The organism is Vibrio sp. TMPB1044, from assembly GCF_030442075.1.
Taxonomy (GTDB): domain Bacteria; phylum Pseudomonadota; class Gammaproteobacteria; order Enterobacterales; family Vibrionaceae; genus Vibrio; species Vibrio satsumensis.
The window spans coordinates 1-57,671 of the sequence record NZ_JAUJED010000015.1; the positions used below are offsets into that span (position 1 = coordinate 1).

Annotated in this window: 41 protein-coding genes and 1 pseudogene (1 of these 42 running past the window's edge); 14 read left to right on the plus strand and 28 right to left on the minus strand. The window is 43.9% G+C overall.

Going from position 1 to position 57,671, the window contains the following annotated elements:
• Positions 1-232: 232 nt before the first annotated feature.
• Together QQ041_RS09475 and QQ041_RS09480 are read right to left on the minus strand one after the other, a co-directional pair.
• Positions 233-1,426 (minus strand): acetate/propionate family kinase, encoded by a 1,194-nt coding sequence (locus QQ041_RS09475; RefSeq protein WP_048661156.1) that lies wholly within the window; start codon positions 1,424-1,426, stop codon positions 233-235.
• A 715-nt stretch (positions 1,427-2,141) separates the two neighbouring features.
• Positions 2,142-4,208: a DEAD/DEAH box helicase gene (locus tag QQ041_RS09480; protein WP_285953733.1), complete on the minus strand. Its 2,067-nt coding sequence runs from the start codon at positions 4,206-4,208 to the stop codon at positions 2,142-2,144.
• Between the two features lie 308 nt (positions 4,209-4,516).
• Here QQ041_RS09480 and rnb point away from each other — a divergent pair, with 308 nt between their 5' ends.
• Together rnb and QQ041_RS09490 are read left to right on the plus strand one after the other, a co-directional pair.
• On the plus strand, positions 4,517-6,523 hold the full coding sequence (rnb, locus tag QQ041_RS09485; protein WP_285953734.1) for an exoribonuclease II: 2,007 nt from the start codon (positions 4,517-4,519) through the stop codon (positions 6,521-6,523).
• A gap of 135 nt (positions 6,524-6,658) precedes the next feature.
• Complete coding sequence (locus tag QQ041_RS09490) at positions 6,659-7,489, plus strand: AraC family transcriptional regulator (RefSeq protein ID WP_285953735.1); 831 nt, start codon at positions 6,659-6,661, stop codon at positions 7,487-7,489.
• A gap of 86 nt (positions 7,490-7,575) precedes the next feature.
• Here QQ041_RS09490 and QQ041_RS09495 read toward each other — a convergent pair whose 3' ends face one another.
• The gene (locus QQ041_RS09495) at positions 7,576-7,938 is read right to left on the minus strand and encodes a DUF3024 domain-containing protein (RefSeq protein WP_285953736.1); all 363 of its coding nucleotides are present in this window, start codon (positions 7,936-7,938) and stop codon (positions 7,576-7,578) included.
• A gap of 253 nt (positions 7,939-8,191) precedes the next feature.
• Here QQ041_RS09495 and QQ041_RS09500 point away from each other — a divergent pair, with 253 nt between their 5' ends.
• Positions 8,192-9,007: a phosphate ABC transporter substrate-binding protein gene (locus tag QQ041_RS09500; RefSeq protein WP_285953737.1), complete on the plus strand. Its 816-nt coding sequence runs from the start codon at positions 8,192-8,194 to the stop codon at positions 9,005-9,007.
• Between the two features lie 77 nt (positions 9,008-9,084).
• Here QQ041_RS09500 and QQ041_RS09505 read toward each other — a convergent pair whose 3' ends face one another.
• From QQ041_RS09505 to QQ041_RS09515, 3 genes are all read right to left on the minus strand, one after another.
• Positions 9,085-9,771 carry a MaoC family dehydratase gene (locus QQ041_RS09505; protein WP_285953738.1) on the minus strand — a complete coding sequence of 229 codons (687 nt, stop codon included), beginning with the start codon at positions 9,769-9,771 and terminating at the stop codon, positions 9,085-9,087.
• A 334-nt stretch (positions 9,772-10,105) separates the two neighbouring features.
• Positions 10,106-13,258, minus strand: a complete 3,153-nt coding sequence (locus QQ041_RS09510) for an efflux RND transporter permease subunit (RefSeq protein ID WP_285953739.1) — start codon at positions 13,256-13,258, stop codon at positions 10,106-10,108.
• Positions 13,259-13,269: 11 nt separating this feature from the next.
• Positions 13,270-14,406 (minus strand): efflux RND transporter periplasmic adaptor subunit, encoded by a 1,137-nt coding sequence (locus tag QQ041_RS09515; protein ID WP_146490866.1) that lies wholly within the window; start codon positions 14,404-14,406, stop codon positions 13,270-13,272.
• Between the two features lie 259 nt (positions 14,407-14,665).
• Here QQ041_RS09515 and QQ041_RS09520 point away from each other — a divergent pair, with 259 nt between their 5' ends.
• Positions 14,666-15,109 (plus strand): dCMP deaminase family protein, encoded by a 444-nt coding sequence (locus QQ041_RS09520; RefSeq protein ID WP_004737813.1) that lies wholly within the window; start codon positions 14,666-14,668, stop codon positions 15,107-15,109.
• Between the two features lie 115 nt (positions 15,110-15,224).
• On the opposite strand, the gene QQ041_RS09525 is transcribed toward QQ041_RS09520, so the two are convergent.
• From QQ041_RS09525 to pepT, 3 genes are all read right to left on the minus strand, one after another.
• Complete coding sequence (locus tag QQ041_RS09525) at positions 15,225-16,067, minus strand: mechanosensitive ion channel family protein (RefSeq protein ID WP_061016542.1); 843 nt, start codon at positions 16,065-16,067, stop codon at positions 15,225-15,227.
• Positions 16,068-16,203: 136 nt separating this feature from the next.
• A complete protein-coding gene (locus QQ041_RS09530) occupies positions 16,204-16,671 on the minus strand; it encodes a DM13 domain-containing protein (protein WP_123300657.1) in 468 nt (155 codons plus the stop codon).
• 76 nt (positions 16,672-16,747) lie between these two features.
• The gene (gene pepT / locus QQ041_RS09535; protein ID WP_285953740.1) at positions 16,748-17,980 is read right to left on the minus strand and encodes a peptidase T; all 1,233 of its coding nucleotides are present in this window, start codon (positions 17,978-17,980) and stop codon (positions 16,748-16,750) included.
• A gap of 350 nt (positions 17,981-18,330) precedes the next feature.
• On the opposite strand from pepT, the gene QQ041_RS09540 reads away from it, so the two are divergent.
• The 3 genes from QQ041_RS09540 to QQ041_RS09550 all read left to right on the plus strand — a co-directional run bounded on the left by QQ041_RS09540 (position 18,331) and on the right by QQ041_RS09550 (position 20,796).
• Positions 18,331-18,477: a hypothetical protein gene (locus QQ041_RS09540; protein ID WP_179946887.1), complete on the plus strand. Its 147-nt coding sequence runs from the start codon at positions 18,331-18,333 to the stop codon at positions 18,475-18,477.
• Positions 18,478-18,832: 355 nt separating this feature from the next.
• Positions 18,833-19,885 (plus strand): aldo/keto reductase, encoded by a 1,053-nt coding sequence (locus QQ041_RS09545; RefSeq protein WP_146490869.1) that lies wholly within the window; start codon positions 18,833-18,835, stop codon positions 19,883-19,885.
• Positions 19,886-20,061: 176 nt separating this feature from the next.
• Positions 20,062-20,796: an RNA methyltransferase gene (locus tag QQ041_RS09550; RefSeq protein WP_285953741.1), complete on the plus strand. Its 735-nt coding sequence runs from the start codon at positions 20,062-20,064 to the stop codon at positions 20,794-20,796.
• Positions 20,797-20,893: 97 nt separating this feature from the next.
• Here the strand turns inward: QQ041_RS09550 and fdxA are convergent, their stop codons facing one another.
• A complete protein-coding gene (fdxA, locus tag QQ041_RS09555; protein ID WP_010431058.1) occupies positions 20,894-21,217 on the minus strand; it encodes a ferredoxin FdxA in 324 nt (107 codons plus the stop codon).
• 253 nt (positions 21,218-21,470) lie between these two features.
• Here fdxA and QQ041_RS09560 point away from each other — a divergent pair, with 253 nt between their 5' ends.
• Positions 21,471-23,102, plus strand: a complete 1,632-nt coding sequence (locus QQ041_RS09560) for an NAD(P)/FAD-dependent oxidoreductase (RefSeq protein WP_146490870.1) — start codon at positions 21,471-21,473, stop codon at positions 23,100-23,102.
• A 121-nt stretch (positions 23,103-23,223) separates the two neighbouring features.
• On the opposite strand, the gene QQ041_RS09565 is transcribed toward QQ041_RS09560, so the two are convergent.
• From QQ041_RS09565 to bluB, 3 genes are all read right to left on the minus strand, one after another.
• Positions 23,224-24,687 (minus strand): hypothetical protein, encoded by a 1,464-nt coding sequence (locus QQ041_RS09565; protein WP_285953742.1) that lies wholly within the window; start codon positions 24,685-24,687, stop codon positions 23,224-23,226.
• 198 nt (positions 24,688-24,885) lie between these two features.
• Positions 24,886-26,541, minus strand: coding sequence for an ABC transporter substrate-binding protein (locus tag QQ041_RS09570; protein ID WP_285953743.1), 1,656 nt, complete (start codon positions 26,539-26,541; stop codon positions 24,886-24,888).
• A 202-nt stretch (positions 26,542-26,743) separates the two neighbouring features.
• The gene (gene bluB / locus QQ041_RS09575; protein WP_285953744.1) at positions 26,744-27,415 is read right to left on the minus strand and encodes a 5,6-dimethylbenzimidazole synthase; all 672 of its coding nucleotides are present in this window, start codon (positions 27,413-27,415) and stop codon (positions 26,744-26,746) included.
• A gap of 433 nt (positions 27,416-27,848) precedes the next feature.
• On the opposite strand from bluB, the gene QQ041_RS09580 reads away from it, so the two are divergent.
• The 3 genes from QQ041_RS09580 to QQ041_RS09590 all read left to right on the plus strand — a co-directional run bounded on the left by QQ041_RS09580 (position 27,849) and on the right by QQ041_RS09590 (position 30,261).
• Positions 27,849-29,054 carry a DEAD/DEAH box helicase gene (locus tag QQ041_RS09580; RefSeq protein ID WP_017630130.1) on the plus strand — a complete coding sequence of 402 codons (1,206 nt, stop codon included), beginning with the start codon at positions 27,849-27,851 and terminating at the stop codon, positions 29,052-29,054.
• A gap of 112 nt (positions 29,055-29,166) precedes the next feature.
• A complete protein-coding gene (locus tag QQ041_RS09585; RefSeq protein ID WP_285953745.1) occupies positions 29,167-29,571 on the plus strand; it encodes a PPC domain-containing DNA-binding protein in 405 nt (134 codons plus the stop codon).
• A 66-nt stretch (positions 29,572-29,637) separates the two neighbouring features.
• On the plus strand, positions 29,638-30,261 hold the full coding sequence (locus QQ041_RS09590) for a PolC-type DNA polymerase III (protein ID WP_285953746.1): 624 nt from the start codon (positions 29,638-29,640) through the stop codon (positions 30,259-30,261).
• 85 nt (positions 30,262-30,346) lie between these two features.
• On the opposite strand, the gene QQ041_RS09595 is transcribed toward QQ041_RS09590, so the two are convergent.
• Positions 30,347-31,183, minus strand: coding sequence for a DUF6279 family lipoprotein (locus QQ041_RS09595; RefSeq protein ID WP_285953747.1), 837 nt, complete (start codon positions 31,181-31,183; stop codon positions 30,347-30,349).
• Positions 31,184-31,467: 284 nt separating this feature from the next.
• On the opposite strand from QQ041_RS09595, the gene QQ041_RS09600 reads away from it, so the two are divergent.
• Positions 31,468-31,641 (plus strand): hypothetical protein, encoded by a 174-nt coding sequence (locus tag QQ041_RS09600; RefSeq protein ID WP_017630126.1) that lies wholly within the window; start codon positions 31,468-31,470, stop codon positions 31,639-31,641.
• Between the two features lie 124 nt (positions 31,642-31,765).
• On the opposite strand, the gene dbpA is transcribed toward QQ041_RS09600, so the two are convergent.
• The 9 genes from dbpA to QQ041_RS09645 form a co-directional block, all read right to left on the minus strand.
• Positions 31,766-33,145 (minus strand): ATP-dependent RNA helicase DbpA, encoded by a 1,380-nt coding sequence (dbpA, locus tag QQ041_RS09605; protein ID WP_017064348.1) that lies wholly within the window; start codon positions 33,143-33,145, stop codon positions 31,766-31,768.
• 148 nt (positions 33,146-33,293) lie between these two features.
• On the minus strand, positions 33,294-34,202 hold the full coding sequence (locus tag QQ041_RS09610) for an aldo/keto reductase family oxidoreductase (RefSeq protein ID WP_285953748.1): 909 nt from the start codon (positions 34,200-34,202) through the stop codon (positions 33,294-33,296).
• A gap of 217 nt (positions 34,203-34,419) precedes the next feature.
• Positions 34,420-35,007, minus strand: a complete 588-nt coding sequence (locus QQ041_RS09615) for a hypothetical protein (protein ID WP_285953749.1) — start codon at positions 35,005-35,007, stop codon at positions 34,420-34,422.
• A 209-nt stretch (positions 35,008-35,216) separates the two neighbouring features.
• The gene (locus QQ041_RS09620) at positions 35,217-36,161 is read right to left on the minus strand and encodes a PstS family phosphate ABC transporter substrate-binding protein (RefSeq protein ID WP_146490892.1); all 945 of its coding nucleotides are present in this window, start codon (positions 36,159-36,161) and stop codon (positions 35,217-35,219) included.
• A complete protein-coding gene (locus QQ041_RS09625; RefSeq protein WP_061016517.1) occupies positions 36,161-36,799 on the minus strand; it encodes an OmpA family protein in 639 nt (212 codons plus the stop codon). The genes QQ041_RS09620 and QQ041_RS09625 overlap by 1 nt, the downstream gene beginning before the upstream one ends.
• On the minus strand, positions 36,799-38,112 hold the full coding sequence (locus QQ041_RS09630) for a TolC family outer membrane protein (RefSeq protein ID WP_285953750.1): 1,314 nt from the start codon (positions 38,110-38,112) through the stop codon (positions 36,799-36,801). Before QQ041_RS09630 ends, QQ041_RS09625 begins: the two co-directional genes overlap by 1 nt.
• 33 nt (positions 38,113-38,145) lie before the next feature.
• Positions 38,146-39,471: an HlyD family type I secretion periplasmic adaptor subunit gene (locus tag QQ041_RS09635; RefSeq protein ID WP_146490895.1), complete on the minus strand. Its 1,326-nt coding sequence runs from the start codon at positions 39,469-39,471 to the stop codon at positions 38,146-38,148.
• Positions 39,464-41,623, minus strand: a complete 2,160-nt coding sequence (locus QQ041_RS09640; RefSeq protein ID WP_285953751.1) for a type I secretion system permease/ATPase — start codon at positions 41,621-41,623, stop codon at positions 39,464-39,466. Before QQ041_RS09640 ends, QQ041_RS09635 begins: the two co-directional genes overlap by 8 nt.
• 34 nt (positions 41,624-41,657) lie before the next feature.
• The gene (locus QQ041_RS09645) at positions 41,658-50,837 is read right to left on the minus strand and encodes an RTX toxin (protein WP_285953752.1); all 9,180 of its coding nucleotides are present in this window, start codon (positions 50,835-50,837) and stop codon (positions 41,658-41,660) included.
• A gap of 254 nt (positions 50,838-51,091) precedes the next feature.
• Between QQ041_RS09645 and QQ041_RS09650 the strand changes: the two genes are divergently transcribed.
• Positions 51,092-52,939, plus strand: coding sequence for a M3 family metallopeptidase (locus QQ041_RS09650; RefSeq protein WP_285953753.1), 1,848 nt, complete (start codon positions 51,092-51,094; stop codon positions 52,937-52,939).
• A 93-nt stretch (positions 52,940-53,032) separates the two neighbouring features.
• Here QQ041_RS09650 and QQ041_RS09655 read toward each other — a convergent pair whose 3' ends face one another.
• The 3 genes and pseudogenes from QQ041_RS09655 to QQ041_RS09665 all read right to left on the minus strand — a co-directional run.
• Complete coding sequence (locus QQ041_RS09655; protein WP_146490899.1) at positions 53,033-53,344, minus strand: hypothetical protein; 312 nt, start codon at positions 53,342-53,344, stop codon at positions 53,033-53,035.
• Positions 53,345-53,508: 164 nt separating this feature from the next.
• The gene (locus QQ041_RS09660; protein ID WP_146490900.1) at positions 53,509-54,540 is read right to left on the minus strand and encodes a porin; all 1,032 of its coding nucleotides are present in this window, start codon (positions 54,538-54,540) and stop codon (positions 53,509-53,511) included.
• Between the two features lie 156 nt (positions 54,541-54,696).
• Positions 54,697-54,774 (minus strand): annotated as a pseudogene (locus QQ041_RS09665) (DUF3187 family protein); the annotation flags it as partial.
• A gap of 219 nt (positions 54,775-54,993) precedes the next feature.
• Here QQ041_RS09665 and QQ041_RS09670 point away from each other — a divergent pair.
• On the plus strand, positions 54,994-55,788 hold the full coding sequence (locus tag QQ041_RS09670; RefSeq protein ID WP_146490901.1) for a response regulator transcription factor: 795 nt from the start codon (positions 54,994-54,996) through the stop codon (positions 55,786-55,788).
• Positions 55,789-55,859: 71 nt separating this feature from the next.
• Here the strand turns inward: QQ041_RS09670 and QQ041_RS09675 are convergent, their stop codons facing one another.
• Positions 55,860-56,693 carry a regulatory protein RecX gene (locus QQ041_RS09675; protein ID WP_285953754.1) on the minus strand — a complete coding sequence of 278 codons (834 nt, stop codon included), beginning with the start codon at positions 56,691-56,693 and terminating at the stop codon, positions 55,860-55,862.
• A 218-nt stretch (positions 56,694-56,911) separates the two neighbouring features.
• A protein-coding gene (locus QQ041_RS09680) for a mechanosensitive ion channel family protein (protein ID WP_061016501.1) crosses the window boundary here: on the minus strand, positions 56,912-57,671 show its 3' end. The gene runs 845 nt beyond the window's last position; only the last 760 of its 1,605 coding nucleotides appear in the window; its start codon lies off the right edge, out of view; the stop codon is at positions 56,912-56,914.

Below are 57,671 nucleotides of genomic sequence, written 5' to 3' on the forward strand. Positions count from 1 at the left end.
ATCGAATAGGAGTAGACCTGTCATAGTTGACTACTATTAATAAGACTATGACAGAGTCCTTCGGTAATTAGACCGTCAACGTCCCTCGGTAATCACATCTAGCCTCGTTGACTCGAAGATCTACTAGACGAAGAAAGTATCGTTCGAGATGATTTAACCAACATATAAAACAAAAAAGCGAGCCACTTAGGCTCGCTTTTCAATATTTTTCTTGCTTAGGCTTTAGCTTCGATTACAGAAGTTCTACCGACTGTTGAGCAATCACGAATTCTTCGTTGGTTGGGATAACCATTGCTACTGCGTCTAACATTTCAGACTTACCGATGATGCCTTCTGCACCAAAGCGAGCCGATTCGTTACCCGCTACATCTTCAACGAAACCAAGAATCTTAAGGTTGTTTAGGATTTCACGACGAATTGGTAGAGAGTTCTCGCCGATACCACCAGTGAAGATGATGCCGTCTAAAGAATCTAACGTCGCAAGGTAAGAAGCAATGTACTTTGATACGCGGTAAGTAAACACCTCAAATGCAAGCTTAGCGCCTTCATGGCCCTCTTCCATTGCCTCTAAAATGCCACGAGCATCGCTCGTAAGGCCAGACACGCCAAGGAAACCAGACTCCTTGTTTAGAGAGTTGAAGACTTGCTCTTGTGACCAACCTTTCTTAAGTAGATACTCGATGATGCCTGGATCCAAGTCACCACAACGTGTGCCCATCATAAGGCCAGAAAGTGGAGTGAAACCCATAGAAGTATCAACACTGTTACCGTCTTTGATTGCACATACAGACGCGCCGTTACCTAGGTGAACAGAGATGAAGCTCGCCTCTTCGACTGGCTTGTTTACCATCTTCGCAGCTTCACGGCTAACGAAGTAGTGGCTCGTACCGTGGAAACCGTAGCGACGTACGCCGAAGTCTGTATATAGCTCTTTTGCGATTGCACCAGTGAATGCACGTTGTGGCATCGTTTGGTGGAAAGCCGTATCAAATACAGCAAATTGAGGTAGAGAAGGGAAAGCTTCAATCGCAGCACGGATGCCAATAGCACCGGCAGGGTTATGAAGTGGAGCTAGGTCAGATAGGCTTTCAATTTCGTTCGTTACTTCTTCAGTAATACGAACGGTTTGAGTGAACTTCTCACCGCCGTGAACGATACGGTGACCGATAGCAACGATATCAGCAGTGAAGCCTAGATCTTCCATCAGACCAACTAGTTTGCCAATGGCAATTTTGTGGTGGTTATCCTCACCTTGAATGGCAATTTCAGTTTTCTCGCCTTGATATTTCCAGCTCATGCGAGCATCTTCAAGACCAAAACACTCCCCTAGGCCACTCAATACTGCTTCACCAGAAACAGAATCAATGACAGCAAATTTTAGGGATGAACTACCCGAGTTAATAACCAGAACAAACGAATTAGACATTGGATATGGATCCTGTTTCAGTACGAATTGGATGAAGTATTTACTTCAATTTTAGTTAAGTCCATTATTCAATAATTTTTGAATCTTTCAACTTTTGTTTTGGAAAAATCACTAAATGAACACAATTAAGTTGATCTTAGTCATCAAACCATTTATTTCGAGAGCGAAATTAAAAAATAGTTGAATAAGAAAGTTAGCAAACAAGTAACGCAAACGAGTGCTCACGTTATTTTTAACTTGATTGAGTTAATTAGAGCGACTCGAATAAATGTAGGTAATACGCCTAGAAAACAACCACCCCTTCCCTTTCGCCTTCTTAGCATTACCGACAACTTCTTACTCGAAATCTCAATTTCTCAGTGTTTACATCAAAAAGATCACAGGTGTGTTGAGAATAATGAACGACAGAGCCGATCTTCTTTTGATTGCCTTCGAGCACAACGGTTCGAATATGCGCATGTAACGTCGCTTAGATAGCCTTCACTCTTTGTTTCGGCATCTTGTAGCACATTCTTTTGGTAAAGGCTTAGAACGCGATACAGCTAATTTATTGGCACTCAGATAAGTTATAGGCGTAAAGCTTAGTTGAAGTAAGCTGACTACGTATATCGAGCCAACAAAGGCTTAAGTTCAAATAGCAGGCACAAAAAAGCCGAGCATTACGCTCGGCTTTGAAATTCAGTGTCTAGACTAAAGAGTCTAAGCGACAGGTTGATTAACCTTCGTTGCGCTCTGGACGACGACCACGGTTACCACCGCCATTGCCGTTACCATGACCACGTTCGCCACGGAAGTTACCACGGTGATCGCCACCACGGTTACGGTCGAAACGACGTTCGCCATCACGTCCGCCAGCAGAGTTACCATCGCGAGCACCATCACGGTTGCCACGGTATCCACCACGACCGCCTTCACGGTTACCACCTTCGCGGTTACCATCACGGTTACCACGGTAGCCGCCACCATCACGACCGCCACGACCGCCGCCACGGTTACCATCACGACCGCCGCCACCACGACGAGGCTCACGGAAGTCGTTGAAATCAACAACTACAGCGCCAGCTTCTTTTTGACGAATGCGAAGTTTGCTTAGCTTACCAGCAGTTTCAGAGTTCATTGCTTTTGGCAGTTGAACGTAAGTAGAACCTTGGTCTAGCTTGATAGCACCGATAGAACCTTTAGTTAGGCCAAGTTCGTTTGCTAGTGCGCCAACGATGTCTTTAACCTGAACGCCTTGCTCACGGCCAACTTGTAGTTGGTAAGTATCCCAATCTTGAGTATTGAAGTTGCGACCACCACCGTCACGGCCGTTATCACGATCTTCACGACGCTCTTTACGACGGTTTTTATCACGCTCAATAGCAGCGATCATTGGGTCTTCGCCAACGTAGAATAGTGGGCTCTTACCTTGCTGACGCTTAAGAAGCATTGCAGCTAGAGTAGCAGCATCAACGTCTAGAGACTCTTGAAGCGTAGAGATAAGACCTGCAAAGTTTTCTAGAGCTTTGCTTTCTTTCTCTGTTTCAAGTTCAGCGCCAAGCTTAGCAACACGTGCAGCAGCAACTTGGTCACGTAGAGGAAGTTGGATTTCTTCCATAGATGACTTAGTTACGCGCTCGATTGTACGAAGCATACGAATTTGGTTAGTGCGAACTAGTAGGATCGCTTTACCTTTACGTCCAGCACGACCAGTACGGCCAATACGGTGGATGTAAGATTCAACATCGAATGGGATGTCGTAGTTGAATACGTGAGTGATACGTGGAACATCAAGACCACGAGCTACAACGTCAGTTGCAACTAGGATGTCGATAACACCTTGTTTGATGTGATCAACAGTGCGCTCACGTAGAGACTGAGGAATATCACCGTGCAGTGCAGCAGCTTTGAAGCCACGTGCAGATAGCCAATCAGCTAGACGCTCAGTGTCTTGACGAGTACGTACGAATACAATTGACGCGTCAGTTTCTTCAGTTTCTAGAAGACGAGACATTGCTTCGTCTTTTTCTACGCCTTTAACAACCCAGAAATTCTGCGCTACTTTATCAACTGTGTGATTAGTACCAGCAACGTCAACTCTAGCCGGGTTACGTAGGTAACGGTCAACAATAGTCTTAACCATTGGAGGCATAGTTGCAGAGAAAAGTACACGTTGTGCAGATTCTGGAGCTTGCTCTAGGATCCAAGTAACGTCATCTACGAAGCCCATTTTTAGCATTTCATCTGCTTCATCAAGAACAAATGTGTGTGCTTCATCTAGGTGTAGACGGTCACGAGTTAGTAAGTCTTTAACACGACCTGGAGTACCAACAACAATGTGAGCACCGCGGCTTAGAGCACGCATTTGGTCAACAATTGAAGCACCACCGTAGATTTCAATAACCTTAAGACCTTTGATGTCACGGCCAAGGTTTTTGATTTCCGCAGCAACTTGAATCGCTAGCTCACGAGTAGGAGCCATGATGATTGCTTGTGGTTTGTGTTGGTTTAGGTTGATTTTGTTAAGTAAAGGCAGAGAGAATGCTGCTGTTTTACCAGTACCAGTCTGTGCTTTACCTAGTGCGTCACGGCCTTCAAGAAGAAGAGGAATAGCTGCTGCTTGGATTGGAGTTGGAGAAACGAAACCCATGCTATCAAGAGCTGAAAGAATGTTATCGTTTAGGGCTAATTCATTAAATTGAATTACAGATTCGGACATTGGGATCCCACTATATATAAGTAAACAAAAGGTCCCGGGAGCTCTATCAATTCCAATACTGATCCAATCAGATACTGATTCCATTCAGAGTTACGAAGCAGTAATAAAACACTTCAAGCCATTAGGGACGTCTAAGGGAGGCGGATTATTCCCTAAATGCATAAAAAAAGCCAGAAAAAATTGAAATACATCACATATTTTTCGGTTTTCCATCAATACTGGCTATCATATCGTCAAAACTTGATGAATATCTCGTCAGGGCGATAGAGTTCGACCAAATTGATAGAATTAAATAAGAGGGTAATTAATTTACGCTCACTTCGGCTTTAAGTAGTAATCGTGCCTCGCAATGATTATAGTGTGCTCAATTGTTCTCGTTAGATAAAAGTCAAATGTTTCAAGATAATCCTCTACTCGCTCAACTCAAGCAGCAAATCCAAGAAACCCTCCCTAAAAAGGAAGGCACTATCAAAGCCACTGAAAAAGGTTTTGGTTTTCTCGAAGTTGATAGCAAAACAAGCTTCTTTATCCCGCCTCCGTACATGAAGAAATGTGTGCACGGTGACAAGGTGATTGCCATCATTCGCACAGAGAAAGAGCGCGAAGTAGCAGAGCCTGAGGAATTGATTGAACAAGGCCTTACTCGCTTTATTGCTCGAGTTAAGCTTTTCAAAGGCCGCTTGAACGTTGTTCCTGATCACCCGCAGCTAAAAAAACTGCAACTTAAAGCGAAAGCAAAGAAGGGTCTAAACCCTGAAACGCTTAAAGAAGGTGATTGGGTTGTTGCTCATATCGTTCAACACCCATTAAAAGGTGACAATGGCTTCTTGGCTCAGATCTCTGAGAAAATCACAGACGCTGACGACAAGATTGCACCTTGGTGGGTAACGCTGGCACAAAACGACCTACCAAACAGCGAACCTGAAGGCATCGACAACTGGCTAATCAACGACGATGCCGATCTTGAACGTGTAGACATGACACACATCCCGTTTGTGACTATCGATGGCGAAAGCACAAAAGATATGGATGATGCGCTTTACGCGAAGAAGAAAGAGAACGGTGATTTTGAACTGACAATCGCAATTGCTGATCCAACGGCTTACATCTCTCCAGATGACGCGATGGATAAAGTGGCTCGCGAGCGCGGTTTCACAATCTACCTTCCTGGCCGTAACATCCCAATGTTACCTCGTGATCTCGCTGACAACCTATGTTCACTGATCGAAAATGAAGTTCGCCCTGCTCTTTGCTGCACAGTAACGGTATCTAAAGATGGCGTTATCGGCGACGACATCAACTTCTTCGCTGCAAACATCAAATCTCATGCTCGTCTTGCTTACGACAACGTATCAGACTGGTTAGAAACTGGTGCATCAGAGAAGTGGCAACCATCTGAAGAGATTGCTGCAATTGTTTCTGACCTTCACCAATTCGCTCAAGCACGTTCAGCATGGCGCTCAGCACACGCTGTTGTGTTCCCAGATCGCCCTGACTACCGCTTTGAACTTAGCGAAGATAACGATGTTGTTGCTATTCACGCAGATATGCGTCGTAGCGCAAACAAGCTAGTAGAAGAGTCTATGATCAGCGCGAACATCTGTGCGGGCCGAGTACTAAAAGAAAACTTCAACCAAGGTGTGTTTAACTGCCACTCTGGTTTCAAGGCTGAGAAAGTCTCTGACGTTCTTGAACTGGTAAACCCGCAAGCAGAAACACCGTTCACTGAAGAGCAGATCGTTTCTCTAGAAGGTTTTGCTACTCTACGTCGTTGGTTAGGTTCTTTAGACAACAGCTACTACGACAACCGTATTCGTAAGTTCCAAGCGTACAGCGAAATCAGCAATGAGCCTGCGCCACACTACGCGATGGGTTTAGATATTTACGCAACGTGGACTTCTCCAATTCGTAAATACGGCGACATGATTAACCACCGTATGCTGAAAGCGCATATCTTAGGTAAAGCACCAATTCAAACACCAGATGAAACCATTGGTGATGAACTTGCCCTTCACCGTCGCCACCACGGCATGGCTGAGCGTAATGTTGGCGATTGGTTGTATGCTCGCACTCTAGCAAATGCTCCAGCAGAAGAAACTCGCTTCCAAGCAGAGATTTTCGATATTAACCGTGCAGGTATGCGTGTGCGTCTACTTGAAAATGGAGCTGCTGCATTTATCCCTGGATCTCTCATTCTTGATAATAAAGAAAGAATAGAGTGCAACGGTGATATGGGTACTGTATCTATCGATAAAGAAATGGTATACAAACTAGGAGACGTTTTAGAAGTAGTTCTCTCCGAAGTTAATCAGGAAAACCGTAACTTAGTAGCTAAACCTACTCAAGTATTTGCGGACTTGCCTAGCGAGCCTGAAACAACAAACGAAACCGAAGCTTAGACCTTACAAGGCTAAAAGCTTCAAAGGTTCACTTCTAAAGGCGCTATTAATTAGCGCCTTTTTTGTAAATGTCTCATGCTTAAACAATACTTAAAAAAAATAAGCAATCAATTTACAACGTCAAAGAAGCGAACTATGTCATCAATCACTGTTACCCAATTTAGAAACTTCATACCTAGGAAGCGAGAACGTTACCCCGCCTCTAAAAACGGTATTTTCATAGTATCAAAGGGCAGCATTTCTTTCGTGTTACCCAATGGCACTGAAGCCTCGTTACAAGCGGGGGATTTTACGCTCTACAATTCAGGACAGATTAAAGACATCACGGTTAACACCGAAAATGGTGAATTTAGCGCAACCTGTGTAGATTTCGATCTGACCATTTTCCAGAAATTCATCAATAATTTCAGCGATTTAGAATCCACTCGAATCCCAGACAAGTACATTAAGTTCAATCAAACTGACACCGAAATCTGTCAACTAAAAGGACTCATCATATCGCTTGCAAATTCATCAACTAAGAATGACTACGCACTCACTCAATTAGGCTTAGGCTTGCTTTCTCTGATGGTGGAACAGCACCCTGCTCTATTGGTTATCATTGCCCGAGCTTCAAGGTTGACCGTGACACAAAAAGTTATCCATTACATTGAACAGAACATAGAAAATAATATCTCACTCGATACTCTAGCCAGCTATATGGGGATGTCACCAGCCACACTTAAACGCCGTTTATCGGCCGAAGATCTTTCCTTTTCAAATCTATTAAAGATCAAGCGAATCGCCCACGCGGCCACTCAGCTCAGAACATCGAATAAATCTATCACTCAAATTGCTTATGAATCTGGCTTTAAAAGCGCGGCTCACTTCAGCACTGCTTTTAAGACGTATCACGGCAAGGCACCCAAAGACTTCCGTTCGTTAGTCGCACAAGCTCAAACACAAGGCTTAAAGACTCAAATTTAAACATATTGAAGAAAGTATTGAGTGGAAGGTGGTGTAAACAAGTTAACTCTGGGGTTACGCCACCCGCAATTGTCGGAACCCATTGGTTATGACCAGAAGTATGATTTAGGATCTTTTTCTATCTCAGCCAGAATTGCATCAAGATCCTTCGATTTAGGAAGGTAGGGATAAGGTCCCCAATTCACGGAATCAGTTTCAGCATCGCCTTCAAGCGGCACCATCACCAACCAACAAGATAACGATTCATCAAAGATCACGCAGGCAATCTCGTTTGTATAATCACTGTGAGATGAGTCGAGTAGATAATGCGCCTGAGAAAACATCACTCCCCCCTCGCACTCTTCATATAGGGATTTGCCTAACTCGACAGGTAAACTGCTATTCCGAGATGTACAGAGCCTCTCAGCCCCAATTAAAAGACGATTCAGTTCGATATGAATGACGGACATAACACCCCTTGTAACTTCATAGAAACTTCTAAGTAGTGAATTCCTCTACTTAGCTTAGGACTCAACCAACATTTTAGCGAACAAGCGTAAACAAAATACCCGCATTGCTCCCAGAAACGAATCTTGCTTTCGTAAACCCCACTAGCTTTCACCCATCAAGCTAACAACGACATATCGAGCATATAGAATTTCACAAAAATGTCATATAACCGACCTATCATAGCCGGCAAATGTTATTAACTAGGAGTTGTTTATGTTACGAGTCACGCTTGCCTCTCTTTTATCCTTAGCCCTGTCTTCTCACACTGCTTTTGCACAAGAAACCAATATTTCGGGCTCCACTTCTGTATCACGTGTGATGGATGTATTAGCTGAGGAGTACAACAAGACTCACCCTGATAACTATATTGCGGTTCAAGGCATTGGTTCTACAGCGGGTATTACCATGGTTAATAAAGGTGTGGCTGACATCGGTATGAGCTCGCGTTATTTAACCGACCGCGAGCAGGATGAGAAATTGAAGGTATTCCCAATTGCCTTTGACGGCCTAGCAGTCGTAACCAATCGTTCAAACAGTGTAAGCAACGTTACACGTGAACAGTTGTTCGATATCTACAAAGGCAAAATCACAAACTGGAAAGCAGTAGGCGGTGCGGATCAACCTATTGCAGTGGTGACTCGTGAAGCTTCTTCTGGTTCACGTTACAGCTTTGAGAGCTTGCTTGGTTTAACCCAAATCATTAACGACCGTCTAGTGTCGGACATCAACCCAAATAACTTGGTTGTAAACAGCAACAGCATGGTAAAGACGATTGTTAACCATAACCCGCATGCTATTGGTTTTATCTCGGTTGGTTCTATCGATCGTTCGATCAAGGCAATCACATTTGAAGGCGTAGAGCCGACATCTAAGAACATTGCAAACCACAGCTATGAACTGGCTCGCCCATTCTTGTTGCTGCATAAGACAGACTCTGTTTCTGACAAGAGCAAAGACTTCATCAAGTTCGTGAAGTCGAAGCAAGGGCAAGATCTTATCGAAGAGTACGGTTACACTCGCATTAAATAAGTGAGATAGTTTTATCTTATGAAAACAAAAAGAGAGAGCATTAAGCTCTCTCTTTTTTTGGAATCTATATGGTTCGTTTAAAAGTGAAGTTGAATCACCGAAACGATCACAGCGCCAGGACGACGAATACCTTCGATTTCTACGCGAATTTCGCGCTCAATCTCTAGCCCTTTCTTAATTGGCGTTACTTTTGTTAGCGTGCTTTTAGCTCGAACGTTACTGCCCGATTTAACAGGATATGGGAAACGCACTTGGTTAAGGCCAATGTTTACGACCATCTTCGCCGTTGGGAATTGAGACTTGTCAGGGTCGACACTGTCAGTCAATCTAGGAAGCAGAGATAAAGTTAAAAAACCATGTGCGATGGTTGTTTTGAACGGAGAGTCTGTTTCTGCTTTTTCAGGCTCGGTGTGAATCCACTGCATATCTTCAGTAACAAGACCAAACTGGTTGATACGGTCTTGGCTGACATTGATCCAGTCACCAGTATGGATAATTTCACCGATCTGCTGATTAAGCTCATCAAACACAAGCTGTGCTTCTGGCTTTAACACGATCGGTTGTTCTACTGGCATTTCTGGTGCATCTTCATTTACAGCAGGTTTGTGATGATCACGAACCCACGCAAAGAAATGGCTATTTTGCGTGCGATTTAGAAAGTCACCCCAGTAATCTCTAAGAGCTGGAGACATCCATTGCATAAACTCTGAGTGTTGCGAAGACATGCTATCGCCTCGGTGTTTAAATAAATCAATGACTTTCATAAGAACCTCAATGCACAAAAAATTTCAATATAACTAGGTAATTTTGAAACACTTCACACTATTGTGCAAATGTTTTCGAGCATACACTCGTTAGCTGAACCTTGTTAATTCCATATTAAACAAAGACTTAATAATAAAACATCATTTTATTACAAAACCAAAATTAGAGTGTTAACTCTATCACATAATAAACATTTGATTATATAAATAGCGATTTTATTCATTAGTGGAATAAAGAAAGGCTTAGCGCAATGCTAAGCCTCAGTTTATATAAGGAATTAATTTTCCAAGGGTTACTCTTGTAAGGGACTAATCATGCAAGACATTCAGTTCCCTATTCGTCATCCAGTGGAATCAACTTGGTATTGCCACCGTGTGCCTTCTCACGCTTACGCTGTACGAATGCATAGAAGCCAGGGATTAGGAACGTACCCGCTAACAACACACATAGCAGACCACCAATCAGAGAAATACCCAGAGAGTTCTGGCTCACGTGACCTGCGCCCGCAGCGAAGATAAGTGGGAAGATACCCAATATGAATGACCAAGACGTCATGTTCACAGCACGGAAACGCAGCGTACCGCCCTTCACTGCTGCATCTTCGATTGGTGCGTCTTTCTCTTCACGTTCCACCTTAGCAAATTCCACAATCAAGATTGCATTCTTCGCGGCCAAGGCTATCAAGAGGACCAAACCAATTTGCGCATAGAGATTCAGTGGTGTGCCTGTCAGGTTCAACGCCAAGAAGGAGCCTAATGTTGCGACAGGTACCACTAGGATAATCGCAATCGGTATAGTCCAACTCTCGTATTGAGCCACCATGAACAAGTAGATGAAGATCAGCGCCAATGCGAACGCAAAGATCGCTTGGTTGCCTGCGAGTACTTCTTGGTAAGCCATACCTGTCCATTCGTACTGGTAACCTTGTGGCAGAACTTCTGCAGCTACACGTTCCATCGCCGCAATCGCATCACCACTTGAGTAACCCGGCGCTGGTTGGCCTTGGATCACTGCACTGCGGTACATGTTGTAACGCCATGCTACATCAGGTTCGAAGATCTGGTCGTAAGTCACCAATGTGCTTAACGGGATCATCTCGCCATTAGACGAACGCACGTGGAATCGTTGTAGGTCATCCATGCTGCTACGGTGTTCACTGTCAGCTTGCATGGTGACACGGAAGTTCTTACCAAACATGGTGAAATCATTCACATACAGAGAACCTAGGTTACCTTGTAATGTTTGGAAGATTTCCGACAACGGAATACCAAGTTGCTGCGCTTTCTCACGGTCAATGTCGACATAGTAGTGAGGTACATTGGCACGGAAGGTACTGAAGGTATGTGATATTTCAGGCTGTTTAGTGGCCTCAGCAATCACGTCATTCATAACCATCGCTAGATCAGTACGGCTACGACCTAATGTATCTTCTAGAACAAACTCAAATCCAGACGCTGCACCCATACCTGGTACTGCTGGAGGTCCCATTGCAAACACGATAGCTTGAGGTAGCTCAGTGGCTGCTCGGCCATTAATACGTTGCGAAATTGCTTGCGCAGAATGTTGACCATCCAGTGCGTTACGCATCTCCCAATCGTGGAGCTTGATGAACATCGACGCACCATTCGAAGCAGAAGCGCCCGTCATGAATGCATAGCCGTTAACCAGTGTTACACCGTCAACGCCAGGCTCTTGTTCAACCATCTCTAGCAACTGCTTCGTCACATCCTCGGTACGAGACAGTGAAGCCGCATCCGGAAGTTGAACGTTAACCAGTAAAATACCCTTATCTTCTTGAGGTACGAACGCCGTAGACGTGGTTTTCGCGAAGTAAGTTACCGCTGCTAGCGCCACAACGAAGAAGGTAAACAGCAGAACACCCTTTTTCACAAGGAAGCCTGCAATTTGACCGTATTTGTTGGTTACTGATTCAAGACCACGGTTAAACGCTTGGTACCAACGAGCCGTATTACCACCGCCCTGCTTAAGAACTAATGAACACAATGCAGGTGACAGTGTTAGAGCATTAATAGAAGAGATAACAACAGCGATACAGATAGTTAGAGCAAACTGACGATACATGATACCGGTAATACCTGGCAGCATAGCTACTGGAATGAATACCGCTAACAGTACCAACGTCGAAGTAACAATCGGACCCGTTACTTCCTTCATTGCGATAAGCGTTGCTTTACGCGGTGAGATCGTTGGGTCTTTGGCCATCGTGGTATCAACGTTTTCAATAACCAAGATCGCATCATCTACTACGATACCAATCGCCAATATCAAACCAAATAGAGTCACCGTATTGATGGTAAAGCCTGTCATCTGCATGACCGCAAAAGTACCAATCAAAGATACAGGAATCGCAACTACCGGAATCAAAGTCGCACGCGCACTACCTAAGAACAGATACGTTACCGCGATAACCAGTAAGATCGCTTCAATTAGCGTTTTTACTACGCCTTTGATCGACTCTGCAACGAAGAGTGTCGTGTCATAACTCGCCTCATAAGCAACGCCTTCAGGGAAATTTTTGCCTAAATTATCCAGCATCGCCATCACCGCTTTACCACTTTCCAGCGCGTTAGCGTCTGATTGAAGTGACAACGTTACGATTGAAGCGTCTTGACCACGGTATTTACCATTGCCATCGTAGAACTTTTTACCAAGCTCAACGCGTGAAACGTCTTTTAAATAAACCGTTGAACCATCTTGGTTTGCACGAAGTACAACATTTTCAAACTCATCAGCCGTTTCTAGTCGGCCTTTGGTTACCAAGTTGAACTGCACTTCTTGTGCGTTGTTGTAAGGTGCAGCACCAATACGACCAGCCGCTACCTGAACGTTCTGTTCAGCCAAGGCGCGATTCACATCAGAGGTGGTTATATTGAGGTTAGCCATTTTCTCAGGGTCTAACCAAACACGCATCGCGTATTCGCCACCACCCAATACGTTAACTTCACTGATACCCTTTACACGGGCCAATTGGTCTTTAATGTTCAAGTTCACGTAGTTGATCAAGAATTGATCGTCATACTCTCCGTTCGGCGAGTAGAAGTTCAATACCATCAGCAAGTCAGGAGAACGCTTCTTGACCGTTACACCCACCATTCTTACTTCTTGTGGAAGTTTCGATTCGATCTGAGCAACACGGTTCTGCACGTTGACCTGAGCCATATCAGCATCAGTACCGACATCAAAGGTCACGTTAAGGTTGTATGAACCATCGTTAGCACTTTTAGAGGACATGTAGATCATATCTTCTACGCCGTTAACCGACGTTTCTATGGGGTCGGCTATCGCCTGCTCCACCACTTCAGCACTTGCGCCCGTATAGAATGCAGACACACTGACCGACGGTGGGCTAATTTTTGGATATTCAGCCACCGGCAAGATAGCGAGAGAAATCGCACCCGCCAGCGTTAATATGATGGATATAACAAGGGCAAACTTAGGCCTTTGAATAAAGAAACGACTCAACATAAATAGCCCCCTTACTCAGCTTGTTCTGCAGAAGGTTGAATGCGAACGGACATACCATTACGGACACGCTGTAAGCCTTGAGTGATGACTGCGTCGTTCTTCTCTAATCCAGAATGAACAATTACACCACCTTCAACCTGACGACCCATCTCGATGTTTCTGCGCTCAGCAACTGGTGCCGCTTCACCTTCAACCAGTACCATCACAAAGTCACCTTCTAGGTCGGTTTGTACTGCTCGGCGTGGGATAGTCACAACATCAATAGATTGCTTTTCACGTAGATCCACACGAACGTGTTGACCAGGAAGTAATCGTTGATTCGGATTATCAGCGATTGCGCGCATCGCTATCGTACCTGTATTGAGATTGATACGGTTACCCAAAAAATCGAGCTGACCTAGGTGTTCAAACGCTTCACCATTCTCAAGCATAATCTGAACTTCAACACCTGCAGAGTCGCTGCTGCCGTCACCTTCAATACGGTCCATACCCAGCTCAATACGCTCACGCTCACTAATGCTGAACGATGCATGAATTGGATCTAGGCTAACCAAAGTCGTCAATACACCTGAAGACGGTGAAACCAGATCACCTTTACTTACTTTAGTGTCACTGATTCTTCCAGAGAAAGGCGCGATAATTTTGGTATGAGAAAGTTGGACATTCGCGGCGTTTAACTGAGCTTGGCTGGCTTCAAGCTGTGCTTGAGAGCCTAATAAGTTTGCCGTTAATGCATCGAATTCTGATTGAGAAATACTGCCTTTCGGAAGTAGGTTTTTACCACGGTTAAAATCAAGCTCGGCTTTCTTAAGGTTCGCGTTTGCTTGAGCAACAGACGCTTTTGCGCTTGCAACTTCAGCTTCAAACGAAGATGGCTCAATGGAATATAGCAGCTGGCCCTTTTCGACCATTTGACCTTCATTGAAATGACGGCTTTGTAGATAGCCCGAAACTTGCGCTGTGATAGCCGTGTCTTCAACGGCTTCAATACGACCGATGTACGACTTACTTTGCTGGTGAGAAACAACGCTAACATCCTGTACAGCTACGAGAGGTAAAGGCGCTTGCTTAGCATTTTGAGCATCTTGCCCACATCCAGCAAGAATAAGAGAGCTTGCAAGAGCCGTAAGGATCAACTTTTTACGCATGGTTATACCGTCACTTATTAGTATTTGAACAGCATAAAATTTACTTAACACACTCGTTACCATTGTCCGAGGAATATCAATTATAACTAGTCAAAGTGTATCAATATGTTAATTGAAACCAAGTGCTTATAAAGTGATTACAAACACGCTACAATTCCTAAGTAAATCAACCTCTCAGCTTTTGTTCTCTATGGATATTGTCTAACATAATGTATTGTCAGACAGATAAGCATTCACATTTAATTGTTAAGGAATTCTCATGATTTCAAAATGGGCTAAACGTTTCTATCAAATGGCGGAATTGGTCGGTTCTTGGAGTAAAGATCCTTCAACTCAAGTCGGCGCCGTAATCACTAAGCACAACCGTATTGTTTCCGTTGGTTTTAATGGCTACCCACATGGCGTGTCTGATAGTGCGGATACTGATGACAGAGAGATGAAGTACCTAAAGACACTTCACGCTGAAGAAAATGCGATTCTATTCGCTAAGCGTGATTTGGACAGTTGTGAAATATGGGTAACACACTTCCCTTGTCCGAACTGTGCAGCAAAAATCATTCAAACAGGAATTTCAGCTGTACATTGCCCAGAGCAAAGTGAAGATTTCCTTTCTCGCTGGGGTGATAAAATCAAAGTTAGCCAAGATATGTTTGAGCAAGCTGGCGTGCAAGTCGATTGGCTGCCACTCGCTGACCTAGACTAAGCTATTAGATAGCAAGAACAAAAAAGCCGAGAGTCGATATTATCGCTCTCGGCTTTATTTTTTTGGACTTATAGTTTGGACGCTGTAGCTTAGTCGCAATAGACCGATGAGCAAATTAAGCGCTCGTTGGAAATTCCTCCGCGTACGCTTCCATAAAGTCCTTGCGAATGTCTTGCTCTAAATGAATCGCTTTTTCGGTCGGGCAGAAGATCATAAAATGTACTTCTTGCTCACCCGTCGAACTGCTCGTGATATGGATGTGAGGCTCAGAACCAGGAAGGTCAACACCAGCGTGCTTTTCGATCACTCCGTTGTAACGGCGGGCAACATCGATAAACTCTTCGCAATGCTCTTCAATTTTCACAATAAGACCCGGCACCATAGGGTATAGGTTTACAAAGTCTTTCACCGTCACAACAAAGTTATGGTAAACATAGCGCTTCATGAAGTTGAGGTTCTTTACCGGATAAGTGAAGAACATGCTATTGGGTAGCGTGGCAGTCTTGCCAGTGAAGTGATATTGCCCATGATACAAATCTATTTCTTGAATCACAGTCGCCATCAAATTGTGCTCAATCACCTCACCGCTGATTTTACCCACCTCAATCCAATCACCAATTCTAAATGAACGAGAACTCGCACGCTGAATAGAACCTGTGAAGCACAATATGATCTCTTTAGATGCGACGACTATAGCAACCGCTATGGCCGTAACTGACAGTGCAAACTCACTGATTTCGGATTTCCACAACACAAATAACGTCACAACAATAATCGCGAATGTGCCGTTTTTGGTTCGTGACATCCAGTTACGTTGGTCTTCGCTAAGGAAAGCAACATCACCTCTTATTTGAGACAAGGTGATTCGGCGAATGATCAAAATAATAGTGATAATCAACGCACTAAAAATAAACTTATGAGCGAGTAGGAAATCTATTACTTGCCACACTTTTTCCATTACTTAATCCTTAGCATTACAACAGTTAGCTTTACAACGATTAGCTTTACAAGAAAGCCGCTAATATCAGAGCTATGAAAAAGCGCTCAACTCCGGAGCGCTCGTGTTCATTCTGGTACCAGCCTAGCTAAGGCTATCATTTTATCTGGGCAGAAGTAATAAATTGGCCAAAAGTTTCACACCAAATCACAACGGTATTAAATCGATTAAGATCAATACCTTCAGGAAGCTCAACCATAAAACGGTCGAATGTTTTCACATCTCCAACTCTGAGTAACTCGTTCTTACTGTCATTAAAAGCTTGTTCGGTTTCAATAAACTTAGGCGAGAGGTAGACCTTGTAGTCTGGTCCCGGCGCCAGTTCGCCCTCAAAAGCAATCGCACTTTCAGATACAGAGACGATGCCTTCTCCCCAATGCAAGAAATCACTGTCTTCTCGGTCTTTGGTAAACTCACCTGTGTAGATAGCATGCTGACTGATCGCTTCGACAGAACTTGAGGAAGGAGAATCAGGCTCAATCAAAATAGGTAGCGCATAAACACCAAGCCCAAAACCAACAGCACCCACGGCTAAGTGGGTGCAAAGTAAAACTAACTTTTTCATCGCGTACTCCCTTATGCTTAAAGAGAGTATTATTGAATACTCTCAAAAATACAAAGAGATATAACGCTCTGATGTTCTATTTTTGGTAATGAGTTGCCGTACGTTGAGACAATTCGACAATTACTTTTACCGCTTGCTCCATTCCTTGAATGGTAATGAACTCATGAATACCGTGGAAGTTATAGCCGCCAGTAAAGATATTCGGACATGGCAACCCCATGAACGATAGGCGAGCACCGTCTGTACCACCTCGGATCGGTTTGATCATTGGCTCAACATCGCACTCGATCATCGCTTGCTTCGCCAACTCAATAATGTGCTGATGAGGCTCAACCATTTCTTTCATGTTGAAGTAACTATCAGTCAGTACCAACTCAACATGGCCTTTCTCTAAGCGCTCATTCAATTCATCCACTTTTTGCTGCATGAATGCTTTACGTGCTTCTACGCCTTCACGCTCAAAATCACGGATGATATAACCCAATTCAGAGCGAGCGACGCCCATTTCAGCCGATTTCAGGTGGTAGAAACCTTCATAGTCTTCTGTGCATTCAGGTGTTTCTTGCGCTGGCATCATCAATTGGAACTGCGCTGCAATGTTCATCGAGTTCACCATTTTACCTTTTGCGGTACCTGGGTGAACGTTTACGCCGTGGCAGATAACATCAGCACTTGTGGCATTAAAGTTCTCAAACTCCAACTCACCGACTGGGCCGCCATCAATGGTATACGCCCATTCAGCACCAAACTTCTCAACATCAAACAGGTTCGCACCACGCCCAATCTCTTCATCTGGCGTAAAACCAATACAAATATCGCCGTGTTTGATGTCAGGATTCGCTTTCAGGTAAGCAATCGCGCTGATGATTTCAGCGATGCCCGCTTTGTTGTCGGCACCAAGCAGAGTCGTGCCATCAGTAGTGATAAGATCATGACCATGCAAACTATCCAGGTCTGGGTATTGGCTTGGGTTCAAACTCTCGCCACTTTCACCTAATTCAATCGTTCCACCTCGGTAATCTTTAATCACTTGTGGTTTCACGTTGGCACCTGATGCATCAGGAGCGGTATCCATGTGCGCCACAAAACCAATAGCCGGCACAGGATAATCAACATTAGAAGGCAGCTTCGCCATCAAATACCCATTTTCATCTAAAGACACATCAACTAAGTCTAATGCAACCAATTCTAACTTTAAGGCTTCAGCAAAGGTAATTTGACCCGGTGAACTTGGGCATTGCTGATTAGAAGGATCGGATTTGGTATCAAAAGTAACGTAATTCAGAAAACGTTCTACAAGCTTTTCCATAATTTATCTCACCATGGATTAAGTAATTGATTTACTGACTTAATTATTAACGTAAATAAATGATGTATTTTTAGAAAAATACGAACACAGAGTCAGCAGCGAGGTTTTTCATCTTACGCCCCTGACCATCTATGTAATTGCTCTAAATCATTATTGTACGAAATTAGAGGAGCTTCCTATACTTAAAAACAGAGGGTTTCGTCAGTTCCAATATTGCATACGGATGATAAGCGATCGCTTTGTACGCATTCTACGCCCTTCGCTCTCAGCCCAAAAAAAGTACAAAGTGGATGATGATCACAGTTTATCCTTGATGCAAAATCTGTCATACGTTACACGGAGACACTGTTATGACGATTAATAAATATTTCATTTTCTCTCCTCAAGCCTCTGAGGAAACACTTCAACCAGTATTAACTGAGAAAGAAGTTCAAAGGCAGGAAGCTCTAAGACAGGCGCAGACCCAGGGTGGGTTCGATACCAACGCGACCTCGTAACTTGATAATACTCAGAACGTATTTATAGAACCCCTAATAAAGAGCTCTACTTCTCTATGATGTCGAGCTCTTTGTTTTTAGACCTTTCTCTATTTCCAATTTGCCCTATTCAGGCGTCAGCCTATCAGCACTCTTTTACTTTCCGACCTTCGCCTATACCTGTATCTATAGCTACTCGATTACATCGCCATCTCAGTTCACACGCTGAGAAATGACTCATTAAACTTCCCCAAGCCATACCTTGTCGTGCCATTTTGTGCTAATAATTCATATTCGTTTTCATTCCTCACTCGCCCTCTTTTCAAATACTTTTATGCGAGTACCAGAGAACTTAACCACAGGAATCCCGAATTCAATGGAATATTCAAAACTAGGAAGTAGTCAAATTCCCGTTTCCCGTATCTGTCTTGGTAGCATGACTTGGGGGCTGCAAAATACGCAACAGCAAGCCGACCAACAGATCGAATACGCATTAAGCCAAGGTATTAACTTTATCGATACAGCAGAAATGTACGCGGTTCCACCTTCTCCAGATACCTACGGCAAAACAGAAGCAATTATCGGCAACTGGTTGTCTCGTAATCCACAGCGTCGCCAAGAGTTGATCATTGCGAGCAAAATTGCGGGGCCAGGACTACCTTGGGTTCGAGATGGTGGCCCTATAACCGGTGAAGCGGTGATCGCAGCAGTTGATGCATCATTAAAACGCCTACAAACAGACTATATCGACCTTTACCAACTTCATTGGCCAAATCGCACAACGCCACACTTTGGTAAACATTTCCCAAATCACATTCGATTCAGTGATATTGACCGAAAACAGCATGAAGCTGAGATGTTGGAAATTCTACAAGCACTGGCAAGCTGCATTAAGGCGGGTAAAATCCGCCATGTTGGGCTTTCAGATGATTCCACTTGGGGCATTAACACTTACCTCAAGCTGAGCGAAAAACACGATTTGCCACGTATGGTTTCGATTCAGAATGAATTTAGCTTGCTGCACGCAAAAGACTGGCCATATCTGATTGAAAATTGTGTGCATGAAGATGTCGCTTACCTACCATGGTCGCCTTTGGCTGCAGGCATGTTGAGTGGAAAGTACATCGATGGCGCAAGACCGGAAGGCAGCCGTTGGACTTACATGCAACGTAAAGGCATTTTCCGCGACACCGAGTCTGCCAATGAAGCGGTGAAAGGCTATGTTGAAGTGGCGAATGCTCATGGATTTACTCCGAGCCAACTGGCATTGGCTTGGTGTAATCAAGTTGATGGGGTGACGTCCACCATCATTGGTGCAACCACTATGGAGCAGCTAAAAGAGAACGTTGCCGCTTTCAGTAAACCGTTATCAAAAGAGATCCTTACCGATATCAATACCATCTTTAAGCGCTATCCTGCTCCGTATTAAGCTGTCAGTTCAGCGAGACTTAGGTAAGTAAATCCCCATAAGAGCGCGCTATTTAGTGCGTTTTTCTTTTTTAAGTGAGTTGCTTTTGCTTTTTATGTGGATCGCATTGAGTCATCACGCTTTTGGTTACCCAACCTTTGCTCTATAATGCGCGAGCTTATATCTAGGATAAAAACATGATTTCAAAAAACCAATTAAAACTCCTTCGTGCTTTGGGCCAAAAGAAACAACGTAAAGCCCACGGCCTATTTCTAGTTCAAGGTGAAAAGAACGTTCTTGAGCTGTTCAATAGTGACTTAGTCGTGAAGAACGTCTTTGCTACCGCTGATTTCTTATCTGAAAATCACACATCACTGATTGAGTTTGATTGTGTTGAAGCCTCACTGGATGACCTAACCAAAGCGAGCACTTTGGTAAGTAACAATGCAGCGATTGCGGTTGTTGAGATCCCAACGTTTGAACTACCAGAAGCGACAGGACTGATGATTGCACTTGATGGCGTTTCAGACCCTGGCAACCTAGGTACGATTATTCGCGTAGCAGACTGGTATGGCATCAAGCATATCGTTGCGAGCAGTGATTGCGCAGACCCATACAACCCTAAAACTATCAGCGCGACTATGGGCAGCTTTGGCCGAGTACACGTAAGTCAAACTGACTTACCAGCTTACTTAGAGCAAGCGAATCTACCGGTTTACGGTGCATTTTTGGAAGGCGAAAGTGTTCATAAGACTGACTTCACTGCAAATGGCATTTTGCTGATGGGCAGCGAGTCTCACGGTATTCGTGAACACGCCGCTAAATACGTGACAGATAAGATTACGATTCCAGCATTCGGTGGCGCAGAGTCTTTGAACGTTGCAATGGCGACTGGCATCATTCTCGACAACATGCGTCGTCAGCACAGCTAGGTCTCATAAGCTAACGATCCAGTCGACAATGTTCAAATATTAAAAAAGGCGTATTGATTAAATCAGTACGCCTTTTTATTTAAGTTCTTTTCAACAATTACTTTTCTAGCATTGCCAACTTATCAGCGACACCATTCCACTTCTCAGCGTCATCCATTGGTGCTTTTACTTCCGTTTGTACCGGCCAGATTTCGGCAAGCTCTGCGTTCACTTCGATAAAGATTTTTTGATCTTCTGGTAGCTCATCTTCTTGGAAGATCGCTTGAGCATCACATTCAGGTACACATAAACCACAATCAATACATTCGATTGGGTTGATTACCATGAAATTTGGGCCTTCATGGAACGCATCTGCGGGGCACACTGCCACACAGTCTGTGTATTTACATTGAATACAATTATCGCCTACGACAAATGCCATGATGCTCTGCTCTATAAGTTAGTCAAAATTGAAGAATGGGGATAATACTCATCCCAAAGCAAAATTCAACATCATACGGCTCTAATATCGTGTCTATTTGCTCCATGTTTCCAAATTAGTATGACAGATAAATCAATTTCTCGTAAAATGCGCGCCATTGTGAGCTTATCGCTTCTTTCAACATCAGCGTTTTCATCAAACTCTGTATAAAGAAACGAACTAGCTAAGACACCTATAAAAACGAGACATCGAAATGATACGTTTAACCGAAATTAAACTCCCACTAGACCATGAAGAGTCTGCTATTCAAGACGCTATTGAAGCGAAACTTGGTATTAACTCTGATCAGGTACTCTCTTTTAATATCTTTAAACGTGGCTACGATGCTCGTAAGAAATCAAAGATCTTACTTATCTACACGCTTGACGTTCTCGTTGAAAACGAAGTTGAGTTGTTGGAACAATTCATCAGCGACCCGCACGTAAAAGTAACTCCTGATATGGAGTACAAGTTTGTTGCTAAAGCCGTTGAAAACCAAACTGAACGCCCTGTGGTTATCGGCTTTGGCCCTTGTGGTTTGTTCGCTGGCCTAGTGCTTGCTCAAATGGGCTTCAACCCAATCATCGTTGAGCGTGGTAAAGAAGTTCGTGAACGTACTAAAGATACCTTTGGTTTCTGGCGTAAGCGCACACTGAACACAGAATCAAACGTTCAGTTTGGTGAAGGCGGCGCAGGTACCTTCTCTGACGGTAAGCTTTACAGCCAAGTGAAAGATCCAAAACACTACGGCCGTAAAGTAATCGAAGAGTTCGTTGCAGCTGGTGCACCAGAAGAGATCCTATACGTAAGTAAGCCGCACATCGGTACCTTCAAACTGGTTACCATGATCGAGAAAATGCGTGCATCTATCATCGAGTTAGGTGGCGAAATTCGCTTCAGCACTCGCGTAGATGACCTTCATATGGAAGATGGGCAAATCACTGGCTTAACGCTTTCTAACGGTGAAGAGATCAAATCTCGCCACGTTGTACTGGCTGTTGGTCACAGTGCCCGAGATACGTTTGAAATGCTGTACGATCGTGGCGTTTACATGGAAGCGAAGCCTTTCTCTGTTGGTTTCCGCATCGAACACAAGCAATCGATGATCGATGAAGCTCGTTTCGGTAAGAACGCAGGCAACCCAATTCTAGGTGCCGCAGACTACAAACTGGTTCACCACTGTAAGAATGGCCGCACTGTATACAGCTTCTGTATGTGCCCAGGTGGTACTGTAGTAGCTGCAACGTCTGAAGAAGGCCGCGTAGTAACTAACGGCATGAGCCAATACTCTCGTGCAGAACGTAATGCAAACAGCGCAATCGTTGTTGGTATCGACCCAGAACGCGATTACCCAGGTGATGCTTTGGCTGGTATCCGTTTACAACGTGAACTAGAAAGCGGAGCTTACGTTCTTGGTGGCGAAAACTACGATGCCCCTGCTCAGAAAATCGGTGACTTCTTGAAAGGTCGCGATCCAAGTGCAATCGGTGAAGTACAACCGTCGTTCACACCGGGTATCCACCTGACTGATATTTCAAAAGCGCTGCCTGATTTTGCTATCGAAGCGATTCGTGAAGCAATCCCTGCGTTCGAGAAGAAGATCAAAGGTTTCTCTACGCCAGACGGCCTACTAACCGGTGTTGAAACTCGCACGTCTTCTCCTGTATGTATCAAACGTGGCAAAGACTTCCAAAGCATCAACCTTAAGGGCTTCTTCCCTGCAGGTGAAGGTGCAGGCTACGCAGGCGGTATCCTGTCTGCTGGTATCGATGGTATTAAGGCTGCAGAAGCGCTAGCGCTATCAATGGTAGAGCAGAACCAAGCTGAGAAAATAGAGATAGCTTAAGCGCTTTCAATAAAACGAAGCCATATAACGGTCAGCAAAACTAAAATCCAGTGTCTTATAGACACTGGATTTTTTATTGCATAAAGGTATCTAGAGTTATTAAGTAACGATTTCGTCAGCGTTACTTACAAGTCTCTTTTGACCAGTTCACACCATCATCTGAACACTCAAATCGACTTGTGCCATTTTGGTAGTAATAACCTTTAGTCCAGTTACCTTGAGAATATCTAGACGTTATCGTTTGAGTATAATCAAACGGCGTATTTTCAATGTACGCATACTTATGTCTGTTCCAGCTGTCAGATCCATAGGAACTGTTGTCATTAAAATCTACCGATAGGTAGTTGAGCGTATCAAAGTCGCTGCGCGACACACTATCCAATGAATCACTTAGATTAACCCACTCTGGATGTGGTGCGTTATTCTCAAAATTAAATTTCGCTTGTACTTGGGTAAACTGATCTTTGTAGTCACCGACAACATCTGCCGACAAGGTTTGCATGAATCCAGCACCGATATTTTGACGTGAACAACTGTCCCAATCAGGTTGTTTAGACCAACCACGGTTCAACACACCAAAGGTCGCGAGTGAGTTAGGCAAAACCTGTTGCTTGATCGTCTCTTGCACCGAACATGAATATTCCGTTCCATCACTATCCAATGAGAACCAAGCTTCTTTGTCATATTCCAAACCATTTTTCTTTTGGCTATTACGCTCAATATGCTTATTTAACGCCAGTTCGGTCTGCAAATCAGCGGACACTTCATGTTCAATAACAATCAGCTTGTCAGCAGTCATCACTGTTTTAACTTTATACCACTTATTAATTTCGTTCTTCTTAGTGTAATCCCAATGCTCCCAGTAATAATCAACATAAGCTTGCTGAGCTTTTGGGTTCTCTTTTTGAATATCTTTCGTCTCTTGATACGACTTTTTAATAGCTGGCATCATTTTCTGCGCTAACTCATAGAGCTCGGTATTTTGATTCTTAACGAAATCACCATACAAATCTTCCACTGCGATGTTGTATCGGTTCGCAATTCGGAAGTCATGCTCTTTCACATTTTGGATAACGCTATTTTGGGTGTTCACGGCTTGCTTTAAGGCAGAGCAACTGTTTAAGCCACCTTTATACAAGTCGGCTTGAATTTCATTCCATAGAACGGTTGTCAGTGGTGTTGTAGACTTAATTTCTTGATCGGAACTTACCGTCATGACAGGCGGAAATACTAGCTGATAAGGTTCAGTAATCGGCGTGTTGGGGTTATCAGCATCAATGGCGCCGACAGGCACATTTACTACGATTGGGGCATAATCCATACAGTCTGAATTAGAGCCCGTTAAAGATAGTTCATAGCTCCCTTCATCGTCCGTGATACTACTAGGCTCACCTTCATCTAACACACCGTTATAGTTGATGTCTAAAAACGCAGTCGCCCCTGAGATATAACCATCGATAGCCACACCTTGTAAGGTTTTCGTTTGAGGTGCTGGCGTATTGTTACTGCTGCTACCACCGCCACCTCCGCCACAAGCCGTGAGGCCACCAGCGATAAGTGCGATAGAAATAAGCTTAAGTTTCATTCGATTAGATCCTAATGAAATAGATTTATGAGTAGGGGTGTCATTGGGGGATGACCGAGAATGACTTTGATAGTCATGCTGAGTCATAGTAACGATTGGTGTTCAAAAGAAACATGAAAGGGTGATAGGCAATTCATGCATGTTTTCATTATGAGCGAGAAATTAGGGGGGAAAGACATAAACTCAAAAGTGGATTAATTACCCCTCGCTTGAAGATATCCAAAGCTTATAAAAATCACTATAGCCAGTTTGATTTATCTCTACACCATGAACTTCAACACTGTTAGATACCTTCTCTTTACCGTGAAATAACGGGCAAAGTAACTTCTGTTGATAGAGCGACTGTTCAATTTGTCTCAACTCGTCAATTGGACTATCACTACTTACAGCAGAGCGAACTCTCTCACAATGCGCCTTCATCTCAGCACTGTTAAAAATAAATCTGAGTCCAGACGAGGCAAGCAACCAATCATAAAGACCGTACTCTTTTGGCTGTTCAATAATCTCTTCGATAAACAACAAGTCTGCCGACTCACTCATTAAGCTAGGATCACTAATATTAGGAAGTTCAATGACTTCAATAGTCACGCCTGTCTTCGCGATAGTTTGCTCAAGCCAGTCTGCCATATCTTGAAGCAAAGGAATCGTCATTTTAGGTCGAGTTAAAACAACCCTCCCCATCAAAACAGGAATGGGATTACTGCAGGTTAGTTCACTAAGCGAGAAAGATAAGTCATCCGTCACCATATCGGCATCAAACTCCTTACTACTGGATTTGATAAATGATACCAAGCTGTCTAAGTCTTCGGGGGTAATGCCTGAGTTTTCTCTACGATTAACCGCAAGATACGAAAGTGCATTAATCATAGTTTCTTCCGCAATGCCCGGTTTATTGAAACTCAGGGTATGATCATTTAAGCCTTCGATGTCGGTGAGCGTTATCTGTTCTAACAAGGCATTTTGAGCAAAGTAACCTCGGTGACGTTTAAGAACCAAGCGCTCTTCGCTCCAATCATCTAATGAGAAAGGGCCGGTTCCGATATAGGCACTGCGTCCACTAGCAAAATAGCTACGCTTGCGACGGTAAATAGACGCGTGTGCACTACACAGCGCATAGATAAACATCGGGTTTGCGTGTGTCAGCTCAATAATCAGTTGTTTATCACCCACAACTTGAACATCACTGACCTGATCAAATAAAGACTGTACTGGCCCTTCGATATTTTTTAGCTGCAACAAACATTGAGCAACATCTTTGGCCGTTAAATTTTCACCGTCATGGAATAACACATTCGGTCTCAACCAAAAATGCAGAAAGCGCCCTTCCATCTCCCAATGGTGCGCGAGGCTCGCTTGGGGATTTCCTTCATGATCTTGGACGAGTAACGTATTGTAGAGACTCCTTAAGATGTGATGTTCGGCAGTTCGGTATGTTTTTGCTGGCTCAAGGTTATCGACCCACGGATATTGAGTGATCAGCAAATGATCATGTTGTTGATTGAACAGACTATGTTTTTCAGTCGCTAGCGTCAGTGCCTTTATTGCCGCATCACCATAGCTTTCTAGAAGACGGGGAATAACGTTAAAGCACCCCTGTTCTAACTGAAGCGCTAACACTTGTTCTAACGCTTCGGGGAAGCTGACCAAAATTCTAAATTGGCTAAGTTTCCCTCTTCCTTTAGAAGGAATCCAACAAATCCAGCGATATTTCGATAAGCATTTAAGAATGATCGAAGTGTTTCTACGAGAAGTCGATAGCGAGTGTTCTAGAGCATCGATCGTTAGGTGATACTCTTCACCTAATTCATACTTTGCAATAAGCTGCTGAAGTCTACGTAAGTTAGCGTCGTTCAATGGATATCCGAATTAAGCGTCTAGAGGAACGAAAATAGCTGTAACCCAAATGGGAGGTCTATTTACTCGTTCAAGTTGGAATATGCTTTATGAAACTGTTGATATAAATAATATCAAGATCCAACTTAATTTATAAACACCTCTTTTAGCAAACAAAATAATCAATGATGGTGCATATTCAGTGATAAAAATAAATGGGAGATTAATCCTCCACTGAATTCGTTATTTGCTCTGCATTCCACTTGCCTTCATTAATCGCTGAGTTGACGTCTCTTCTTGGTAGCCACCCCATGGTTTCAAGTTCTGGTTTATCTTTGAAATGATCAACGTAGCCAATACACAGGTAGGCCACAATATCGATGTTTTCCGGGATATCGAGTGCGTCTCGCAGTACTGAATCGTGGAGAATACTCACCCAGCCTAACCCTAGATTTTCTGCCCTTGCCGCCAGCCACAAGTTTTGAACCGCACAGACTGTGCTGTATAAGTCCATCTCTTGTTTGATGGTTCTACCTAGCACAACCTTTCCGGTTCGATTACGGTCGCAAGTTACACAGATACCGATAGGTGATTCAACGATACCTTCCAACTTTAAGCGTTTATACATCGCCTGTTTTTCATCGGTAAACATTTCTGCCGATTCAGCATGCGCTTGATTGAAGCCCGCTTTAATTTGTTGCTTAGTTTCGATATCACGAACAATGACAAAGTCCCAAGGCTGCATAAAACCGACACTAGGCGCATGGTGCGCGGCGGTTAACACACGCATCAGAACGTCTTCTGGGATCTCATCAGGGAGAAACTGTCCACGAACATCTCGGCGAGAAAAAATCGTTTTATATACTGCTTCGCGTTCATTCGGCGTAATTTCCATACTTCCCTGTCTTATCGTCGTCTTATTGAGTCAGTATTATCCAACTAAAGTGTCTATGTTTCTAGGGCGTGTTGACCTTTCGTGGTTAAATTTTGTTCGAGATAAAAGCGTTTTAATCGCGGCGAGGGGGAAGTAGCCTAGTCATTCTAAGCAAATCTCCCCCAACAAAGAGTAAAACGCTTTTAGCCGAACCCTTCGGGCAGCGTTTGCTGGTCATTTCTACTGCGTTATCGGCTTCTCATGTAGGCTAGCTACACATCGGTGCCTCTGCCTTGTATAAATACCCAGCAACTCACTGCAAAAATCAGCTCGAAAGATCAACATGCCCTAGTAGTACACAAGCAACATGGTAGAATGCCGCCATTAATCTTATCCTTGTATAAGATTATTGAACCTTTCCATCGCTATTTAGCCAAATCATACCGAGAAACTTATGCCATTTTCCAAGCTTGGATTAAGCTCACCTATTGTTAAAGCCGTTGCAAAACAAGGCTATGAAAAGCCAACTTCGATTCAAGAAAAAGCAATTCCAATTGTACTTTCTGGTAAGAACCTTATTGCGGCAGCACAAACAGGTACAGGTAAAACTGCGAGCTTTGTTCTCCCTATCTTAGAAATGCTAAGCAAAGGTGAAACGCAGCGTAAAAAACGTATTCGCGCCGTGATTCTGACACCGACTCGTGAGCTGGCTGTTCAGGTTGAGCAAAACATCACTAAGTACGCCAAGTTCCTAAACCTAACATCACTAGCGATGTACGGTGGCGTGTCTTACCAGCACCAGAAAGATCGTCTTATTGAAGGCGTCGATATTCTTGTGGCAACACCTGGCCGTTTGATCGACATGTACGGACAACGTGCCGTTCACTTTGATGAAGTTGAAGTTTTGGTTCTTGATGAAGCAGACCGCATGCTAGACATGGGTTTCATTGAAGACATCAACAAGATCATTGCGCGTTTACCACAAGACATCCAAAACCTACTGTTCTCAGCAACGCTTTCAACGCCAGTTCGTGCGCTAGCGAAAAGTGCTATCAGCGAAGCAGAAGAGATTTCAATTGCCAAAACTGATGCGTCTAAAGCGAACATTGAGCAATGGTTGGTAACGGTAGATAAAGATCGTAAGTCAGCACTGTTGAGCCACATGATTACCGAAGGTAATTGGGATCAAGCGCTAATCTTTATCGAAACCAAGCACGGTGCGGCTAAGTTGGTTGCTCAACTAGAGAAACGTGGCATTCAGGCTGAAGCTTTCCACAGTGGACGCAGCCAAGCGATCCGTGAAAAGATCTTGGCTGACTTCAAGAAAGGTCGCCTAAAATACTTGGTAGCGACTGGCGTTGCTGCTCGTGGTATTGATATCGATAATCTAAGCCGCGTAGTGAACTACGACCTGCCTTTCCCAGCAGACGACTACGTTCACCGTATTGGTCGTACTGGCCGTGCTGATGCATCTGGTGAAGCGATCTCTTTCCTATCAAAAGACAACTTCAAAAACCTGTGCATTATTGAAAAGCGCCTTGGTCACCTGATTGAGCGTCGTGTAGTGGAAGGTTTCGAGCCGCGTAAAGAAGTACCGATTTCAGTGCTGAATTTCGTTCCTAAGAAGAAAAGAGAACAGCAAGAGAAAGAAGGCAAGTAAACTATCAAAGCTTAACTAGCAGCGATAACGTGTTAGCCGACGTATAACTTAAACGAAGCCCCATGTGGCTTCGTTTTGTTCTTTGATACACAGATAAAACCGAGGTATTGAGATGATTACTCCTATCGCAACGAGATTAACCCGAGGACAAGACCTAAAACTTGAGATCCAGAGGCTAGTGACAGCGCACAATATCTCGGCAGGCTCTATCGCATCTTGTGTCGGGTGTGTTTCTCAACTCAATATTCGCTTAGCTAATGCCAACAACACCAAGCTAGTTCAAGCTCCGTTCGAAATCGTATCTGTAATGGCAACGCTAACGCCTAACCACCAGCACGTTCATATATCCGTTGCTGATGAGAATGGTGATGTGATTGGCGGGCATTTGCTTGAAGGGACGATTATCGCAACCACAGCTGAATTGATCGTTCATCGCTACGAGACTTTGACCTTCAGCAGAGAGCATGATGATACGACGGGTTACACTGAGCTCACTATCAGCAGTAACACACAATAGCTTCACTGATAGCAGAACCAAACGCCTCATATAAAGCGATATAACCAATAGTAATTAGGAAACACGATGGCTACACACTCCGCAGACTCCGTTATCGTTCTCGATTTCGAAACCACAGGCTTATCACCAAATATGGGTGACCGAGCGATTGAAATCGGTGCGGTGAAACTCGTTAACGGCGAAGTCGTCGACACCTTCCAACAACTCATGAACCCAGGGTTTCGTGTTAGTGGATTCATTGAAGGTTATACCGGAATCAGTAACCGTATGTTAAGTACAGCGGCCAGTTGCAGTGAAGTGATGGATGAGTTTGCAGACTTCATTCAAGACAGCCAACTTGTCGCTCACAATGCCTCATTTGATAAGCGCTTTCTTGATGCAGAGTTAGATAATATTGGTCGCGATTACAATGGACAATTTGCATGCTCAATGCTGATTGCTCGTCGTCTAATTCAAGACGCACCGACTCATAAGTTAGGCGACCTTGTGCGTTTCAAGAATATCGACAACGACGGTACTTTCCACAGAGCGTTAGCCGATTCAGAAATGACAGCTAGACTGTGGTTATTGATGATTGATGAACTACAAAGCGACCACGGTATTCAACAACCGAGCTTTCAACTGATGCAGAAAATATCTAAGACCGCTAAAGGCTCTATTGCAAAGCTGTTGATGAGTAATCGAGGTTAAAACCCTTACCATACGATAATGTTTGAAAGGCTGATTAGTTTAACGCGATCAGCCTTTTTAGTTATTAACGAAACTTACTTGTCCCCTACTCCTGCAGTGTCACCAGTGTAGATTTGAGACTCTCTAATTCATTCATGAAATAAGACCATTGCTTATCACTACTGATTGCGGCGATATCCACCAAGAATTTGGCTGATGTCTGCATATTTTTATTAAGCTTAGATTCCAATTCATCTGGATAATAAGCTTCATTATTCAGAAGCAAGTTCATAATAATTGGCTGAGCGATATGTAGATCACTCTTCTTTCCCATCAGTGTTGTGAGATCTTGGTAGGTATTATTTTGATATTGACGCCAGCTATCGTTGGTATTTACCCATTCTTGAGACCAAGTGAAAATAATCTGTTTTTGTTCTTTCGATACCGATCCTAGCCATCGTTCTAGCCTCTCTTCTATTCGATTTCGATATCGATCTCTGGAATCTTCGTCATTCAACGACAACCTTTCTTCGTAATAGTCTTGCTGCTTTTCTCTAAAGTTTTGTAAGAACTCACTATCTTGCTTAGGGCTCAGTTGCATACTTAACGCGTAAACATCGGGGGCAAACTTATTAACGATAGCGCGAATATGATTTTTAATTTGTTCGCTCTGGTCAACGATAAAGGCAGAATTCATATCGGCACGAGCAATACTTTGAATCACTTCTAATTGCGAAATATATAGAGGAAGTTGAGTTTCTTTATGCCAGACTTGCAATGAGTCTAGACGTGCTTCTAGCTCGGACTCTTGACTATTAGATAACGAAACAAAGTCTTCGATATAACTCACCGCAAACCAACTGATATTGTTATAGGCGAATTTTGTCCCACACCCAGCAAATAGAAAGCACACCAATATCACTAACCAACGGCATTTTCTCATTACACCCTCTCACAACCCTTTACTGATCAGCGAACCTGTAAACAGCCTTATCAGATTCACTCTTGATCTTATAACATTAGCTATAAAAGCAGCTGATCGTAAAAACTTTAAGATAAATTGAGACTTCACCTTGCTAAACCGTCTATTTAGGCAAATGATTAAACTAAAAATAATTAACGGCAGTGATATAACTTGATTTTTATTACTCATTTGACGTAGTGCGGACCCTATAAAAGAATCGGGTCAGCGTATTTTCAAATGATTGATTATTTGGGAGGCAAGCTATGGCCGCTATTCCTGAGCACCCAAGCGATTTAGAATATGAGCTTTGTTATTTTGACGATGGTTCAATAACCACAATCACGATATTCGTTCACAATCGACAGGAAGCGATGAATTGGTATGTTAGCGAAGGAAAACATATCAACGATCTTTATTCGATAAGACCCGATGAATAATGCTTTAGTATAGAGGACTAGGTCAATAAACCTAAGAGAAGAAGCTTGAGTGACATTTTGTTGAACACCCTTTACTGCAATGCCATTAATTAGACATATCGCAGCAAAGGGGTTCAGTCTCGAATTACTTCAGGATTCGGGCGCGGAATTGACGACCCTTCATTTTACCTGATTCGATCTTGTTCAGTGCTTTCTTAGCAACAGAGCGTTCTACAGCAACATAGGCGCGCATTGCGAACAAGTTGATCTTACCTACTGATTTACCATCAATACCACCTTGACCAGTCAATGCACCAAGAATATCACCAGCTCGAAGCTTAGCTTTCTTACCGCCATCAATCTGAATGGTTACCATGTTTGAATAGTACGGCTTAGCAATAGGTTTTGCTGGAAGCTCAGATGGCTCAATCGGCATATCCATGTACTCATCAATTTGAGCAACACGGTACATCTCTTTCTCGCTAAAGAAGCTGATAGCGACGCCTTTGCTTCCTGCACGGCCAGTACGACCAATGCGGTGTACGTGAACTTCAGGGTCGCGAGACAATTCAAAGTTGAATACTGCGTCTAGGTTATCAACATCAAGACCACGAGCCGCAACGTCTGTCGCTACTAGAATCGAGATCGTTTTGTTTGAGAACTGAACCAAAGCTTGGTCACGTTCACGCTGTTCCATGTCGCCATGAAGCTCAATTACACTGAAACCGCGGTGACTTAGCTCATCGTTTACGTTTTGCACTTCTTTCTTAGTGTTACAGAACACAACCGCAGATTCCGGTTGGTGATGAAGTAACAACAACTCTAGAGCGTCATCACGAGCTTCAGAGCCTTCTAACTTGTAGAAGTGTTGTTGGATGCTTGAGTGATCGTGTGTTGATTCAACCTTCACCATTTCTGGGTTACGCATGATGCGGTCTGCAACAGACTTGATTTGTTTAGGGAAAGTAGCACTGAATAGCAGAGTTTGGCGTTCTTTTGGAGCTGCTTCAATCACTGCATCCAAAGCGTCTTGGAAGCCCATTTCTAGCATGCGGTCAGCTTCATCTAACACAAGTGTGTTCAGCTCAGACAGATCAATACGACCTTTCTCTAGGTGATCAAGAATACGACCAGGTGTGCCCACAAGAATGTGTGCGCCATGCTCTAGTGAACCAATCTGTGGGCCCATTGGCATACCGCCACAAAGTGTCAGCACTTTAATATTGTGAATACCGCGAGCAAGAGTACGAATCTCTTTTGCTACTTGGTCTGCAAGCTCACGAGTCGGACATAACACTAAAGACTGAACACGGAAACGCTTAACGCGTAGGTTCTGCAGCACGCCTAAACCGAAAGCAGCTGTTTTACCTGAACCCGTTTTACCCTGACCGATAACGTCCTTGCCATTTAGGATAGTAGGAAGACTTAACGCTTGGATCGGCGTCATTTCAGTATAACCAAGAGAATCCAACGTATTTAGAAGCTCTGGCTTAAGGGCGATTGAAGAGAATTTTGAAGTGCTCAATGGAAATATCCAACTGGTGAAAAACAGAGTGCATTATGAGTGTTTTTGAAAATTATTCCACCTTAATCACAGTTTTGAAGAAACATGTTAGGCGAGCACAAAAAAGCCAGCTTTCTTAGCTGGCTTTTGCTTCTATACGAATTGCTTTCTAAGGCACACCGTGGCCTTTGGATGCAACCCATACGCGATACCATTGCTCGCGAGTCAGTTCGATTTTCAGCGCATCAACAGCCGTCTTCACACGTTCAATCTTACCTGAGCCAATAATGGCAATTGGGTTAGATGGTAAACGGCGTACCCATGCGTAGATCACTTGATCAATGCTGTCTGCACTCACTTCTTGACGAATTGCTTCTAGCTCATCACGAACACGAATCGCTTGTGTTGAGTCACCACTGAAGATACTACCACCACCAAGACAAGACCACGCCATCGGGCGAATGCGGTTCATCTGCAGTTGATCTAGTGTGCCATCATGAGCCACTTCGAAGTTCAATGGGTTGATTTCAACTTGGTTGGTCACTAACGGCTTACCAAGGCGAGATTGAAGCAGTTCGAACTGACGCGGTGAAAAGTTAGAAACACCGAAGTGCTTAACTTTACCTACTTTGTGTAGCTCTGCGAACGCTTCTGCTACTTCATCTGCATCCATCAATACGTCTGGGCGGTGAATCAATAATACATCGAGTTCGGTTACACCCAAACGCTCTAGAGAATTATTTACCGATTGGTAAATATGGTGTGCGCTGGTGTCATAGTGATTGATCTTACGATCAGGAGTGTGGTCACCACATAGATTAATATCGCACTTGGTGACGATTTGAATATCATCACGAAGGCTTGGTTCAAGCGCCAATGCCTCACCGAATAACTTTTCACATTGGTAGTTACCGTAAATATCCGCGTGATCAACCGTTGTGATACCAAGATCAATGTGTTGCTTCAGGAAAGTCAGGCGTTGTTGCGGGGTCATACCCCATTCTGCTATACGCCAGTATCCTTGCACCAACTCAGAAAGTTCTGGGCCTTGTGGCGCTATCGTTACTTTTGCAACCATGGGTTGTCTCCTTTATCAATACTGAACGTATCCTAAGCTCGTTTTACCGAAGGCTCAACGTATAACAAATGGCAAAGGCAAACGCTTACTAAAAATGTGAGAGCCGCAGAAAAACGAACACTTAAATGAATTATAACTTGCCGTCTGCCCGCGAGCCGTTCTCCTGAAAGGCTTGTTTAGCCTAATAAATAACGAAACTATCTATAAATTTGAGCAATTAAAAGCGATTAAGTTCAACCGTTAAGTTGTCACCATCACTATGTAACTGAATCCAAGGAGAAGACAAACTAGCAGACGCTGAGTTAGGGACGTTCCATACACTAATTTGCTCTGATGAACCGTGTGGCGCGTTGATAAATTCGACCAGGTGTTTATCCACCTTATCGAAACCAACACCTTCATTTCGAGCTCGTTCGAGTTGAGCAGTAACATCGAATTCATCTTCGCCAATACGAATTGAACTGAGAGCAAAGCCATCTTGGCGAAGGTACGCCTGAAGCTTTGTGTAACTTAGGTTCGAATATGGCAGGTTTAAGCGCACTGTTTCAACGCTTGAGTCCCCCAACTCCAGTTCAACATAAACGTCCAGATCGTAATATTGGGTTAAGTCACTACACAACAAAGTGCCTTCGGTCTCACCACAATCCATCAAGTCGATATCGTTAATATAGTTTTGAGAATTAGGCAGGCTTGAGCTGCTGTTAAATACTGTTCTTAGCCACCAGCTTTCGGTTGCTTGTGCGGAAAATGCAAAAGCATTAAGGGACAGCATTAAAGGCAAGATTAGAACTTGAAAGATTTTCATCGACTGGGCTTATTTAGCGCTATATGAAGTATCCATTATACGTGACCAATCGACAAACAACTGCTCGAGTCACAAACTTTAGGCGAAAAAAAACGGGCATACATGCCCGCAGATAAATTCATCACCGAATAACGTAATCCGTCACGTTGAGAACCATTACGAAAGTAAGGATATCACTCCGCCAGTAACATTACAGCATGACGTACCCATTATTTATATCCACCTTCAATTGCAGGTTCTTCAAGCGACAATCTCACTTTGTTACGTTGAATCGCTTCTGGTGGTAAGCTGATGAAACCGTACTGATTTAGTACCTCTTGATGGTCTTCAGAAAGCGTTAGACCAATAAAGAACTTCTCTTGCTCAGTAAACCCTTTACGGTGTGCAGGGATGTTCAAGTACATGTAGTACACAGTCGCTAACGGGTAACGCCCAGAGAGGATTGTCTCTTTGTTAAGGTCGTAATTAACCCCTAAGTTATCGACAACACTCAACCATTTCACATCAGAAATTTTATCAGAGTATACGGTGTAACCAATAGCAGCTTCTTCATCTTCAATCTTATTTATAAGATGCGGTAAATCCGCTAAAAATTGAGTATGAGCGTATTCCCCGTCCGTTTCACACTCAACCCAACTTGAGAAGGTGGTGTGCCCCTTCAGGTTATGATCAATGGCGAAAGGCAACATGTGAGCATCTAGGCTTTCACCATTACGAGCATCACTACTAGCCAACCATTTCGGGTGTTTAGGATCGTTAGAACACCCAAACACATCGATGAGTTCAGCAACAGTGATCGATGTAGCAGGGTTTTCCTCATTGGCCAGAATCGCAATCACGTCAGCGGTAAACATCAGCTCTGTCGGTCTATAACCGTAGCGCATGTCAAACCTAGCCATCTCTTTGTCAGTCCATTTTTTGGAAGTGATACCAACACGCGAGCGCTGCATGATCATCTGTTCTGGGACGCTGTCACTCAACAAGATTTCTAAGTCGATCTCTTGGCTCTCAAGCAGGTCTTCAACAAGTCCCTGCATATTAGGCTCAATCGCGACCAAACCAATGTCACTGACATCATTAGCTAATGTCGATGCAGATAGCAACGCAGGTACAGCAGCAAGCAGCAAGCCCGATTTATTAGATAGACGTTTCATTACTGGCCTCCTACTGGATCAATCGACGTTTTAGACTCAACATCGCTATTACTATCGAGCTGCATTTCTGAAGTGAAGATGTTCCAAGATGGATTCACTTCCATGCTTTCTGTTTTAATCACCGCAATCGTTCTGCGCTTACGTTTGTGAAGATGCTGAGTTAGGCTAGTGATCTGAGTAAACTCTTGTTCGAAAATACGCTCACCATCAACGCCTCTGTCAATCAATGCGTCTCGAATCACGCCAGTTCTTTTCTTGGCCAGTGCTTTGTTATAAACGTTTGTACCTTCAGAACTGGTATCACCTACCAAGGTAACCGAGGCGTCAGGTTGCTCTCCTAGTAAACGCACCAACTCATTTAATACAGCCGTATGATCAGGTTTAAGGTCATACTTATCAAAATCAAATGCCACGCTTAATACTTCAACGTCTTCGACAATTTTCCAATTGGCACACCCTTTAATGTCTACCGCTACACCTTCTGGCGTATCGGCACAAAGATCTCGCTGATTAATCACACCATCGCGGTCATTATCCGCTAAGTCATCAATTTGATGGCGTGTCATGGTCGTATCAGGCGTTTCTGCACATCCCATCAGCAAGATAGAGCTAAGTAGCGCTAGTTTAAAATGTCTCATTACTTGTTCTCCCCTTGCCACTCTTCTGGATGTTCAATCCTTAACGCATACGTCAACATGCCCATCGCATTCAATACTCGATAAGCCGCTAACGTTTGATCATATTCAGTGCTAATGAAGTTTCTTCGAGCCAAGAACACCTCGACCTTCGCATCAAGTACATCGAGTAGGCTTCGTCTACCAACATTAAATTGTTGGATATAGCCGAGCTCTGCAATTTTCGCTGCATCAACGTTCTGTTGAAGTAGGGATTTTTGCTGTTCTAGCATTTTGTATGCGTTCCAAGCCAGTTGTGTACCTTCTCTAACCTCACGCTCCGTTCGTAGTCGTATCGCTCTTGCTTCTTCAACTCGCCAAGCCGATGATTCAACTCTGGAATCGGTAGAGAAGCCATTAAACAGGTCATAATCCATCGTCAACATCAGTCGAGCATCTTCATCGACACCACCTGGAGGGTTAGATACGTTGTCATTCTTGTTAGCATGAAGCTCAAGTTTAAGCTCTGGGTAGTAATCTCCCTTCTCACGGCGCATCTCTTTACGAGCCGCGTCGATATCAAGCAAAGATGCCTTGATTTCTGGGTGATTCTCGACAGCCTGTTCAAGTGCGACTTGTGCTGAGCTTGGCAATAAAGCGTAATCAAAACGAGGATAAACCAAGTTCACCGCAGGTTTACCAACCAAGCGTAGGTACTGTGTTTGCAAATCAAAAAGGTTGTTCTGAGCGGCAATAAGTGAGGACTGTGCTGTGGCAACACGGGCGGAGATCTGAGCCAAATCCGAGTTACTACTCAAGCCTTTGCTCTTTTTATCTTGGATATCTTGATAGATTTCTTGGTGCTCTTTTACGTTGCGCTTAGACAACTCAAGCAGCGTCTCTGCTTTAAGGATATCAAGATAATTTCTCACTACATCTAACGATACGTTTTCAGCGCGAGAAATCAGGGTTAATCGTTCAGCTTCAGCTTCGAACGTCAGTCGATCGACATTCGACGTCGTTTTAAAACCATCGAATAGTAACTGAGAAACTTTAACGCCAATTTCCGTTCGCGTTAGGCCTCGATCATCAGTGTCGAGTTTGCTACCACTGTTGTAGCGCGTCTCTTCATAACCTGCTGCTGCGTACAAATTAACTTGCGGCATATACAAACCACTCGCCGCGTCACCGTCTCTTATCACCGATTGATATCGGGAGTATTGCGCCAATATCTCAGGACTATAGTCGATGGCAAAGGCCACGGACTCTTCTAATGAAGCTGCTTGAGACAGCCCACTCATTAGTAAGCAAGAAGAGAGTAAGAATTTTGAATGCATTACACTTCCTTTTATATTTATGCTTAACGCACTTCATCGTTCGCGAAGTGAGTTTTCCTTAGCTCGTAAAATAGGTTTTAACCAATAACTCAATACTGTTTTCTCTCCGGTCAATATATCAACCGCGACTTGCATCCCTGGGATAATGCTAAAGGCAGAGTTTTGTTGCTGGTCTTCGTTTAACTGAATATGGGCGCGATAATAGGCGTTGCCGTCTTCCGTTTGTAAGGCGTCGGCACTCACGTAAATCACCTCGCCTTTAAGTCCGCCATAAATGACGAAATCATAGGCCGTAAATTTCACTGTCGCGCCCAGCCCCTTATGAACAAACGCGATATCTTGTGGAGAGATTCTCGCTTCAACAATCAGGTCACTGTTTGACGGGATAATCTCAATGATCGGCTCGCCGGGACGAACAACACCACCAATGGTACGCACAAAGATCTCTTTGACTGTGCCATCAACAGGCGCAACAATTTCGGTACGCTTGAGTTGGTCGGCAATTGCCTGCTGGCTTTCGTTCAGCTGTGCTATCTTGCTCGCCACTTCATTCAACTGACCTTGTACTTTGGTACGAAAATCTAAGGCAATGCTTCGATGATCCGCTATCGACTCTGAGTAGGCGGCTATCTGCTTCTGCGCTGCTACTTTTGAGCTAGCAATATCACCTTTGAGTTTGACCACATCACGGTTCAGTTTCAGCAGTTCAACTTCTGCTACAGCACCACTCGCAACCACGTCTTTCAACATGTTGCGCTCTCGAATTACAATATCTAGGCTGCTCTCTAACGTCTGAATATTATTAAGCGTGTCGACTCGAGCCTGGTCTTGTTGTTCGATACGAAGTGCCGCCTCTTCAAGTTCAGATTTCAACTGTCCTAAACGCTCTCGATAGTTCGCCTTGGCATTCATTAACGCAGGGTGGCTTGATACATCAACAATGATATTTTGCGGTACTAAGACTACTCGCTCATACCACTCTTTTGCATCGTTATTTAAAACGACCGTCGACAGCTCCGCCTTTAATCTTAATTGCTGAGCAAGCAAGGTATCCGCTTGTTGAGCCGACTCTAAAAACGCCGCCTTAAAGCGTGTGTCTTCTAACTTAGCGAGAGGTTGCCCTTTCACAACAGATTGGCCTTGTCGCACTATGATCTCTTGAACCAAGCCCCCTTCTAAGCTCTGAATCGTCTGTACTGAAAGGCTAGGCACCACCTTGCCCTCACCAATCACCACTTCTTCGAGAGTTGCCCACGTCGCCCAGCCAATGATCGACACAATCAACAGTGCACTTAGCCAAATCAGCTTTCGAGAGCGGAATGCTAAGTGGTTGTTGGTCCACTGAATATCGTTACTCATGACGGCCTCCCTTCACTACAGATACCGTCTTAAAACGACTCGCCCCTTTGGGTACACTTTTCTTCTGAAGCGAGAGAATATCTTTAGGCGCACCTTCCGCCACGATTTGACCTTTATCTAAAACGATCACGCGGTCACACATCATTAAGAATGAAGATTTGTGCGAACTGATCAGCATAGAAGTTTCTCTCGGCATACTTTGCAGTGCATTGAAGAACTGTATCTCAGCTTGGTTATCTAACGCGCTGGTTGGTTCATCCATGATCAATAACTTTGGACAACGGTATAGTGCTCTTGCAATGGCGACAGCTTGGCGTTGGCCTCCTGAAAGTAATCGGCCACCTTCGCCAACTGGTGTCTCAAGACCATTGCTCAAACGCCCCATATAGCCGTTCAAACCCGACTGTTGAAGCGCTTGTCTTAGTTTTACTTCATCAACATTGGTCGCACCAAGCGTAACGTTGTCGTAAACACTGCCAAAAATAAGATTGGTGGTTTGCCCCACCCAGCCCATACCACTACGCAGAACACTGGTTGGCCATAATTGCCCATCAATCTCTTGATAGAAAGCTTGTCCTGTTGTTGGCATATACTGGCGAGCAACAATCGATAGTAGGGTTGTTTTGCCCGCGCCTGCCGCACCAACAAGGCCAACTCGTTCACCGGGCTTTATCTCCAGTGAGATATCCTTCAATGCAGGGCTTTGAGTTTCTGGGTAAGTGAACGTCACTTCATCAAGCCTTACCCCACCGTCAAAATCCCCCTTGTCTATCACCTGATGTTTCGACTCTTCCTGAGGCAGTTCCATTATCTGGTTCAAGCCTTCGACTGCCGAACGGGTTTGTTGAAACCTCAGTAATAGAAGAGAAAGCTGATTCACTGAACTCGCTGCTCGCCCACTCAGCATCACCACTGCAATTAACCCCCCCATGCTGAGTAGCCCTTCAGAGATCTGATACACACCGAAGATAATCAAAGTGATGGTGACAATCTGTTGACTCGACTGAATAGAGTGCGTCACGATATTGGAGTAGTGTCGAGATTGAGTCTGCCATTGGGATAGCGATGAAATAGTCTGTTCCCAACGCTTCTGGGTAAGACCCTCAGCATTGTTTTGCTTGATATCCGGAAGGGTTGTTAAGCAATCAAACAGCTGTGCTTGTCTTTGTGTCGACAAACGTGCGGTTTCATCAAATGTTTTCTCGACTTTACCTTTCATCGCAATGCTCAGGACAATCAATACCAACATGATTGCGACTGGGATGAACATCATCGCGCCACCGAGCCAACCGATAAGAAACAGGAACAACAAGGTGAACGGTAAGTCGACTAACGTGACCAAAGATATGGAAGTGAAGAAATCTTTTACGCTATCGAAGTCTTGAAGCTGCCTTGCGAATGCACCCACCGATTGTGGTCGGTTTTCGAGTTTCATTCCGAGAACTTTTGAGAACAACTGAGAAGACAGCTTGTTGTCTATATAGCGCCCCGCCATATCAGTCACAGAGCTTCGTGAGCTTCTCAATACCCAATCAAAAACAACGACAATACCAACGCCTGCGGCCAGTACCCAAAGCGTGTTAAACGCTTGGTTTGGTACCACACGGTCGTACACGTTCATGGTAAAGAGCGGAACGACTAGCGCCAATACGTTGATCAAGAACGAAGCGATAAACAGGTCTCGATACCAAGGTTTCACTTCTTTGACGACACGCCATAACCAGCGCGTGTTGGATTTACTGTCACTGCGTTCGTGCGATTGAACACGAGCATCATCGAGAGCTTGAGCGCCAACTTGCCAAACATAAGGCTCGACTTGTGCGACCAACTCTTTTAGCGAGATAGTCTGACTAGAATCACTTTCACAATCTAAAACATCAAAGTCATCACTAGCGCCTTGAGTAACAACTACGGGAGCTCCTGTCGCTGATTTCACAGCAACAACCGGAAACTGACATTGAGTCAGCAACTCTTTTTTTACATGACTCAGAGTCAAGCCTGATTTCTCAATCGCTCTTGGGAAAAGGGACTCATTAAGCCTTCCTTGGTCTAAAGGTAGGCCAGACACTATTTTGGACGGGTGGCTACGCACATTAAAATGCTCACACAACCACTCAACACAACCTAGCCAGCTGTCTTTTTGTTCTACCAATCTAAAACTTCCTTTTATAGACTGTACATCTAACTTACAGCGTTAAATTATTGTCTTCTATCATTTTTTGTAAAATTTGTGCTTCTAATGCACTGCTACTATCACCCTGATACAAATCATCATACGTCACCTCGGCGAGCAAGATATTTTGTTGGACGTCATCGTCTCCATTGGCCTTAATCGAAATCGTTACGCCTTCCGCTGATTCTTCTAGATCGAGGTACTGTGTCGCACCAATGCCCGTAGCGATACCTAAGCCACCCAGGATACCTGACAAATCAATCGCATCCGTGTCTGGTGAGGCATCAAAATCTTGAACCACATCGAAGCTCGGCGCATCTGCACTGCCTAAACCTGTAGATTCAAATACAAAGCTATCCGAGCCTGTACCACCAATTAGCAAATCATTGTCATCTGTTGCGGTAATCGTAGAGTCACCTTCAGCCACAAACTCAACCGATACGGTTTGTGGGAGCCCTACCGCTTGGTTATTACCGATTTCTGCTGATGGCTCAATCGTTAGATCAAATTGATCACCACTGTTGTAGCCCCCGGTAATCGCTACATTAGGCACATCCGCCAAGTTCACCACGTATTGTCCGCCGACCATCGAACCATGTGAGAAAGTCAAACCGGCAGGTATGTCATAGATGGTAATAAAACCCTCCTCAGAATCGGCAGGGTTAACGAGAGAAAGATCTAGACCAAGAGGAATCGTGCCGCTTGCTTCAGAGACAATTGATTGGTATTCGAGGCTTAACAACGGAGCATCAGGCTCTGGTGTAATCACCAAAGTCATATCTTGTGAACTTGGTTCGCCAGTATCTGTTACCAAATTACCAAGCACCGTATTTTGGTCAACCGTTTGACCAGTGATCGTAATATCGAGGTTGCCCCAAGCATCTCCAGCAAAGAACTCAAGCTCATCAACGGAGCTCGCAGTCACCAGAATAGTAGCGTGAACACCACCAACCCCATTAGAGATAAACTGCGCGGTTTCAGAGCCAATGCGAATTCTATCAAGCCCAATTAAACCTGAAGGATCCGAAGTCCCATTTACCGTGACTGTAATTAATAAAAACTCGTCACTGTTGGTTTCAAAACTATTCGCATCAAGTGGAATAACAATACCTTCATCTTCACTACCAATCAGCTGTTCAGGTAGGTCGAAAAACTCAACTTTATCACCGATAGGATTCACACCGACGGTAAACTCAGATTCTGTATAACGAATATCTGTTGTACCAATTTCTTGAGTGATTGCCTCAAGAGCAAGATCCATATCTCCACTGAAATCCCTTGGCGGCAAAATAACTAGGTTCGCAAGCTGACTTGGATCCAACTGCCATTCATAGGTAGGGTTTCCATCGAAGGTACCGCCATCAGTGCCATTGTTTGGAACCAATTCATAGGTATCTCCTACTTTAATTGCGACAACTGCGCCTTCAGGAACTCCCTTTAATGAAAGTGACATATTTTCAGAGCCATCTTGGTCAATCAGCTCTGCGCTAAGTGATGACAATGAAATATAGTTGTCTTCGTCACCTACTATATTCTCCGTCACCAGGTTCGCCGCATCAGCGACAGGCTCAACAGTAATAGTCACCACCGTCGTTTTATCTTGCGTATCCGTTTCAGTCACACAATCCGCTTCATCGATAATATTTGCTTTCACAGTGAGGGTAATTTCACCACTGTAATGTTCAGGTGGAGTTACCAACACGTCACTCAATCGGCTAGGGTCTGTGACCGTCCAAGTGCCATCGCCATTGTCAACTAACAGCCCGGTGTCTGTTGGAGTTTCAGACAAGGTTGCTCCATTCGAAATGCTCACCGTTAGAGAGTTAACGGTTTCTTTACCAGTAGCGCTGTTACCTTCACCTGTTATTAACTGCCCTGTTTCAACGCTGTCACCAAGGACTAGCTCAAGATTAAGGTCTGTCGCGGTGTCTTCTTGAATGGTTGTAGCGTCAGTCACGACCGTAATGTCGTCCACAACGGGTAGAACTTGAATACTGATGGTTTGGTCTGTTGTAACGGTATCTCCGTTACAAGGAGAGGTCTCAATGGTTTCAATCGTAAAGTTGATACAGCCAGCAAAGTCTTCATCTAAGCCCGTTAACGTTAGTTTCGAGAGTCCATCTGCAGTAATTGAATAACCGACGATCTCACCAGAAGCATCGTATTCAGCAATCACACCATCACCGGAGATCTCAACGCCTTCAGGAAGTGAATCGGCAGGAATATAGAAAGAGATTTCATTGCCTGGATCACTGCCAACATCGGTGTTTAACAAACCAGTAAGATCAATATCTTCCCCTTCAGGTGTTTTAATTTCGCCATCGGGTTGAATCGGGCTTGGTGGACCAACAGGATCACAACTGCCGCCACCGCCATCATGACCAGTAATTTGCAGCGGGAAAGTCGCATCAATATATCTCGCATCTTCGCCATCAATCACACGAGCACGAACCACAATATCCAGTACCGGAGTATCACTTGGACTGGAAATCGTCGCATTATCTAAAATGTACGCTGCAAGCTCTTGGAAAGAGTCACTCGTTAGCCCATTCGCCGATATAATCCAATTCCCCGAGCTATCTTGCGCGGCACCATTAGGGTGCTCAACAATCAACGAATAGCCGTCGGGAATTTCGATCAAAATATAATCGAGGTACTCTGACCCATCGATATCCGCGTCGACGAATGTCACGGCGTTAGATATATCAACAGGCGAGCCATCTGTACTCTGTAAAAGCTCTGTAGAGCCTTCTAATCGAGTATCTAACTCGACACGAGCATCGACAGTCACGCTAATAGAACCAATAATATCTTTAATATCCGTGGCACCAGTTGGAGAGGTATCCGTGACTTCATAGGTGATAGGAATCGAGAATGTTCCGCTTAAATCTTCTGTCGCTGTAACAGAAAGCCTACCGCTGCTTAGAAGATCCGAAAGCGTTGGAGTTGTTGAGTCCAGTAGAGTGTCCAAATCTAAGCCTGAGGCTGGAATCTGAATAGCACTCCCATCAAAATAAAGAGTGAGATCTGCAGGTAGGCTATCAATGACATATCCCGTCAAGGATTCGCTGCCATCAATATCCTGATTCACTGAAGGCTCGAGGTTAAGGCCTATTTGACTATCTTCGATCCCTTGAGTACTCACCACTTGACCGTCTTTTTGGTCAACAATAGGGGCTAACTCTACTTTAAGTGTCATCAGAAACTCACCCGAATCACCATCGGGCTCAGTTGAGATAGCAATAACGGTGAGTTCTAATTCACCACTAAAGTCAGGAACCGGCTTGAGGTACAGGTCATTCAATTGAGCGTTAGATACTTGGAATACAGGTCCTGTAACATCATCAACATACGCAATCGTCAGTGATACTGGCTCACCCAACGCATCCACCAGCAAAGTGCCTTCCGGAATGTTGGTAAGCAGTATGTTGATCTCTTCTGAAACATCGTCATCCGTCGTTTGTATGAGGAAGTCGAGTTGTATTAACCCATCTTCGTTTAAGACCGATTGGTTGCTGATGACTTTACTGTCACTGTCGTATTGCCAATGACCATTACCGCCGTCTACCGCGATAGGTTCATCTACAACACCTTTCAAAAAGATGTTGATGGTTTTTGTATCACTTGACGCTTGCCCATTGATAGGAATAAGTGAATCGACCGTCGACTCGGTCGCTATCGCTGTTACGTTTATTGACAGGTCTTCAGTAAAGGAACTGATATCTTCTTTAGGCTGAATATAAGCAACACCATTGGCGATTGCTTCGGCAGTGACTGAATAGGAGTTGTTGCCTATCTTTGCGGTACCATCACCTTCAACAGACCAACCATCTTGAACTTGGATAATATAACTTAACGATTCAGAACCGTCGGTGTCGGTAAGAGTGCCTTCAATGACATCTTTGAGATAAATAGCTTCATCCTCTAGTCCCTTATAATCTTTCACTGATAAATGCGGAGTATCTGCATCCGGTGACATTTCGACCACTACGGTATTGACAATATCGGCTGTTTTATCACCTGGATCCGCGAAGGTATTACCCGATTCGGTTGCGACCGCAGTAATCTCAAATTCGAATCGACCCGCTAGGTTTTCATCAGCTCTGATTTCCATTTTATCGATTTGGTTCTGCGTGTACGCTTTACCCTCTTTAATCAAGGCTCCATTCAAGGTGATATTTAACCCATCGGGAATGCCTCTAATCGTATAGGTCAGAGCTTCAGACGAATCTTGATCAACGAGCTGAGCTGTAATATCAAGTTTGATAGGGTCAGCGTCATCTTCCACAGATTGATAAGTGAATACTGAATCAGACCAATCGGGAGCGTCTGCAACAGGTAAAACGGAAACCGCAATATCGGCTGTAAGTTCTTTTGGTACTGTATCTGTGCTAATGATGGCGTTAATCGCCAAAATAACCGTCGACGTGGTGTTAGATTCATGGAGGGCCGGACGATAGGTTAACTGTCCATCTGGGCCAGTAAACTGACTATCAATCGCTGTCAGCTGACTTCCTGATAAGGTGACCTTGCCGTCGACAACTTGAAGTAGCACCCCATCAAGGTACAAGCTACCACCGTTTAGCGATGCTTCGGAGAATTCGATAGCGGTAACGGTTTCGCTTTGGTCAATATCACCAGTTGAGACACTAACGACAATAATCGCGTCGTTATCCTCTGTGGTTTCAGAGTCTTCATAACGAATAAAACCTTCGTTATCATCGAGGACAAGTGTCGCAGTACTAGCAACTTCATCACCATCCGCATCTCGGACTAAGTAATCAATGTCATCCACTAGTCTTGGATCATCTGGATTTGTAGCTACATCTGGATTTGTAGTTAGTTGGTAGCGGCCATCTGGTGAGAGCGTAAACTGACCGTACGTTGAGCCACCATCATAATCATTAATTAGATTGATCGTGATTGGCGTACCAGCGTTATCAAAGGTATATGTGACATTTCGATAGCTGAAACTAATGATCTCCGCGCCGTCTGCGCCTGCAAATTCTTCGGTTAGGAACTGTCCATTGAGGTTATCACCCTCAACCATTTCAATAGAACCATCTCGAGCAGTCGGCACATCATCTTTTACGTTGACAGAGTAAGTAGCAGGATCAGAAGTATCTCCATCCGCATCATTAACTGTCAATTCAAAATTAAGAGCTAGATTGTTCTCTCCATCAGCATTTGCATGATCGAGTGGTGCATAGAGATCAAACTCAGTGGTCCCGTCAGTATTAAAGCGAATCCTAAATACGTTATTGCCGTCAGTATCTTGCCCGTAATACCAACCATCAGAATCAACAGCTTGAAGGGATATCGCTTTCCCAGCGCTAGTGTAGCTTAGTGCATCAAATGCAGCGGTATTTACCGTGACAGAAACAACATCATCAGAGCCCTCAATAATACCCAAAGATGGGCTGCTATCTTCTACTCCAACTTGCTGGCCGTCTCCTAACAACCCATCCTCATCAACGGAGATACTTCCAATTACCGATATTTCAGGATCTTTACCGTCATAGATTTTGATGTCAGACTCTTGCGTGTCTCTCGAACCATCGGAATCAATGGTGACGATAGAAGCTGGAATCGTCAGCTCGGTGTCTTTAGAACCTGAGCCATGATCAATGGACTGATACAGCTCAATAACGACATCAACGTTTGTTGAGCCATTGGCTTCAAGGCTGAAACTATCTGGTAATTTGATTCTGAAAACAGCATCGCCATTACCAAGAACCGCATCAAAGGTACCATTACCATTATCACGCCAAATCAGCGCTTCACCATTGCTGGTTACCGCTACACCATCGCTACCAAGAACAGCTTGACCTGTGGTCACATCCAGACCTAAGAAAACCAGAGGGTCATTGCCTGCGGTAACGGCTAAGCTCACGTTTGCTGTTGACCCAACTCCCGATGGAGTGCTATCAGCAACAGGAATTTCACTCAATTCCACCATTCCAGAGCCAATCGTTGGCTCGCCGCCATCAGTCACTGATACATTCAGGGTTAATTTGGTTTCATCGTTGTCATCATCTCTAGCGGTAACAACAAATGGAAGTTGGTCTGTAATGTTATCTTGGTCGAGTCCCTTAAAGAGTTCAAAAGTATAAGTAACATCACTATCTGCTTCACCTGAAGGAGAGGTAAAGCTCAGGGTGAATGCTTTATTGTCAGCACTTTCAGAACCAACATAGCCAGTAAGTTCACTTCCATCCGCAGAGACCACATAAATGATCTGTACACCGCCACTAAATAACTGCGGCTGATCTGCAGCATCGAAAAATACGGACTCGACAAAGTCACTCCCGACGTTGATATTAAACATACCAGTATCAGAAACACTACCATTAACAAGATCAGATTCGTCCACAACAGCATTGCTAGTTGAAGTTAGCACCGGATCGACCCCATCCTGGATAATCCAATCAAACTGCCCTTGTTCTAAAGCAGTACCATCTAAGTCTTCTCCATCGATGATAAGTGGCAGGGTAATAGAGTCGTTGCTGATCAGGTGGTTTATAGGCTGTTCTAGGACTAATGTGACATCTGCGAGAACATCAATACCACTAGCAACCGCACTCAACGTTAGTGTGAATATCGTTTCACCATTTGCTTGTGCGGTAATCATTTTACCATCATTGGCTAACGTGTAAGTTAGAGGAAACTCCTCGTCACCAGTCGTTAAGCCCAAGGCGTCTAGCTGCACAAGGGTATTGGCATTAAATACAATCGAGGCAGGATCTGGATTGTCTGAACCTGCGGAAACAGTAAACTGACCTACTACAGTTTGGACTCCATCAGATACGTCACCTTCCGTACTGGTCGTTGTCCCATCAACCACTAATCCCGCATCACCATCGAAAATATCGATAACCGCGGTGCCATTTCCGAAGTCGTTACTGCTATCGCCAGCGACATAGTTGAAACTGATGTTTTGAGCTACCGTGTGATCTAAGTTTCTGTTGGCGACAAACGTCCAGTGACCATTTGCAAAGACGGTTAAAACACCTTCATCAAGAGTAAATGAAACTGGAGCACTGCCTGAAATTGTTTGTGTCGCCCCATCAACTTCAACGCTTCTTATAGTTAGCTGGGTATCGAGATCGATGTCGTTATTGAGTACATTGCCAGATACCACTTCACCTTCGATAACTTCATAAGATTCATCAAAAATAAGTGGTTCAGAATCTTTAATGATAATAGGTAAATGGCCGATGACCAGCTCCGTAGTGCCATCAGCGTCCGTTTGCAAACCTTCAATAACCAAAGACGTTTGAATAGAATTTAAACCTGTCTCTTGGTCAATCGCCTTATAGAAGTTGATGTTTACGTTACTGCCAGAAATAGCAGCATCGAATACAATTTCGCCATCGCTTCTTGTTCCGGTTAGGCTTTGTTTGTCACCTGATACGGTAATCGTTATCGACAAGCCTTGAGAAGTTAGCGACTCAGCTATAGTTTGATCTTCGCTAAACGAGAAATCTGCAAAATCGATCCGAATATCAGAAGTTTGTGTTTCGTCTCCAAAAATACCGATGATGTTTTCCGAAAACACCACAGACTCAGGAAGAATAATCGTTGGCATGTCATCGATGGCTTCGTTGCCGACGGTATTAAAAACTTTTGCGTCAATCGTCCATTCCGCAGATGAATCTAGCGCTGAAATATCAATATTCTCCACCAGCCAGTTACCCGCAGAATCAACAACGCCTTCAAAGACTAGGGTCTGAGTCCCATCGCTTACTTCAATGTAAACTGGGAGCCCTTCTGCAACGTTGGTCGTACCCTGCATATTTGTAAGTTGGCCACCGCGAAATGCCAAAATACTAAAGCCATCTAGCGTATCAATATCAATTACTGGCGACACGGTATCAATAACAATGACCCCTGCACTATTAACTGCAGTCGCTGGGTTACCTGCGACATCAATAGTGTCAGCCTCGATGGTAATACTACCGTCGGCAAAGCTCGTTAAGTCCACGCCTTCCACAGACCAAGCGCCATTCACAACCGTTGCCGTCAGCGCGATAACGTTGGTGGTGCTGTCTGAAATACGGATATTGACCGTTTGACCATCCTCAACATTTTGGACGGTACCGAAGAACTTGGCAGACTGAACTTCGAAACTGTTGAGAACACCATCGCCGCCATCATCAACACTTGCGGTGATGCTCGCTAACGTATCTTTGATTATGGTGTCTGTCGCTGTGGTTGGGTTTCCGGCAATATCGATGGTGTTAGCAATCACCGTCAACTCTCCTTCCGCAAAACTTGAGTAGTCTTGTAGAGTGAGAGTCCATGTACCACCCGATACGGTCGTTGTGTATTCTTGGGTGAGGCCTTGGCTATCGGTAATGGAAATGCTTATCGTCTGACCATCTTCAACATTGGCTACGGTGCCGACTAGCGCTCCGTTGGCAATTTCGAATTGGTTGTAAAACTCATCACCAAAACCATCAAAATCAACATCGATTGTAGCTAGGGTGTCTTTGATTGTAGAGTCGTTGGCCGCAATGCTGTTACCAAACTCATCAGCAATGACCGCATCGACCTTAAGATCCCCCTCAGCCAATGAAGAGAGATCAACACCGTTCACAACATAGGTTTCATCGCTTGTGATTGCTGTTGTGGTCAACGTATTACCATTAATGTCAGTGATCGTTAGCAGAACGGTACGCCCGTCTCGAACATCAACAGCGGTACCCGTTATCGTGACTGAAGGTACTTCGAACTGGTTTTCGTAACCGTCACCACCATCTAAAATATCTACGGTTAACGCAGCACTCGGTAAAAGTATGTCGAGGTTGCCTTCATTCGATGTTGCGTCGTCTTCAAAGTATTCTGTTGGTCGAGTATCAAAACCGGCTTCTGCCAGGGTTTCGTTTAGTGTAGATCGGACATAGGCAATAAAAGAGGCACTAGCGCTAGGTTGGTCGTTTGAAGCACTCGGCTGTTCTGGCGAGCTTTCAATGTTGTTTACAAGCTGTGTCACAACCTTTTCCAACTGTTGTTCTACAGCTTCTATTTGTGGTTCTGTCAGAGGTTGAGTCTGGTCCAAGTTTTGAGGTTCAATACTCACCACTTGCACGCCCTCGACCTTCGCTTGCGCAGCGGGTAATGGCTGCCAAGTACCGTCAGGAAACACCTGCCAAATTACCCCGCCAACTTCGATATATAAAATAGGATCCATCCTAAACCTCTTCCTTACAAAAACGCTGACCTTGAGAACATCAATTTACTCAATAAAAGGCTGGAGAAATCAGCGAACTCTCTCTCATAAATACTAGCAAACAACAAATCATTAACAGTTAATTAATTACCATTGATACGCTGTAAAGTAAACCGATATGCTGTGACTTGCATTCAGTTATATCTATCGTCACAAAATACATTCAATGAATGTGTCATAATGTTGAAATTACTGGTTAATTTTCAAGGAATGTCATGACTGCAACGAACTATCTCAACCAATTGAATCAAAAGTATCTTGCGACTCATAAAGCGAAAGAGGACTTCTTTTGGGATACCTATATGGGAATCAGTGACGACCATGATGGTTCGACACTCGCGCAGACTCAGTGGACCGAGTTTCTAAGCTCTGCCGAACAGATTACCGCTATTGAAATGCAACTTGCTGCTATCGATGAAATTCAAGACCCCCAAGAAAAAGAAAGTACGTTTACAGGCTTAAATGGCTGGTTGGCGACCTTTAGAGCTCACGCTATTGAGTCTGAGCAGTCACAGAAGCTTAAAACAGACCTCATAAAATTTGAGGCTGAACTGTTTGAGAAAAAACAAAATCACGTAATGACTTACGTCAATGAAACGGGTGAAGAAACAGAGGGCTCCTTGCCAGTTCTAGGCTCAGCAGTTAGAAGTAATAGTAATGAACAAGTAAGGTTTTCTGCACACCAAACACTATTAAATTTAGAGCAATGGCTGCTGGTTAACGGATTTATTGAGCTGATCAAAAAGCGTAATAAGTTTGCCCGATCTCTAGGGTTCAAAACATTTTTTGATTACTCAGTCGTTAAAACTGAACAGATGACCACTGAGCAACTGTTCTCGATTCTGGATGACTTTGAAACACGTACCCGTGATAGTCACCAACAAAGCTTGAAGAACCTAGCAGAGCAAAAAGGTCAGAGCGCCCTCGAAGGCCATAACTTCACCTACTCTTTTGCTGGTGACGTGATGAATGACCTCGACCCTTATGTCCCTTTCTCAAAGTCATTAAGACGCTGGATTGAATCTTTTGGTCGCCTGAATATCGAATATTCACAAGCCACACTGAAGTTGGACTTGCTTGATCGCAAAGGTAAATACCCAAACGGCTTCTGTCACGGGCCTATTCCTTCGTTCTATGACCAAGACACCTGGGTACCTGCTCAAGTCAACTTCACTAGTAATGCTAAGCCCGATCAAGTAGGCAGCGGCTATGATGGGATCAACACACTGTTTCACGAAGGTGGGCACGCTGCGCACTTTGCTAACGTGAAAATGAACGCGCCGTGTTTCTCTCAAGAGTTTGCACCTACCTCGATGGCTTATGCGGAAACCCAGTCTATGTTCTGCGATAGCCTATTGAATGATGCCGATTGGCTAAAACAGTACGCACTTAATGCAGAAGGACAACCGGTGCCTAATGAGCTCATCAAAGCAATCATCGATAACAAACAACCCTTCAGAGCTTATCAAGAACGCAGCATTTTAGTGGTTCCCTATTTCGAGCGAGCACTTTACGAATTGGCAGATGAAGATCTGACGCCTGAAAAGATCACCGCTCTCGCTCGTAATAGTGAGAAAACGATTCTTGGATTGGCTTGTAGCCCTCGCCCATTAATGGCGATCCCGCATCTATTGTCGGATGAAGCGTCTTGCGCGTATCAAGGTTACCTACTGGCTAATATGGCGGTGTATCAAACTCGTGCATATTTCACCGATAAGTTTGGCTACTTAACGGATAACCCAGAGATCGGCCCTTTGTTAGCTAAGCACTATTGGTACCAAGGAAATAGCGTGAATCATAATGGGACAATCGAAAGCCTGACTGGGGAAGGTTTTAATGCCAAATACCTCGCTGACGAGTGCAACTTATCGCCAGAGGAAGCATGGGCTATTGAAGAGCAAAAAATCAAACAGCTATCGACAAGAGAGCGTGCACCAGTTGCTGATTTGAATGCGAAGATATCGATCGTTGATGGGTCAACCGAGTTGGCGAATAATGATAAATCAAACCATCAGATGTGTGATGAGTTTGAGCACTTTATCGTTGGGCAATACGGTCGATAGATTGTGTTTAAGCCTCTGTAACAAAAATTGAGTTCAAAACTAAAATGAAAAAAGGACGATAAGTTATCGTCCTTTTTAGATTCAGCTTGGGATCTATATCGTGAAACATGCTGAGCGAATTTTGCTATTAAACTCAACATCAACAGAATCAACACTTCTTAGTGATTTTCGATGAATGCCGAATACCTGCCCCGTCAAAACAATATAAAACTTTTCTGTTTTGAGTAAATTCCAAGCTTCATCAAGAGATTCAGCATAAACCTTGTTCTTGAGATCTTGTGGGCGAGTACCTGCGACTCTTCCATGTTTACGTGCCAATTCAAATAGTCCGTTTCGATTCGGTTTACATGTAAACAGGGTATCATTTCCGTAAATAACACCCTTGGCAGTAATGCTTTCAACCATTACATTTCTCCAAATAATAATTCCACTCGTAACACTTGAGTGGCATACCACATGTCGATTTGTGGATGCTTAAACTGCGAAAAGAAGAGAACATGGTGTAACGACCGGGCAAGCTATTACACCATTACCATCAAATTTCTTAGAAGCTCTAAGAGTTCAAGTTCTTAGAAGTAGTAGTAAGCTGCTGCGAATACGTGAGTTTCTTCATCGTATTGCGCACTAGTTTTGCCTACACGGTAACCATCCAGGTCTTGCTTGATATCAATGCCCATGTCAGCGTTGTCAGCAATACGGTACATTGCCGCGATGTTGATGTAAGAAGCATCGACATCGGCTTGGCCATCAAGTTCATTGCTGCTAGATGCGTAACCCGCTGCGATTGTTAGGTCTTCAGAAAGTGTGTAGCCACCCGAAACGTAGTAACCCGTATTCTTAACAGAGTCACTCTCTTCAATCCAAGAGTTCACGCCTAGTTTAAGAGCACCAACTTTAACGTTACCTGTCACTGTGTAAACTTCGTAATCAGCATCGTCATCACGAGCTTCATAACCAGCGTATAGGTTGAATACTTCTTGCTCTAAACCGATGTAACCATTAATGCCTTTATCCGCATCATTATGATCGTCACCTGTTTCAAAGTAAGAAATACCGTAAGCGATACCATTGGTTGCACCCTGGAACTTAACCACGTTGAAGCCGTCTGAAGCATCGCCAGCAGAAGCACCAAACTCATAGGTGTTGTCGCCAGCGCCATCGACTTTGTCTAGTGCTGTATCATTTTCCCAACCGAATGAAGCGATACCAAAGCCAGTGTCGAAACCAATCCATGCTTTGTCTACGTCGGTTGCCGGGCCAGTATCAATACCGTTTGTCCAACCAGCAGTTGCTGCATTCGCTGAAACGTTGTTATCAGTGGTGTAGTTGACCATCATGTCAGTTTCAAAGTAACCAACAATACGGTTGTTACGGTAGTTTACCGCAAGAGTAAGACCGGTTGCCCAGTCATCGTAGAATGCTTTAGAACCCGTATCGTAGTAACCACCAACACCGAAAGAGCCTGATACTGAGAATTGATCTTTGTGCATTGAGTCAAATGCAAACATATCTTCATTTTGGCTATTTTGGCTGCTTGTGTTTACAGCAAAAGCTGAAGTCGAGATGCTTGCAATCGCAAGTGCTACTAATGTCTTTTTCATGATAACCACTACCTATATATTGATTCGGCCTTGTTAGTCCGGCCTTTTGGAGTGGCGCTATTGTTCAAAAAAATACGTTATTGATATACCGTAAATTTACTGAAAATTTTATAGCCTTGGTGAATTAAATTACATAATGATATGTTGATATGGCTTTTATATTGAGAATCGCAAGCCGAGCGTAAACCCGATATCCGTGCTGTTATCCATATTACGGATGTTCTCAATCATCACGGGGTTTGTTAGGCAGAATTAAAAGCCTGAGCCTATAAAAAACATCGTTCAATTAATGCAGTAAATATACTGCTTATCACTCTGTAATATAGAACCAAGAGTTATAAAAAAACGGAGACTAGAACCTCTGATATATATCAGAATCTTATCTTGCACTGAGCTAGTTGAACGAATATCTTCTGTGCATTGACCCAATGAATGTATCGAGTAAGGAAAAACGTGTCTGCTTTAAACCTAAGTTTTGAACAACTATTAATGAAACAATCGACCTCACTTATTAATAGCGATCCTAAAAACTTTCAAACAACTTGGTCAGAAGCAAGTTTTGACGTACTCGATTGGTTTGGGATCGATCGTTTAACGCTATACCCTAATTCAATGGTTTTACTTGAAGATGGGAAAACGTGCTCGGTTTCCAAAGCAAACATACCTCCTGTCGATAAGAAAAGTTTGGTTGGCGGTAACTATCTTGATTACCTAAAGCTATTGAAAACCAATGAAACTTATCTCACTTTTACCAGTGACGAGCTCGTTTCAACCAAAAACTATGTGTTAAAGAAGATCTACAAAGAAGGAGGAAGGTGGCATTGCATCATTCCTTTACAGCTGTTTAACCAACGCTGGGGAGCATTGTCTTTCACTAACTTTCACGACAACGATACCACCTTCAATCTCGAAGATATCCAGCGCTTAAAGTTAGTCTGCGAGCTTTGGCTCTGTTATTGGCAACATTCAACGTTAGCCAGAACGCTAAAACAAAATGAGAACTTATTAGAAGATGATAGTGAGAAGCTATTGTTACTCACAAAAAAACAAACCAAGGTTCTGGCTCTGATTGCTCAAGGGTTTAGTGCAAAAGAGTGTGCCGATAAGCTTCACTTAAGCTCGAGAACCATTGAGTCACACAAGTACCGCATGCTAGGTATGCTGAATCTAAACAGCCATAATGACCTTATTCAGTTCGCCTTACGCAATGGTTTAGGTATTGCAGAGAACCTGCATACAACACGTTAAAACAAGGTATTCGATGCCCTTCTGCCCTTTATATATTAACGTTCGATGTTTCTTGAGATCAATAATACCAGTTACTCGTTACCTTCACTCAGAGCAAATTTGATCTCGTCTGAAGAGAACCCCTTTCGACTGAGCATTGCGTAAGCCTTGGATCGTTCTTTATGATCATTTAGATCGTAAGATTTCTTCTGTAACTGTTCTAAACACGAAGAATAGAAGTCTAGTTGCTCTTCGTTAATCAATCGTTCGATTAGCGATGACAGTTCACTTGTGTCGATTTGTCGCTGCCTAAGCTCTTGCTGAATGGCAGTCAGGCCCTTGCCTTTACGAGCATACTTCAACACCTCTTTTTCCAAATCGGCTTTCTCGGCCTTAATTTGAATGTTACTTTTCAGTTGATGCGCTTGTGGGTGCTGGTCAATCGCTACCTTAACTTGTTGATAGCTAAAGCCACGCTTTTGCAGGGTCGCGACTAGCTTTTCACGGCTTATAGTAAAGCTTGAGTAATAGTGGTTGATTCGTTCTATCAAGATGGTTTGTTCATCAATAGACTTTTCGAAGGACACCTTATGAATCGCATCAGAAATCACAGAGTCCGTCAGACCCTTCTTCTTCAGTTTTTCGACAATATATCGAGAACCAAATTCACCAGAAAAAGCTTGTTCCACGAATTGTTCTGCAAACACTTGGTCAGACTTGAGATACCCAAAGCCTTTCAGAGTCCCTAAAGTTTCATCGATCCATTCTTGATTGTCGGTTTTCACTTTGAGCTTCGCAACCAACTCACTTTCCGTCATATCCCTCTGAGTTAAATGCCACATCGCAGAGTTCATAACACTTTCAATTCGCGTCGCTTTTCTTACCGTTGTATTTCTACTATTCGTTTTTTGCTGTGAATCATCCATTCGCTTTCAACTGTCCAGATTGAGCCTACCCCATCATAACTTAATTCTAAGATGGGTGGAGTGACATAAAGAATGAGGCTCAATATAAACGACAGCCAAAAAAATGGACGCTTATTCAGCGTCCATTTGATATCACATTAAGAATGATGGCTCGAAGCCACACTTAGCTTTTACGTAATCGCTCTTTTCGAAATTGCTTCTCGTACTAGCTCTTTCGCTTAGTTCTCTTCGTGATTGTAAATATGTACATCTCGTTGAGGGAATGGAATCGTGATGCCTTCTTCATCGAAGCGTTTTTTCACGGTTTCCGTCACATCCCAATACACATCCCAGTAGTCATCAGTCTTAACCCAAGGCCTTACGACAAAATCTACAGAAGACGTATTCAAGGTATGAAGCTTGATCATATGCTCTGGTTTTTTCAACACTAGAGGGTGCGCAACAATGATGTCGTTCAATACCGCTTTCGCTTTATCGATATCATCTGAGTAACCAATACCGAAAACCATATCAACACGTCGCACACGCTCTGCCGTGATGTTGTTGATCACGTCACCCCAGATTTTGTTGTTTGGGATCACCAAGCGTTGGTTATCGATAGTTTGAACGGTCGTCGACACTAAGCTCATATCTTTTACCGTGCCTTGCACGCCCGCCACTTTAACCATGTCGCCCACATCATAAGGGCGGTAGATCAAGATCATCAAACCCGATGCAAAGTTAGATAGCGTATCTTGCAATGCGAAACCAATGATGACACCTGCAACACCGAAACCAGTGAGAAGTGGTGCTAGCTCTATCCCTATTTGAGACAGCGCAATAAGCAAACCAATAAACACGACCGCTTTAGATGCAATGGATACGAAGAAGTCCTGCATCAAGACACTGAAGTCCATTTTAGAGTGCGAAACACTCTTACGAACGGTCTTACGAGCCACGTTAGCTATAAGGCGAGTTACATACAAAATACCGAGAAAC

Excerpts from the sequence above, each read along its gene's own strand:
- QQ041_RS09610 (WP_285953748.1), bottom strand. The coding sequence starts at position 34,202 with ATGGTTGCAAAAGTAACGATAGCGCCACAAGGCCCAGAACTTTCTGAG.
- QQ041_RS09530 (WP_123300657.1), bottom strand. The coding sequence starts at position 16,671 with ATGAAAAAGTTAGTTTTACTTTGCACCCACTTAGCCGTGGGTGCTGTT.
- QQ041_RS09630 (WP_285953750.1), bottom strand. The coding sequence starts at position 38,112 with ATGCATTCAAAATTCTTACTCTCTTCTTGCTTACTAATGAGTGGGCTG.
- QQ041_RS09600 (WP_017630126.1), top strand. The coding sequence starts at position 31,468 with ATGGCCGCTATTCCTGAGCACCCAAGCGATTTAGAATATGAGCTTTGT.
- QQ041_RS09635 (WP_146490895.1), bottom strand. The coding sequence starts at position 39,471 with ATGAGTAACGATATTCAGTGGACCAACAACCACTTAGCATTCCGCTCT.
- pepT (WP_285953740.1), bottom strand. The coding sequence starts at position 17,980 with ATGGAAAAGCTTGTAGAACGTTTTCTGAATTACGTTACTTTTGATACC.
- QQ041_RS09475 (WP_048661156.1), bottom strand. The coding sequence starts at position 1,426 with ATGTCTAATTCGTTTGTTCTGGTTATTAACTCGGGTAGTTCATCCCTA.
- QQ041_RS09480 (WP_285953733.1), bottom strand. The coding sequence starts at position 4,208 with ATGGAATCAGTATCTGATTGGATCAGTATTGGAATTGATAGAGCTCCC.
- QQ041_RS09655 (WP_146490899.1), bottom strand. The coding sequence starts at position 53,344 with ATGGTTGAAAGCATTACTGCCAAGGGTGTTATTTACGGAAATGATACC.
- bluB (WP_285953744.1), bottom strand. The coding sequence starts at position 27,415 with ATGGAAATTACGCCGAATGAACGCGAAGCAGTATATAAAACGATTTTT.
- QQ041_RS09525 (WP_061016542.1), bottom strand. The coding sequence starts at position 16,067 with ATGGAAAAAGTGTGGCAAGTAATAGATTTCCTACTCGCTCATAAGTTT.
- QQ041_RS09515 (WP_146490866.1), bottom strand. The coding sequence starts at position 14,406 with ATGCGTAAAAAGTTGATCCTTACGGCTCTTGCAAGCTCTCTTATTCTT.
- QQ041_RS09490 (WP_285953735.1), top strand. The coding sequence starts at position 6,659 with ATGTCATCAATCACTGTTACCCAATTTAGAAACTTCATACCTAGGAAG.
- QQ041_RS09660 (WP_146490900.1), bottom strand. The coding sequence starts at position 54,540 with ATGAAAAAGACATTAGTAGCACTTGCGATTGCAAGCATCTCGACTTCA.
- QQ041_RS09580 (WP_017630130.1), top strand. The coding sequence starts at position 27,849 with ATGCCATTTTCCAAGCTTGGATTAAGCTCACCTATTGTTAAAGCCGTT.
- QQ041_RS09675 (WP_285953754.1), bottom strand. The coding sequence starts at position 56,693 with ATGGATGATTCACAGCAAAAAACGAATAGTAGAAATACAACGGTAAGA.
- QQ041_RS09545 (WP_146490869.1), top strand. The coding sequence starts at position 18,833 with ATGGAATATTCAAAACTAGGAAGTAGTCAAATTCCCGTTTCCCGTATC.
- QQ041_RS09645 (WP_285953752.1), bottom strand. The coding sequence starts at position 50,837 with ATGGATCCTATTTTATATATCGAAGTTGGCGGGGTAATTTGGCAGGTG.
- QQ041_RS09620 (WP_146490892.1), bottom strand. The coding sequence starts at position 36,161 with ATGAAACGTCTATCTAATAAATCGGGCTTGCTGCTTGCTGCTGTACCT.
- QQ041_RS09615 (WP_285953749.1), bottom strand. The coding sequence starts at position 35,007 with ATGAAAATCTTTCAAGTTCTAATCTTGCCTTTAATGCTGTCCCTTAAT.
- fdxA (WP_010431058.1), bottom strand. The coding sequence starts at position 21,217 with ATGGCATTTGTCGTAGGCGATAATTGTATTCAATGTAAATACACAGAC.
- QQ041_RS09625 (WP_061016517.1), bottom strand. The coding sequence starts at position 36,799 with ATGAGACATTTTAAACTAGCGCTACTTAGCTCTATCTTGCTGATGGGA.
- QQ041_RS09590 (WP_285953746.1), top strand. The coding sequence starts at position 29,638 with ATGGCTACACACTCCGCAGACTCCGTTATCGTTCTCGATTTCGAAACC.
- QQ041_RS09520 (WP_004737813.1), top strand. The coding sequence starts at position 14,666 with ATGATTTCAAAATGGGCTAAACGTTTCTATCAAATGGCGGAATTGGTC.
- QQ041_RS09495 (WP_285953736.1), bottom strand. The coding sequence starts at position 7,938 with ATGTCCGTCATTCATATCGAACTGAATCGTCTTTTAATTGGGGCTGAG.
- QQ041_RS09510 (WP_285953739.1), bottom strand. The coding sequence starts at position 13,258 with ATGTTGAGTCGTTTCTTTATTCAAAGGCCTAAGTTTGCCCTTGTTATA.
- QQ041_RS09500 (WP_285953737.1), top strand. The coding sequence starts at position 8,192 with ATGTTACGAGTCACGCTTGCCTCTCTTTTATCCTTAGCCCTGTCTTCT.
- QQ041_RS09595 (WP_285953747.1), bottom strand. The coding sequence starts at position 31,183 with ATGAGAAAATGCCGTTGGTTAGTGATATTGGTGTGCTTTCTATTTGCT.
- QQ041_RS09505 (WP_285953738.1), bottom strand. The coding sequence starts at position 9,771 with ATGAAAGTCATTGATTTATTTAAACACCGAGGCGATAGCATGTCTTCG.
- QQ041_RS09565 (WP_285953742.1), bottom strand. The coding sequence starts at position 24,687 with ATGAAACTTAAGCTTATTTCTATCGCACTTATCGCTGGTGGCCTCACG.
- rnb (WP_285953734.1), top strand. The coding sequence starts at position 4,517 with ATGTTTCAAGATAATCCTCTACTCGCTCAACTCAAGCAGCAAATCCAA.
- QQ041_RS09585 (WP_285953745.1), top strand. The coding sequence starts at position 29,167 with ATGATTACTCCTATCGCAACGAGATTAACCCGAGGACAAGACCTAAAA.
- QQ041_RS09650 (WP_285953753.1), top strand. The coding sequence starts at position 51,092 with ATGACTGCAACGAACTATCTCAACCAATTGAATCAAAAGTATCTTGCG.
- QQ041_RS09560 (WP_146490870.1), top strand. The coding sequence starts at position 21,471 with ATGATACGTTTAACCGAAATTAAACTCCCACTAGACCATGAAGAGTCT.
- QQ041_RS09540 (WP_179946887.1), top strand. The coding sequence starts at position 18,331 with ATGACGATTAATAAATATTTCATTTTCTCTCCTCAAGCCTCTGAGGAA.
- QQ041_RS09550 (WP_285953741.1), top strand. The coding sequence starts at position 20,062 with ATGATTTCAAAAAACCAATTAAAACTCCTTCGTGCTTTGGGCCAAAAG.